General features: G+C 44.1%; 66 protein-coding genes and 1 pseudogene. 59 read left to right on the top strand and 8 right to left on the bottom strand.

Translation table 11 applies throughout. The annotated features are described in order from the left end of the window. Nucleotides 1-200 precede the first annotated feature (200 nt). Nucleotides 201-617, top strand: coding sequence for an NUDIX hydrolase (locus tag NCCP2331_RS14465; RefSeq protein ID WP_153723539.1), 417 nt, complete (start codon nucleotides 201-203; stop codon nucleotides 615-617). A 367-nt stretch (nucleotides 618-984) separates the two neighbouring features. Here NCCP2331_RS14465 and NCCP2331_RS14460 read toward each other — a convergent pair whose 3' ends face one another. Further along, entirely contained in the window at nucleotides 985-1,134 is a 150-nt protein-coding gene (locus tag NCCP2331_RS14460; RefSeq protein ID WP_194841219.1) for a hypothetical protein, read from the bottom strand. A 246-nt stretch (nucleotides 1,135-1,380) separates the two neighbouring features. Next, complete coding sequence (locus NCCP2331_RS14455) at nucleotides 1,381-2,676, bottom strand: replication-associated recombination protein A (protein ID WP_153723538.1); 1,296 nt, start codon at nucleotides 2,674-2,676, stop codon at nucleotides 1,381-1,383. A gap of 127 nt (nucleotides 2,677-2,803) precedes the next feature. Between NCCP2331_RS14455 and cymR the strand changes: the two genes are divergently transcribed. The 15 genes from cymR to mtnN all read left to right on the top strand — a co-directional run bounded on the left by cymR (nucleotide 2,804) and on the right by mtnN (nucleotide 17,474). After that, entirely contained in the window at nucleotides 2,804-3,223 is a 420-nt protein-coding gene (gene cymR / locus NCCP2331_RS14450; RefSeq protein ID WP_153723537.1) for a cysteine metabolism transcriptional regulator CymR, read from the top strand. Nucleotides 3,224-3,237: 14 nt separating this feature from the next. Beyond that, entirely contained in the window at nucleotides 3,238-4,386 is a 1,149-nt protein-coding gene (locus NCCP2331_RS14445; protein ID WP_153723536.1) for a cysteine desulfurase family protein, read from the top strand. A gap of 22 nt (nucleotides 4,387-4,408) precedes the next feature. Continuing rightward, entirely contained in the window at nucleotides 4,409-5,527 is a 1,119-nt protein-coding gene (gene mnmA, locus NCCP2331_RS14440; RefSeq protein ID WP_153723535.1) for a tRNA 2-thiouridine(34) synthase MnmA, read from the top strand. Between the two features lie 12 nt (nucleotides 5,528-5,539). Further along, entirely contained in the window at nucleotides 5,540-6,208 is a 669-nt protein-coding gene (locus NCCP2331_RS14435) for a tetratricopeptide repeat protein (protein WP_153723534.1), read from the top strand. A 24-nt stretch (nucleotides 6,209-6,232) separates the two neighbouring features. Further along, complete coding sequence (gene recD2, locus NCCP2331_RS14430) at nucleotides 6,233-8,644, top strand: SF1B family DNA helicase RecD2 (protein WP_153723533.1); 2,412 nt, start codon at nucleotides 6,233-6,235, stop codon at nucleotides 8,642-8,644. A gap of 299 nt (nucleotides 8,645-8,943) precedes the next feature. Continuing rightward, entirely contained in the window at nucleotides 8,944-11,577 is a 2,634-nt protein-coding gene (gene alaS / locus NCCP2331_RS14425; protein WP_153723532.1) for an alanine--tRNA ligase, read from the top strand. A gap of 129 nt (nucleotides 11,578-11,706) precedes the next feature. Next, the gene (locus NCCP2331_RS14420; RefSeq protein ID WP_153723531.1) at nucleotides 11,707-11,979 is read left to right on the top strand and encodes an IreB family regulatory phosphoprotein; all 273 of its coding nucleotides are present in this window, start codon (nucleotides 11,707-11,709) and stop codon (nucleotides 11,977-11,979) included. Then, nucleotides 11,976-12,395, top strand: coding sequence for a Holliday junction resolvase RuvX (ruvX, locus tag NCCP2331_RS14415; RefSeq protein ID WP_153723530.1), 420 nt, complete (start codon nucleotides 11,976-11,978; stop codon nucleotides 12,393-12,395). Before NCCP2331_RS14420 ends, ruvX begins: the two co-directional genes overlap by 4 nt. A gap of 11 nt (nucleotides 12,396-12,406) precedes the next feature. Continuing rightward, nucleotides 12,407-12,697, top strand: a complete 291-nt coding sequence (locus NCCP2331_RS14410) for a DUF1292 domain-containing protein (RefSeq protein ID WP_153723529.1) — start codon at nucleotides 12,407-12,409, stop codon at nucleotides 12,695-12,697. 99 nt (nucleotides 12,698-12,796) lie between these two features. After that, the gene (gene mltG / locus NCCP2331_RS14405) at nucleotides 12,797-13,933 is read left to right on the top strand and encodes an endolytic transglycosylase MltG (protein WP_153723528.1); all 1,137 of its coding nucleotides are present in this window, start codon (nucleotides 12,797-12,799) and stop codon (nucleotides 13,931-13,933) included. A gap of 27 nt (nucleotides 13,934-13,960) precedes the next feature. Next, nucleotides 13,961-14,599, top strand: coding sequence for an O-methyltransferase (locus NCCP2331_RS14400; RefSeq protein WP_153723527.1), 639 nt, complete (start codon nucleotides 13,961-13,963; stop codon nucleotides 14,597-14,599). A gap of 22 nt (nucleotides 14,600-14,621) precedes the next feature. Beyond that, nucleotides 14,622-15,257, top strand: a complete 636-nt coding sequence (gene udk, locus NCCP2331_RS14395; protein WP_251671570.1) for a uridine kinase — start codon at nucleotides 14,622-14,624, stop codon at nucleotides 15,255-15,257. Between the two features lie 207 nt (nucleotides 15,258-15,464). Continuing rightward, entirely contained in the window at nucleotides 15,465-15,941 is a 477-nt protein-coding gene (greA, locus tag NCCP2331_RS14390) for a transcription elongation factor GreA (protein WP_153722268.1), read from the top strand. Between the two features lie 111 nt (nucleotides 15,942-16,052). Further along, complete coding sequence (locus NCCP2331_RS14385; protein ID WP_194841127.1) at nucleotides 16,053-16,739, top strand: DUF1510 family protein; 687 nt, start codon at nucleotides 16,053-16,055, stop codon at nucleotides 16,737-16,739. A 42-nt stretch (nucleotides 16,740-16,781) separates the two neighbouring features. Next, nucleotides 16,782-17,474, top strand: a complete 693-nt coding sequence (gene mtnN / locus NCCP2331_RS14380; protein ID WP_251671568.1) for a 5'-methylthioadenosine/S-adenosylhomocysteine nucleosidase — start codon at nucleotides 16,782-16,784, stop codon at nucleotides 17,472-17,474. A 225-nt stretch (nucleotides 17,475-17,699) separates the two neighbouring features. Here mtnN and sigK read toward each other — a convergent pair whose 3' ends face one another. Continuing rightward, nucleotides 17,700-18,401, bottom strand: a complete 702-nt coding sequence (sigK, locus tag NCCP2331_RS14375) for an RNA polymerase sporulation sigma factor SigK (protein ID WP_153722271.1) — start codon at nucleotides 18,399-18,401, stop codon at nucleotides 17,700-17,702. A 155-nt stretch (nucleotides 18,402-18,556) separates the two neighbouring features. Between sigK and NCCP2331_RS14370 the strand changes: the two genes are divergently transcribed. The 11 genes from NCCP2331_RS14370 to NCCP2331_RS14320 all read left to right on the top strand — a co-directional run bounded on the left by NCCP2331_RS14370 (nucleotide 18,557) and on the right by NCCP2331_RS14320 (nucleotide 27,125). Beyond that, nucleotides 18,557-19,072, top strand: coding sequence for a YqeG family HAD IIIA-type phosphatase (locus NCCP2331_RS14370; protein WP_251671566.1), 516 nt, complete (start codon nucleotides 18,557-18,559; stop codon nucleotides 19,070-19,072). A 2-nt stretch (nucleotides 19,073-19,074) separates the two neighbouring features. After that, complete coding sequence (gene yqeH, locus NCCP2331_RS14365) at nucleotides 19,075-20,175, top strand: ribosome biogenesis GTPase YqeH (RefSeq protein ID WP_251671564.1); 1,101 nt, start codon at nucleotides 19,075-19,077, stop codon at nucleotides 20,173-20,175. Between the two features lie 25 nt (nucleotides 20,176-20,200). Continuing rightward, nucleotides 20,201-21,028, top strand: coding sequence for a shikimate dehydrogenase (aroE, locus tag NCCP2331_RS14360; RefSeq protein WP_251671562.1), 828 nt, complete (start codon nucleotides 20,201-20,203; stop codon nucleotides 21,026-21,028). 2 nt (nucleotides 21,029-21,030) lie between these two features. Beyond that, nucleotides 21,031-21,321, top strand: coding sequence for a ribosome assembly RNA-binding protein YhbY (gene yhbY, locus NCCP2331_RS14355; RefSeq protein ID WP_153722274.1), 291 nt, complete (start codon nucleotides 21,031-21,033; stop codon nucleotides 21,319-21,321). Between the two features lie 10 nt (nucleotides 21,322-21,331). Beyond that, complete coding sequence (locus NCCP2331_RS14350; protein ID WP_251671560.1) at nucleotides 21,332-21,916, top strand: nicotinate-nucleotide adenylyltransferase; 585 nt, start codon at nucleotides 21,332-21,334, stop codon at nucleotides 21,914-21,916. Further along, the gene (gene yqeK, locus NCCP2331_RS14345; protein WP_251671558.1) at nucleotides 21,891-22,463 is read left to right on the top strand and encodes a bis(5'-nucleosyl)-tetraphosphatase (symmetrical) YqeK; all 573 of its coding nucleotides are present in this window, start codon (nucleotides 21,891-21,893) and stop codon (nucleotides 22,461-22,463) included. The genes NCCP2331_RS14350 and yqeK overlap by 26 nt, the downstream gene beginning before the upstream one ends. A gap of 3 nt (nucleotides 22,464-22,466) precedes the next feature. Then, the gene (gene rsfS / locus NCCP2331_RS14340; protein WP_153722277.1) at nucleotides 22,467-22,811 is read left to right on the top strand and encodes a ribosome silencing factor; all 345 of its coding nucleotides are present in this window, start codon (nucleotides 22,467-22,469) and stop codon (nucleotides 22,809-22,811) included. Beyond that, a complete protein-coding gene (locus NCCP2331_RS14335; protein ID WP_251671556.1) occupies nucleotides 22,808-23,548 on the top strand; it encodes a class I SAM-dependent DNA methyltransferase in 741 nt (246 codons plus the stop codon). Before rsfS ends, NCCP2331_RS14335 begins: the two co-directional genes overlap by 4 nt. Before the next feature lie 72 nt (nucleotides 23,549-23,620). Further along, nucleotides 23,621-24,265 (top strand): helix-hairpin-helix domain-containing protein, encoded by a 645-nt coding sequence (locus tag NCCP2331_RS14330; RefSeq protein WP_251671554.1) that lies wholly within the window; start codon nucleotides 23,621-23,623, stop codon nucleotides 24,263-24,265. Nucleotides 24,266-24,282: 17 nt separating this feature from the next. After that, on the top strand, nucleotides 24,283-24,846 hold the full coding sequence (locus NCCP2331_RS14325; RefSeq protein ID WP_251671552.1) for a ComE operon protein 2: 564 nt from the start codon (nucleotides 24,283-24,285) through the stop codon (nucleotides 24,844-24,846). 17 nt (nucleotides 24,847-24,863) lie between these two features. Next, complete coding sequence (locus NCCP2331_RS14320; RefSeq protein WP_251671550.1) at nucleotides 24,864-27,125, top strand: DNA internalization-related competence protein ComEC/Rec2; 2,262 nt, start codon at nucleotides 24,864-24,866, stop codon at nucleotides 27,123-27,125. 63 nt (nucleotides 27,126-27,188) lie between these two features. On the opposite strand, the gene NCCP2331_RS14315 is transcribed toward NCCP2331_RS14320, so the two are convergent. Next, the gene (locus tag NCCP2331_RS14315) at nucleotides 27,189-27,323 is read right to left on the bottom strand and encodes a YqzM family protein (RefSeq protein WP_251671548.1); all 135 of its coding nucleotides are present in this window, start codon (nucleotides 27,321-27,323) and stop codon (nucleotides 27,189-27,191) included. A 133-nt stretch (nucleotides 27,324-27,456) separates the two neighbouring features. Next, entirely contained in the window at nucleotides 27,457-27,618 is a 162-nt protein-coding gene (locus NCCP2331_RS14310; protein WP_251671546.1) for a hypothetical protein, read from the bottom strand. A gap of 105 nt (nucleotides 27,619-27,723) precedes the next feature. Between NCCP2331_RS14310 and holA the strand changes: the two genes are divergently transcribed. Next, nucleotides 27,724-28,731, top strand: a complete 1,008-nt coding sequence (gene holA, locus NCCP2331_RS14305; protein WP_251671544.1) for a DNA polymerase III subunit delta — start codon at nucleotides 27,724-27,726, stop codon at nucleotides 28,729-28,731. A gap of 72 nt (nucleotides 28,732-28,803) precedes the next feature. Here holA and rpsT read toward each other — a convergent pair whose 3' ends face one another. Continuing rightward, nucleotides 28,804-29,055 (bottom strand): 30S ribosomal protein S20, encoded by a 252-nt coding sequence (rpsT, locus tag NCCP2331_RS14300; RefSeq protein WP_251671542.1) that lies wholly within the window; start codon nucleotides 29,053-29,055, stop codon nucleotides 28,804-28,806. 195 nt (nucleotides 29,056-29,250) lie between these two features. Here rpsT and gpr point away from each other — a divergent pair, with 195 nt between their 5' ends. The 3 genes from gpr (at nucleotide 29,251) to lepA (ending at nucleotide 33,052) form a co-directional block, all read left to right on the top strand. After that, entirely contained in the window at nucleotides 29,251-30,288 is a 1,038-nt protein-coding gene (gpr, locus tag NCCP2331_RS14295; RefSeq protein WP_251671540.1) for a GPR endopeptidase, read from the top strand. Between the two features lie 56 nt (nucleotides 30,289-30,344). Then, a complete protein-coding gene (spoIIP, locus tag NCCP2331_RS14290) occupies nucleotides 30,345-31,145 on the top strand; it encodes a stage II sporulation protein P (RefSeq protein WP_251671538.1) in 801 nt (266 codons plus the stop codon). 83 nt (nucleotides 31,146-31,228) lie between these two features. Next, complete coding sequence (lepA, locus tag NCCP2331_RS14285; protein ID WP_153722288.1) at nucleotides 31,229-33,052, top strand: translation elongation factor 4; 1,824 nt, start codon at nucleotides 31,229-31,231, stop codon at nucleotides 33,050-33,052. A 111-nt stretch (nucleotides 33,053-33,163) separates the two neighbouring features. Here the strand turns inward: lepA and NCCP2331_RS14280 are convergent, their stop codons facing one another. After that, a complete protein-coding gene (locus NCCP2331_RS14280) occupies nucleotides 33,164-34,303 on the bottom strand; it encodes a tyrosine-type recombinase/integrase (protein WP_251671536.1) in 1,140 nt (379 codons plus the stop codon). A gap of 92 nt (nucleotides 34,304-34,395) precedes the next feature. Next, on the bottom strand, nucleotides 34,396-35,040 hold the full coding sequence (locus NCCP2331_RS14275) for a LexA family protein (RefSeq protein ID WP_251671534.1): 645 nt from the start codon (nucleotides 35,038-35,040) through the stop codon (nucleotides 34,396-34,398). Between the two features lie 145 nt (nucleotides 35,041-35,185). Here NCCP2331_RS14275 and NCCP2331_RS14270 point away from each other — a divergent pair, with 145 nt between their 5' ends. From NCCP2331_RS14270 to NCCP2331_RS14135, 28 genes and pseudogenes are all read left to right on the top strand, one after another. Continuing rightward, the gene (locus NCCP2331_RS14270; protein ID WP_251671532.1) at nucleotides 35,186-35,377 is read left to right on the top strand and encodes a helix-turn-helix transcriptional regulator; all 192 of its coding nucleotides are present in this window, start codon (nucleotides 35,186-35,188) and stop codon (nucleotides 35,375-35,377) included. 91 nt (nucleotides 35,378-35,468) lie between these two features. Further along, nucleotides 35,469-35,711, top strand: a complete 243-nt coding sequence (locus NCCP2331_RS14265) for a helix-turn-helix domain-containing protein (RefSeq protein WP_251671530.1) — start codon at nucleotides 35,469-35,471, stop codon at nucleotides 35,709-35,711. Further along, nucleotides 35,708-35,935 carry a hypothetical protein gene (locus NCCP2331_RS14260; RefSeq protein ID WP_251671529.1) on the top strand — a complete coding sequence of 76 codons (228 nt, stop codon included), beginning with the start codon at nucleotides 35,708-35,710 and terminating at the stop codon, nucleotides 35,933-35,935. The genes NCCP2331_RS14265 and NCCP2331_RS14260 overlap by 4 nt, the downstream gene beginning before the upstream one ends. Further along, complete coding sequence (locus NCCP2331_RS14255; protein ID WP_251671527.1) at nucleotides 35,932-36,255, top strand: hypothetical protein; 324 nt, start codon at nucleotides 35,932-35,934, stop codon at nucleotides 36,253-36,255. The genes NCCP2331_RS14260 and NCCP2331_RS14255 overlap by 4 nt, the downstream gene beginning before the upstream one ends. Continuing rightward, the gene (locus tag NCCP2331_RS14250; RefSeq protein WP_251671525.1) at nucleotides 36,252-36,464 is read left to right on the top strand and encodes a hypothetical protein; all 213 of its coding nucleotides are present in this window, start codon (nucleotides 36,252-36,254) and stop codon (nucleotides 36,462-36,464) included. Before NCCP2331_RS14255 ends, NCCP2331_RS14250 begins: the two co-directional genes overlap by 4 nt. Further along, nucleotides 36,465-36,740 (top strand): hypothetical protein, encoded by a 276-nt coding sequence (locus NCCP2331_RS14245; protein WP_251671523.1) that lies wholly within the window; start codon nucleotides 36,465-36,467, stop codon nucleotides 36,738-36,740. It abuts the gene before it with no gap. 175 nt (nucleotides 36,741-36,915) lie between these two features. Beyond that, nucleotides 36,916-38,430 carry an AAA family ATPase gene (locus NCCP2331_RS14240; protein ID WP_251671521.1) on the top strand — a complete coding sequence of 505 codons (1,515 nt, stop codon included), beginning with the start codon at nucleotides 36,916-36,918 and terminating at the stop codon, nucleotides 38,428-38,430. Then, a complete protein-coding gene (locus NCCP2331_RS14235) occupies nucleotides 38,423-38,704 on the top strand; it encodes a hypothetical protein (protein ID WP_251671518.1) in 282 nt (93 codons plus the stop codon). The genes NCCP2331_RS14240 and NCCP2331_RS14235 overlap by 8 nt, the downstream gene beginning before the upstream one ends. A 1-nt stretch (nucleotide 38,705) precedes the next feature. Next, a complete protein-coding gene (locus tag NCCP2331_RS14230) occupies nucleotides 38,706-38,972 on the top strand; it encodes an AbrB/MazE/SpoVT family DNA-binding domain-containing protein (RefSeq protein ID WP_251671517.1) in 267 nt (88 codons plus the stop codon). 2 nt (nucleotides 38,973-38,974) lie between these two features. Then, nucleotides 38,975-39,172: a hypothetical protein gene (locus NCCP2331_RS14225; protein WP_251671514.1), complete on the top strand. Its 198-nt coding sequence runs from the start codon at nucleotides 38,975-38,977 to the stop codon at nucleotides 39,170-39,172. Beyond that, nucleotides 39,173-40,066, top strand: a complete 894-nt coding sequence (locus NCCP2331_RS14220; protein WP_251671510.1) for a RecT family recombinase — start codon at nucleotides 39,173-39,175, stop codon at nucleotides 40,064-40,066. It begins immediately after the preceding gene. Nucleotides 40,067-40,124: 58 nt separating this feature from the next. Beyond that, nucleotides 40,125-40,568 carry a hypothetical protein gene (locus NCCP2331_RS14215; RefSeq protein ID WP_251671508.1) on the top strand — a complete coding sequence of 148 codons (444 nt, stop codon included), beginning with the start codon at nucleotides 40,125-40,127 and terminating at the stop codon, nucleotides 40,566-40,568. Next, a complete protein-coding gene (locus NCCP2331_RS14210; protein WP_251671505.1) occupies nucleotides 40,565-41,305 on the top strand; it encodes an MBL fold metallo-hydrolase in 741 nt (246 codons plus the stop codon). Before NCCP2331_RS14215 ends, NCCP2331_RS14210 begins: the two co-directional genes overlap by 4 nt. Continuing rightward, complete coding sequence (locus tag NCCP2331_RS14205; protein ID WP_251671502.1) at nucleotides 41,306-41,551, top strand: hypothetical protein; 246 nt, start codon at nucleotides 41,306-41,308, stop codon at nucleotides 41,549-41,551. A gap of 15 nt (nucleotides 41,552-41,566) precedes the next feature. Next, nucleotides 41,567-42,406 carry a replication protein gene (locus NCCP2331_RS14200; protein ID WP_251671500.1) on the top strand — a complete coding sequence of 280 codons (840 nt, stop codon included), beginning with the start codon at nucleotides 41,567-41,569 and terminating at the stop codon, nucleotides 42,404-42,406. After that, nucleotides 42,384-43,664 carry a replicative DNA helicase gene (locus NCCP2331_RS14195; RefSeq protein WP_251671497.1) on the top strand — a complete coding sequence of 427 codons (1,281 nt, stop codon included), beginning with the start codon at nucleotides 42,384-42,386 and terminating at the stop codon, nucleotides 43,662-43,664. Before NCCP2331_RS14200 ends, NCCP2331_RS14195 begins: the two co-directional genes overlap by 23 nt. A 274-nt stretch (nucleotides 43,665-43,938) precedes the next feature. Then, nucleotides 43,939-44,934: a DNA cytosine methyltransferase gene (locus NCCP2331_RS14190; RefSeq protein WP_251671496.1), complete on the top strand. Its 996-nt coding sequence runs from the start codon at nucleotides 43,939-43,941 to the stop codon at nucleotides 44,932-44,934. Between the two features lie 244 nt (nucleotides 44,935-45,178). Beyond that, the gene (locus tag NCCP2331_RS14185; protein WP_251671492.1) at nucleotides 45,179-45,373 is read left to right on the top strand and encodes a hypothetical protein; all 195 of its coding nucleotides are present in this window, start codon (nucleotides 45,179-45,181) and stop codon (nucleotides 45,371-45,373) included. Nucleotides 45,374-45,384: 11 nt separating this feature from the next. Then, on the top strand, nucleotides 45,385-45,783 hold the full coding sequence (locus NCCP2331_RS14180; RefSeq protein WP_483882478.1) for a MazG-like family protein: 399 nt from the start codon (nucleotides 45,385-45,387) through the stop codon (nucleotides 45,781-45,783). Nucleotide 45,784: 1 nt separating this feature from the next. Further along, nucleotides 45,785-46,012 (top strand): hypothetical protein, encoded by a 228-nt coding sequence (locus NCCP2331_RS14175; RefSeq protein WP_251671489.1) that lies wholly within the window; start codon nucleotides 45,785-45,787, stop codon nucleotides 46,010-46,012. After that, nucleotides 46,009-46,566 carry a RuvC family protein gene (locus NCCP2331_RS14170; protein ID WP_251671487.1) on the top strand — a complete coding sequence of 186 codons (558 nt, stop codon included), beginning with the start codon at nucleotides 46,009-46,011 and terminating at the stop codon, nucleotides 46,564-46,566. The genes NCCP2331_RS14175 and NCCP2331_RS14170 overlap by 4 nt, the downstream gene beginning before the upstream one ends. After that, on the top strand, nucleotides 46,566-47,015 hold the full coding sequence (locus tag NCCP2331_RS14165; protein WP_309296377.1) for a hypothetical protein: 450 nt from the start codon (nucleotides 46,566-46,568) through the stop codon (nucleotides 47,013-47,015). The genes NCCP2331_RS14170 and NCCP2331_RS14165 overlap by 1 nt, the downstream gene beginning before the upstream one ends. Nucleotides 47,016-47,053: 38 nt before the next feature. After that, nucleotides 47,054-47,452 (top strand): RNA polymerase sigma factor, encoded by a 399-nt coding sequence (locus tag NCCP2331_RS14160; RefSeq protein WP_251671485.1) that lies wholly within the window; start codon nucleotides 47,054-47,056, stop codon nucleotides 47,450-47,452. 268 nt (nucleotides 47,453-47,720) lie between these two features. Next, complete coding sequence (locus tag NCCP2331_RS14155; RefSeq protein ID WP_251671482.1) at nucleotides 47,721-47,915, top strand: hypothetical protein; 195 nt, start codon at nucleotides 47,721-47,723, stop codon at nucleotides 47,913-47,915. Nucleotides 47,916-48,028: 113 nt separating this feature from the next. Further along, nucleotides 48,029-48,757 (top strand): hypothetical protein, encoded by a 729-nt coding sequence (locus NCCP2331_RS14150; RefSeq protein ID WP_251671480.1) that lies wholly within the window; start codon nucleotides 48,029-48,031, stop codon nucleotides 48,755-48,757. Between the two features lie 12 nt (nucleotides 48,758-48,769). After that, nucleotides 48,770-49,105, top strand: coding sequence for a hypothetical protein (locus NCCP2331_RS14145; RefSeq protein WP_251671478.1), 336 nt, complete (start codon nucleotides 48,770-48,772; stop codon nucleotides 49,103-49,105). Between the two features lie 184 nt (nucleotides 49,106-49,289). Further along, the gene (locus NCCP2331_RS18460) at nucleotides 49,290-49,673 is read left to right on the top strand and encodes an HNH endonuclease (protein ID WP_309296378.1); all 384 of its coding nucleotides are present in this window, start codon (nucleotides 49,290-49,292) and stop codon (nucleotides 49,671-49,673) included. A gap of 92 nt (nucleotides 49,674-49,765) precedes the next feature. After that, a pseudogene (locus NCCP2331_RS14135) lies at nucleotides 49,766-50,011 on the top strand (phage terminase small subunit P27 family); the annotation flags it as partial.

Below are 50,011 nucleotides of genomic sequence, written 5' to 3'. Positions count from 1 at the left end.
GCTTCGGCTGCTGCGGGTTTTTGTTTCTGTTAGAATTATATTAACTTTATTAGTCTGTTTTCAGGTTAGATAATTGGGGATGTGTGCTAACTATGAAAATGGAGTAACTCATTGTAAAAATGTTAGAAATAATTGTTATCAAGCAAAACGAGCGAGACTATTAAAGAAATATAAACTTGAATTAAAAGGGGAACATGGTAATGAATTTTCAGCGAGTTGATGTTGTATATGCACTATTATTTGATGAAAATGCAAACAAAATTCTAATGGTATTCAACAAGAATGGTACATGGTCTTTACCAGGAGGTGCAGTTGAAGTAGGAGAAACCTTGCAAGAAGCAACTGTAAGAGAAGTGAAGGAAGAAACAGGATATGATATTATGGTTGGCAATATTGTCGCATTGAATGAGGCTTTTATAGACAAAAATCATGTTTATTTTATTACTTATCATGGGCAAATAATAAAGCGACCTGAAGAAATCCCACAAGAAGAAAATATCATAAAAGTTGAATGGCTAAGCTTGGAAGATGCAGACAGATTAATGCCATATCATTCTGAAGGAATTTCGAAACTACTTACTGAATCGGGAGCCAGATATACTTTACAAAAAGGATAATTACTCTTTTGAATAGTTGACTATAGGGCTCTTTAATGAATATCAGTAAAGCCTATACCATACATAACAATTTTCCACATTAGTGCGCTGTTGCTTTATAAGTAATTGCGTCTATATCGTAATCAGGACAAATTGTTAGATACACTTAATCCCAGCATAGCATTCATGAAACCAATTACTTGGACCGGGGCCATGCTTGATAATAACGTTATTGTAATGTACGGAACGCGCACGCCGGCTCGAGCTTAAATAGTTTCCTTGAATGGAGCATATTTTTGCGATAGAATGGGTATAGATAGTAAAAGAGAGAAGAGCTCGAACTCTCCTGCAGCCTCTACCGTCCAGGCGAGTGGTTGTCAATTAAAAACTACTTTTTGTTTCGAGAACCACCCTTATGCTTGCGACGGCCAAGGGTGGATTTCTTTTTGTCTAAAAAAGTTTTCTGAAAGAAGTGCGCGCTAATCGCACGCATAATTCCTTTCAGTACTTCTTTTAAAAACTCAAGAAATAATTCCATGATGATCACCCCCTTTCCGGTTAAGGAAAGGGCCAGTGACAACCATCCACCCATACAATTTTGGCTACCCTATAATACTATCAGATTCTATTTAAAACAAAGAGATCAATCGCATAACCTCAACTGTTATTTACGATAATCATGTAAAGAATGAGTCATCCAGGATTTATTCTGATCTTAACGGAAAGTTACGGAATTACGTTTATAAAAAGTGTTTTTAAAGATATAAACAAAAAACCCACGAGATTATCGTGGATTTTTTTCGCCTTTAAAAGAAAGCAATCGCTTATATATCGCAGCCATCCGTGTCTCGTCGCCTGCTTCAACCGGCGAATAAAACTTGGTTCCCGCCAGACTGTCAGGCAAATACTGCTGATCGGTCCAGCCGCCGAAAGAACCGACGGGCGTGTCATGTGGATAGACATATCCGCCATGGCCGAGCTGTTCTGCTCCGCTGTAATGCGTATCGCGTAAATGCGGTGGAATTTCGCCGGTCTGCTGAGTGCGAAGAGTTTTCGTTGCCGCATCAATCGCCCTGTAGGCAGAGTTCGATTTAGAAGCCAGGCACATTTCCACCGTCACGACGGAAAGAGGAATGCGTGCTTCCGGCATGCCGAGCCGTAACGCTGCCTCCACAGCTGCCACCACGTGCGCTCCAACGTCAGGCGCAGCCAGTCCAATATCTTCGTAGCTCATGACGAGCAAGCGACGCGTGACGGCTGTCAGATCACCAATCTCCAGCAGCTGGGCTAAATAATAAAGTGCTGCGTTGACATCACTGCCGCGCACACTCTTTTGCAGTGCAGACAGCAAGTTATAATGATGGGAACCTTTTTTATCGCCGAGCAGGCTGACGCGCTGCAGCAGCTGATTCAATAAATCGTCTTCTACAATGATCTTGCCGTCTTCCTCGTCACTTGCTGCGAGCAGAGACTCCAAGAACGTCAGCGATTTTCTTGCATCTCCATTGACGCCTTCTGCGATTTTCTCCAGCTGCTCAGTCGTAATTTCGATGTCTTCCTGTCCAAGCCCTTTTTTCTCATCCTTCAATGTCCGCTGAAGTAAATCCAATAAGTCTTCTGGTTGCAGCCGTTTTAATTGGACGATTTCGCCGCATCTGGAGCGGATCGCGGGATTGACGTCATGAAAAGGGTTTTCAGTCGTCGCGCCGATCAGGACGATGGCGCCGCTTTCGACATGCGGCAGAAGCGTATCCTGCTGTAGCTTATTGAAACGGTGAATTTCATCCAGGAACAGCAGGACTTTTCCGGTCATGCGCGCTTCTTTCACTACATCTTCCACATCTTTCTTTCCTGCGACTGTCGCATTGAGCGCGATGAACGGCAATTTAGAAGTTCCTGCGATTGCATGGGCAAGGGAAGTCTTGCCGATTCCTGGTTCTCCGTATAGTAAAAGAGAGGGAACATGCCCCTTCTTGATCATTCGGTAGAGAGGGGTGTCTTTGCCAATGACATGTTCCTGACCGATGACTTCATCAATCGTTTCAGGGCGCATGCGGAAGGCCAAAGGTTCGTTATGCATCTATATCAATCCTCCGTACATTTGTTCCTTAAGTATAACGTAATAGGTGAATGAAGTCATTTCAAAGAATCAGTGATAAAATTATGCTATACTAACTTCAGCTATTTTAGTAAAGGACGATGCCAAAATGAAGATTTCCACTAAAGGTCGATACGGACTGACAGTCATTGTAGAATTAGGAAGAAAATACGGAGAAGGACCTGTGCCGCTGCGTAAGATTGCAGAAGAGCAAAGTCTTTCGGAAGCGTATCTAGAGCAGCTGATTCCGCCACTTCGCAACAGCGGTCTTGTGAAGAGCGTGCGCGGAGCATACGGAGGCTATAAACTCGCAAAAGAACCTTCGCAAATTACAGCCGGCGATGTCATTCGTTTACTCGAAGGACCGATTCAGCTGGTTGAAGGTCTTGACGACGACCATATTCCGCAGAGAGAACTGTGGAGCCGGATCGGGGATGCCATTCGTGGAGTACTGGATCACACAACCATCAAAGATTTAATTGAATTTGATGATTCACCATCTCAAGATGAATACATGTTTTATATTTAAAGGAGTTAACCCGAATGAAAGAAGCCATTTATTTAGACTACGCCGCCACTACGCCCATGCATCCGGCTGTGCTTGAGAAGTTCACAGCTTCATTGGCAGAAACTTTCGGCAATCCGTCAAGCACGCATCAGTTCGGCAGAAATTCAAAAAAACTGCTGGAAGAATCCCGCAGCATACTTGCGAAATCAATAGGTGCGAACCCGAATGAGATTATTTTCACTTCAGGAGGGACAGAAGCAGATAACCTCGCCATATTCGGTACAGTACAGGCAATGAAGCATAAAGGAAATCATATTATCACAACCAAAATTGAACACCATGCCGTGTTAAATCCTTGTAAACGACTGGAGTCACAAGGCTTTGAAGTCACTTATTTGGAACCGGACCGTTTTGGAATGATCACGGCTCAGCAAGTGCAGGATGCGTTGACGGATAAAACGATTCTCGTTACCATCATGTACGGAAATAATGAAGTCGGCACAATACTGCCAATCCAGGAAATTGGTGAAATTCTGCAGTCACACCAGGCAGTTTTCCATACGGACGCGGTACAGGCGTATGGTTTGTCTCATATAAATGTCGATGAACTGAAAATCGACCTGCTTTCTGTCACTGCTCATAAACTCAATGGGCCTAAAGGAATCGGTTTCCTTTATCAGCGAAATGGCACGCAGCTGGACTCACTGTCTTTAGGCGGCGGCCAGGAGAAGAAGCGCCGTGCGGGTACAGAGAATGTACCGGCAGCTGCAGCATTTGCGGAGGCTGTTACTATCGCTGAACAGACGAAAGATGAAAAATCAGCTGCCTATATATCGTACAAACAGACGATGCTTGCGATCTTCGGACAAAATGAGTTGGCATTTGAGCCGACGCTGTCCGAATCCGTTCCTCAGCTGCCGCACGTATTTCATGTATCGTTTCCAGGAACAGATGTGGAAACGTTCTTGATGAGTCTCGACATAGAAGGCGTAGCGGTATCAAGCGGTTCTGCTTGTTCTGCCGGCTCTTTTGAACCGTCACATGTCATCACGGCGATGTTCGGAAACGATTCGGACAGAGCACGCAATTCCATTCGGATCAGTTTCGGCTATGGTTTGGATCAGTCTGAAATTGAAGAAGCAGCACAAAGAATAGCCGCTGTCGTAAAGCGTCTAGTAAAATGAACCAGTAAAGGATGAAGTTGAAATGAGAACGACAAAAGCGCCTGCAGATACCCGGATCGTCGTTGGTATGTCCGGCGGGGTGGATTCCTCGGTAGCAGCTTTACTGCTGAAACAGCAAGGCTATGAAGTGATTGGGATCTTCATGAAAAACTGGGATGATACCGATGAAACGGGACATTGTACCGCAACAGAAGATTTTGAGGATGTACGCAGTGTATGTGACCAGATTGGCATACCTTACTACTCTGTTAATTTTGAAAAACAATATTGGGATAAGGTGTTCACTTATTTCCTTGAAGAATATAAAGCCGGACGCACGCCGAATCCGGATGTAATGTGCAATAAAGAAATTAAATTTAACGCGTTTCTTGAGCACGCCAAGAGCCTGGGAGCCGACTTCCTTGCAACCGGGCACTATGCGCAGGTGGTGGAGAGAGAAGACGGTGTGGCCATGCTGAGAGGCGTTGACAATAACAAAGATCAAACTTATTTCCTTAATCAATTGTCACAGGAGCAGCTGCAGCAAGTAATGTTCCCTTTAGGACACTTGGAGAAATCCAGCGTCCGTGAAATAGCAGAAGCAGCTGGACTTGCGACAGCAAAGAAAAAAGATTCAACGGGAATCTGCTTCATTGGTGAACGGAATTTTAAAGAGTTTCTCAGTGAGTACCTTCCTGCGATTCCGGGCGAGATGCAGACGATGGACGGAAAAGTGATGGGTACGCATGATGGTTTGATGTATCATACGATCGGTCAGCGTCACGGTCTCGGCATTGGCGGAGAGGGTGAGCCTTGGTTCGCGGTAGGCAAGGATTTGGAACGCAATGTATTGTTGGTTGAACAAGGTTTCCACCATGAGGCACTGTATTCAACGAGCTTAAAAGCAACGGATATGAATATAAGCACGACGAAGAATTTACCGGAGACATTTGAGTGTTCAGCTAAATTCCGCTATCGCCAGCCGGATACACAGGTCACCGTTACACTCTCAGGCGATCAGGCAATCGTTACGTTTGCCGAGCCTGTACGTGCAGTGACTCCCGGACAGGCAGTCGTCTTGTATGACGGAGAAGAATGTCTCGGCGGCGGCACAATTGACGAAGTGTTTAAAGACGGCAGCAAGCTAACATATGTAGGGTAAGGAGGCAGAAATATGTCCGCTCAGAATGAAGCAATCAAAGAAATGCAGGATGGCAACTATGAAAAAGCAGTCGAATTGTTCATGAAATCCATTGAGGAAAATCCAGATGATGCAACAGGCTATATTAATATCGGCAATATTTTTGCATCGCTCGGAGACGCTGAGCGCGCAGAGCCGTTCTTTCAAAAGGCATTGACGCTCGACGATCAGGCAGGCACGGCATTTTACGGTCTGGCGAATCTTTATTACAATCAGGAGCGTTTTGACGAGGCGGCCAAACTTTATGAAAAAGCCGTGCAGGCCGGCCTTGAATCATCTGACGCGTATTTCATGCTGGGAAAAAGTCTGGAACAGGCAGGCAGCGATCGGCTCGCTCTGCCTTATATGCAGCGGGCTGTCGAACTGGCTGAAGAAGATCTTGAAGTTCTGCTGTCCTACGGGATTTTATTGGCGAAGCTTGAATTGTTTATCGAAGCACGTCCGGTGTTTGAGACGATTTTGGAGAGCGATTCGGAACACGCGGATGCACACTATAATTTGGGGGTTCTCTATGCAGTCTCGACTGAGGATAAAGACAGTGCCCAAACACATCTTGAGCGTGCGTTTACCATCGAACCCGATCACACGCAGGCGCGCTATATATATGACATGATTCAGCTTGGAAACGAGCAGGGCGAATAATAACGGAGAAAGGGGGAGCGCCTTATGACGAATGAAGAGGAACAGTATTTGATTGGCAGACCAGTCGTAACGATTTTCCATAACTCGACAAATCTATTTTCCATTGTGAAAATGAAAGTCACTTCCACTAATACCGATTACCGTGATAAAGAAATCGTCATTAAAGGCTCCTTCCCTCCTTTAATTCCTGAAGAAGATTATAAATTCACCGGCAGACTGGTGAATCACCCCGTGCATGGCCAGCAGTTTGATGTCCAGACGTTTGCCAAGGAGCTGCCGGCAACTGAAGCCGGGCTGGTCCACTATTTGTCAGGAGATTTATTTCCTGGTATCGGCAAAAAGACGGCTAGTGATATTGTAAAGACACTCGGTAACAACGTCATCCAGAAAATTTTAGAGGATCGGTCGGTGCTGGATCAAATTCCGCGGTTGAGTGACGAACGGAAAGATACACTAGTTGCAGTTCTGCAGGAAAACTTAGGGTTAGAGAGGACAATGGTTCAGCTCAATGAATGGGGTTTCGGTCCTCAGGTGGCGATGCGGATCTATCAGCTGTATCAAGACGATGCGATTGAAATTCTTTCGGAGAATCCGTATCGTTTGATTAAGGAAATCGAAGGAATCGGCTTTCAGCGGGCGGATGATCTCGCTCAGCAATTAGGGTTAGTCGGCGATCACCCCGCGCGCATCAAAGCAGCCGTCTATTACTCTGTACATAATGAAGTCCAGTCTGCAGGACATGTCTACGTGGAAGCGGAAACAATTTTACCCCAGGCTAAGCAATTATTGGAGACAAGCCAGCCGTATCAAATTTCCTATGATTCGCTTTCGCAGGCTGTCATCGAACTGGTGGAAGAAGGGACGCTGTCTGCTGAAAAACAGCGGCTTTATTTGCCGTCGCTATATTTTTCGGAATTGGGAATTGCGGCGAAAGTTCATCGTATTCTGGAAAATGAAGTAGATGAACAGTTTCCCGCATCTGAAATCCGCAAAGCAATTGGTGAAATTGAAGAGCGTCTGGGAGTGCAATATGCGGAAACGCAGGTAGAAGCGATTGAAAAAGCGCTGCATTCTTCACTGCTAGTACTGACAGGCGGACCGGGAACAGGTAAAACGACTGTGATCAGAGGGTTAGTGGAAGCCTATGCGGAACTGCATGGTCTTTCACTCGATCTCGAGGAATATGTCCGCAAAAAAGAACCGTTTCCAATAATTCTGGCAGCACCGACTGGGCGTGCAGCCAAGCGTATGTCGGAAGCGACCGGTCTGCCGGCGATGACGATCCATCGGCTGCTCGGTTTTACCGGTCAGGAATCGGAAGAGGAGACGGAGCGCGAAGTCGACGGCAATCTTATCATCATTGATGAAACGTCCATGGTCGATACGTGGCTGATGCACCAATTGCTGAAAGCAGTGCGCGATGACGCACAACTTTTATTTGTAGGTGATCAGGATCAGTTGCCTTCCGTCGGTCCAGGTCAGGTACTGCACGATTTCATGCAGTCTGGTGAGATACCTGTCGTCGAGCTGACCGATATTTTCCGGCAGAGCGAAGGATCCACCATTATTGAAATGGCGCATATGATCAAGCAGAAGAAATGGTCGATGGATGTGTCGAAAAAAACGTCAGACCGCTCATTCATCCGTGCTTCCAGCGAGCAGATTTTGCCTGCAGTGAAACAGATTATTCAAAGTGCGTTGTCGAAAGGCCATTCCATTAAGGATATCCAAGTGCTTGCGCCAATGTATAAAGGACCTGCAGGCATTGACGGACTGAATAAAATGATTCAGGAAATCACCAATCCGCCGGCCCACGGCAGAAAAGAAATGACTTTCGGTGAAACGACCTACCGTGTGGGAGATAAAGTGCTGCAGCTCGTCAACCAGCCGGAAAGCAACGTATTTAATGGGGATATGGGAGAAGTCGTGGCGATTATGCTGGCCAAAGAGACAACCGATAAAAAAGCGATACTCGTCGTGTCTTATGACGGCAATGAAGTGACTTATGAGCGAGGCGACCTCAATCAAATTACACTGGCTTACTGCTGTTCCATCCATAAATCGCAAGGAAGCGAATTTCCGATTGTCGTAATGCCCATTGTTCGCAGTCAACGAAAAATGCTTCGCCGAAATTTACTTTATACAGGAATTACACGTGCGAAAAACTTCTTGATTTTATGCGGTGAAGCCGAGGAATTCAAGGCGGGTATTGAGCGGACTGACGAAACCGAACGCCAAACGACGTTGAAGGAACGAATTTCAGGTATGATAGAGGAAATGGAAGAGCCGGCCCCGGCAGTGAGAGAAGAAACTGCGGCAGAACAGCCGGCAGAACTTTTCGTGGAAGCCGGACCTGCTAAGCTGACGATGGATAACTTCCGCACCGTAGATCCGATGATTGGCATGTCGGATGTCACACCTCTCCAATTTCTTTAGGTGACTGATTGACAAAGCGGGAGAACTTTCCTATAATTCGTTTAGAAATATCGAAAAACGTTGAAGGAACGAGTACTCCAGTATCCAGTGCAAAAGAAAAGAGCTTCCAGGCTGAAAAAGCTCGCACGGAAACTGGAGGAACGCTATTCCTAAGTTGTAGCTAATCCCTGCCGTCTTGCTGCGTTAAAGCAACTCGAGATACCGCATATAGCGGTAATTAGGGTGGTACCGCGATCAATGAAACCTTCGCCCCTTTATTTAAGGGGGGGAGTTTTTTTAATTTTTAGGAGGAGTATACGATGAAAAAACTTACGGCATCTGAAATTCGCCAACTATTTTTAGACTATTTTAAAGAGCACGGACATAATGTAGAACCATCAGCTGCATTAGTACCGGTTGATGATCCTTCATTATTATGGATTAACAGCGGTGTCGCAACATTGAAGAAATATTTCGATGGACGGGTCATTCCTGAGAATCCAAGAATTGCAAACGCACAGAAATCAATCCGTACGAATGACATTGAAAATGTCGGCTACACAGCACGCCACCATACGTTCTTTGAAATGCTCGGGAATTTTTCAATCGGTGATTACTTCAAAGAGGAAGCGATTATTCGTGCGTGGGATTTCCTGACAAATGAACAATGGATTGGTTTTGATCCGGAATTGCTTGCTGTCACGATTCATCCGGAAGACGAAGAAGCCTATACGATCTGGAAAGACCGGATCGGTATTCCAGTTGAACGCATAATCCGGCTGGAAGGAAACTTCTGGGATATCGGCGAAGGCCCAAGCGGACCGAACTCCGAAATCTTCTATGACCGCGGAGCTTCATACGGCAATGACTTTTCTGATCCGGAACTGTATCCAGGCGGAGAAAACGACCGGTATCTGGAAATCTGGAACTTGGTATTCTCTGAGTTCAATCACAATCCGGACCATACGTATACACCGCTTCCGAAAAAGAACATCGATACAGGGATGGGGCTTGAGCGGATGGCTTCCGTTATCCAGGATGTGCCGACAAACTTCGATACAGATCTGTTCTTGCCAATCATCGAAGCGGTTGAAAACGTTTCAGGCAGAAAGTATGGCGAAACAGCGGAAGCAGATACGGCATTCAAAGTCATTGCGGATCACATTCGTACTGTCGCATTCGCAATCGGTGACGGGGCACTGCCATCCAATGAGGGCCGCGGGTACGTACTGCGCCGTCTGTTAAGAAGAGCAGTCCGCTTCGCTAAGCAGCTTGGAATCGAAAAGCCGTTCATGTATATGCTGGTCCCAATTGTCGGAGATGTCATGAAAGATTTCTATCCGGAAGTAAATGATAAACAGGCATTTATCATGAAAGTTGTGAAAAATGAAGAAGACCGTTTCCACGAAACACTGCATGATGGAATGGCAATTCTTTCTACGATTATCGAGAAAGCAAAAGTGTCTGAAGTGCCGCTTGTTTCGGGAAGCGATGCATTTAAGTTATATGACACCTATGGTTTTCCATTCGAACTGACAGAAGAATTTGCGCTGGAAGAAAATGTAGCGGTTGACCGCATCGGATTCGACGAAGAAATGGCGGCACAGCGGAACCGTGCGCGTGCAGCAAGAGCGGACACGGATTCCATGCACGTGCAGTCGGGTGTGCTTGGCGACATTCACCAGCCGAGTGAATTTATTGGCTATCAGCAAATGCAGACGGATGCTTCCATTATTGTTTTGCTGAAGGATGGCCAGCTGATTTCGCACGCGTCAGAAGGAGAGACAGTACAGGTTATTTTGAACCAGACACCTTTCTATGCAGAAAGCGGCGGACAGATCGCTGATAAAGGAACCTTGACGAATGAATCGTTCACAGCGGAAATTCAAGATGTTCAAAAAGCACCGAACGGCCAAAACCTTCATACGGTCTATATCAATTCCGGTGAGATGAATGAAGGCGCTGCAGTGATGGCGAAGGTGAATGCCTATGCGCGCAGTCTGACAGTTAAGAACCATACGGCTACTCACTTATTGCACCGTGCGCTGAAAGATGTACTGGGTGAGCATGTGAATCAAGCGGGGTCTTATGTCGGACCTGACCGTTTGCGTTTCGACTTCTCACACTTCGGACAAGTTACGAAGGACGAGCTCGAACGCATTGAATACCAAGTCAATGAACAAATTTGGGCAAGCACTCCTGTACAGACGTCACTCGCTCCGATCGCGGAAGCAAAAGAGATGGGCGCCATGGCATTGTTCGGCGAAAAATATGGAGACATCGTACGTGTAGTTCAAGTCGGCGACTACTCCATCGAATTATGCGGAGGCTGCCACGTCAGTAATACTGCTGAAATTAACGTCTTCAAGATTCTGTCTGAAGGCGGTATAGGAGCAGGTACGCGCCGAATCGAAGCTTTCACAGGGGGACAGGCCTTTAAATCGTTTAAAGACGATCAGCACACGATCGAACAAGTTGCATCCGCTGCAAAAGCGACACCGAAAAACGTGGTGACGAAAGTGGAATCCATTCTGGCGGAATTTAAAGATCTTCAGCGGGAAAATGAATCGCTGGCTGCAAAAATGGGCAACAGCCAATTGGCAGATGTCATGGAAACTGCACGCCAAGTCGAAGACGTCACGGTTATTTCCGCGCATGTTGAAGTGAAAGATAATAATGGTCTTCGCCAATTAATTGATGAATTGAAACAAAAGACTGCAAAAGGCGTTATTGTATTAGGAACAGTCACAGGCGGTAAAGTTATGCTAGCGGCAGGCGTTACAAATGACCTGCAAAACAGCGGCTACCATGCAGGGAAAATCGTCAGCCATGTTGCGTCACTATGCGACGGAAAAGGCGGCGGTCGTCCGGATATGGCAATGGCCGGAGCGAAAGACGCAACTAAACTTGATGATGCGCTGCAATCCGTGTATGATTATGTAAAATCTGTTTAATCGAATCAGACAATTTTTTTCTGTTCGCATCAGTCAATATACTGACAGTAAGCAGTGTGATTTTCTGCAAAACAGAAGAACGATTGTTTACTATACACATAACGGAAACAGGAAAGCGGGGTGTCGAGTATGAGTTCATCTGATGAAACGATGAAGTTCAACTTTCCGGAAGAATCAATGGAAGAAGAAGTAAAGTCGGTCATGCTCCATGTTTACAAGGCACTGGAGGAAAAAGGCTATAACCCGATCAACCAGATTGTCGGCTATCTGCTGTCTGGCGATCCTGCCTATATTCCGCGCCATGAAGACGCTCGCAGTTTAATACGAAAGTTAGAACGAGATGAAATTCTCGAGGAATTGGTAAAGTTCTACATTCGAGAGAATAGAGGCCTGACCAAATGAGAATAATGGGATTGGATGTCGGCACGAAAACTGTCGGCATCGCAATTAGCGACAGTTTCGGCTGGACAGCTCAAGGTATTGAAACCATCAAGATTGATGAAAGTGCCGGTAATTTTGGCCTGAAACGGGTTGAAGAACTGACAAAGGAATATGAAGTCCAGGAATTTGTGGTCGGCTATCCGAAAAATATGAATAATACGATCGGCCCTCGCGGAGAGGCTTCGGAGAACTATGCGGAGAAACTGCGTGAGAAGTTTGGCCTGCCTGCAATTCTGTGGGACGAGCGTTTGACGACAATGGCTGCCGAGCGCGTGCTGATTGAAGCGGATGTCAGCCGTAAAAAGCGTAAATCCGTGATTGATAAGATGGCAGCTGTTATGATATTACAGGGCTACCTGGATTCAAAAAAATTTTAGAGGTGATCAGAATGGAACATGGACAAGAAACAATGACAATCGTAGATGAGAATGGTGAAGAGCATGTTTGTGAAGTGATCTTAACATTTGATTCGAAGGAATATGAAAGATCTTACGTGCTTTATCACATTTTGGACGGAGAAGAAGTAGACGATGACGAGGAAGTTGAAATCCACGCGTCTGCTTTCATTCCGACTGAAGAGGGCGAAGAAGGCGGCTCGTTGCTGGAGATCGAATCAGACGAAGAGTGGGACATGATCGAAGAAGTGCTGAATACGTTCCTTGATGAAGAAGAAGAGTAAGAAAAAATGATGTGACGGACGGAATGGTGCGGACCGTTCCGTCTTTTTTCACATCCCTGTAAATTAACGGGTTCAGCGAGGGAAAAAGAGGTGTGCCGAATGGAAAAAGAGCCCCAGCGTAAAAAGGAAGTAATGTTTCAACGCATGCTTGAACAAAAGGAAGAAGTGAGAACAGTTCGAAAAATTGTATTTTGGATCGTTGCAGTCATTTTGGCTGTTGGAATCATCGGCAGCTTCTCAATCTATACATACATAAAAAGTGCACTGAAGCCAGTTGATCCAGACTCGGAAAAGATTGTAGAAGTGGAAATTCCAATTGGTTCTGGATTAGATATTATCTCAGAAAGACTTGAAGAAAAAGGCATTATTAAAAACGCCCGGATCTTTAAATACTATGCAAAAGTAAATAATGAATCAGATTTTCAAGCGGGGAAGTACGGCTTGACGCAGGCGATGACACCGGATGAACTGATTCAGAGCCTGAAAACAGGTGTAGTATACAGGACGCCTGCGTTTACTCTGACGATCCCGGAAGGCCTGACACTCGATCAGATCGCAAAGAGAACAGCGGATAAAACATCAGTGACTGCTGAAGAATTCATGAAATTTGTGACCAGTGACGAAGCTGTTCAGCGATATATAATGAAATATCCTGAGGTCGTGACAGATGAAGTGCAGCAAGAAAATGTGCGCTATGCACTGGAGGGCTACTTATTTCCGGCCACTTATCCATTCTATGAAGACAATCCTTCTGTAGAAGCGATCGTTGATGTAATGGTGGAAGGGACCGTGCAGAATATTATTCCTTTCCAAGGGTATTTAGAAGAGAATGAAAAAACGCCGCACTGGCTTCTGACGTTTGCTTCATTGCTGGAAAAAGAAGCGACCAGCAAGGCGGACCGTGAGACGATTGCGAGCGTATTCTATAATCGAATAGAAGAAGGCATGCCATTGCAGACGGATCCGACCGTTTTATATGCGCTCGGTGAGCATAAAGACCGTGTTCTGAATGAAGACTTGAAAGTAGAAGATGCCTATAATACGTATCAGAACAAAGGGCTGCCGCCGGGACCGATTGCAAACGCAGGGGCTGCTTCACTGCAGGCGGCTGTAGAGCCTTCTGAAACGAAATATTTATTCTTCTTGGCGGATAAAGATGGCGTGAATCATTTTGCAAAGACTTATGATGAACATTTAAAGAATAAAGCAGAGTATATCGACAGCCAGAATAAATAAGAATTTTTCTTTTAAAGGGGAATTTGTATGACGGATTATCATGCCTATATCAGCCGTTTTGCAGAAAATAAAGAGCAGCTGATAAAAGAGATGGAGCAGTATGCCGAGGAATTTCATGTTCCCATCATGGATGATGCGGGGCTGAATACGCTGATCGGACTGCTTCAAATCCAGCAGCCTGCGCGCATCCTTGAAATTGGCAGCGCAATTGGTTACTCAGCAATCCGTTTAGCCGCAGCATTTCCAGACGCCTTCATTTATACAGTTGAACGCGATGAGGAGCGCTATTTGAAAGCAGTGGAACATATTGAACGAAGCGGACTCTCTGAACGAATTCAGATTGTTCATGAAGATGCCTTGGAACTGGATACTGAAAAACTGCCGGAAGAATCGTTTGATGCGCTGTTCATCGATGCGGCAAAAGGGCAATACCAGAAGTTCTTTGAGAAATACAGCCCTTTCATTTGTGCGAAAGGTGTCATTTATTGCGATAATATGTTTATGCATGGAGCGGTACTGCTTGACGATGCAGACTTGCCGAAGAGAAATCGTACGATGATTCGTAATCTGCATAAATTTACTCAGTGGGCAATGGACAATGAAGCATATGATACTTCGCTTCTGCCCGTTGGCGACGGTATTTTGATAGCGGTGAAAAAGGAATAGCAGGCAATAAAGGAGAATAGCTGTGAAGAAAAAACCAGTTGTGATCGGGATTGCCGGAGGTTCGGGTTCCGGTAAGACAAGTGTCACCAAAAAGATACATGAAGTGTTCCAAGGCCATTCGGTTGTGGTGATCGAGCAGGATGATTATTACAGAGACCAGTCGCATTTAGTGTTCGAAGAGCGTCTTCAGACGAACTATGATCATCCTTTGGCGTTTGACACGGATTTATTGATTCGGCATATTGAAGAACTTTTAGACAGAAAGCCGATTCAAAAACCGACGTACGATTATACGATTCATACCCGTTCGGCTGAAACAATTACGGTGGAGTCTCAGGATGTAATAATTCTTGAAGGGATTCTAGCACTGGAAGATGAACGTCTTCGTAATTTGATGGATATCAAATTATTTGTCGATACCGATTCGGATATCCGGATCATTCGTCGCATTTTGCGTGACATCAATGATCGCGGACGTACCGTAGATTCTGTTGTGGAGCAATATTTGTCAGTCGTCCGGCCGATGCATAATCAGTTTATCGAACCGACTAAAAAATATGCCAATATCATCATTCCCGAAGGCGGCGAAAATGCAGTTGCCATTGATTTGATGGTTACCAAAATAAAAACAATTCTTGCTTCTGAAGAAGAAGTATAATATGATGATGACATAATTTTAAATTAATTCAGCGAAAGCTCCTGTCTGACGGCTGCTGGATTATGTATAATTCGTAAAGTCACATTGGTTCAATTCTTTCCGAAAGTAGCGTAAGATGTGAACAATAATAGTTCCACTATGTCACATACCGAACGGCGGTGTGGCATAGTATTTTTTATGAACAGAAATTTTGAGGAGTGTTGTTAGATGGTTTCAGAGAAAAAATTCCCGATGACAGCTGCGGGTAAACAAAAATTAGAAGAAGAGCTAGAATACCTTAAAACAGTAAAACGTAAAGAAGTTGTGGAGCGCATTAAGATTGCACGCAGTTATGGTGACCTTTCAGAGAACTCAGAGTACGATTCGGCGAAAGAAGACCAGGCATTCGTGGAAGGTAAGATTTCTTCAATGGAGTCAATGATCCGCAATGCAGTCATCATCACGGAAGATGAACAGAACACAGATGAAGTGCAGTTAGGTAAAACGGTTACATTCAAGGAAATCCCGGACGGCGATGAAGAAACATACACAATCGTCGGATCTGCTGAAGCAAATCCAATCGAAGGACTTATTTCGAATGACTCTCCTATCGCTAAAGGGATAATCGGACGCAAAACAGGTGACAAAGTGAAGATACTTACTCCCGGCGGTGAAATGTCAGTAGAGATACGCGAGATAAAATGACAACTGTACCGTCTTCTCACTGAAGGCGGTATTGCTTATTTTGCAACCAACAGGCCCGCATAAACGTCTGATTGGAAAAGAGCGCAGACCGTGCAGAAGGAGATGCAAAGTATGGCAGATCGAGAACCCAGTTTTTCAAGGATGTCACGTAAAAAAGGTAAAAAAGATAAGTTATTGAATATCTTAATCGGTGTTGTCATTCTTCTCATACTAATCGTTGGAGTCACCTATATTGCAGGCAATGGCAAAGACGAAGCGAAAGAGGAGTCCCAGACAGAAAATGCACCGAAAGAGCCGATCGTTATTGAAGAACCGAATGACGAAGTTGCAAAAGATAAAGAAGAAGATGCGCCAGAAAAAGAATCTGCTGACGAAAATGAAATGGATGAGCATGTTGAGGGACAGATCGTCAATGAAAATAATCCTGATAAACTGGAAGATAACGACGGTGATTCCGTGACTGTCGCTCCCTCATCTGACAATAATGTAAAAGAAACGGTTATTGATTCGGATTGGAAACCAGTCGGAACTTCACAAACAGGCGAACATGTCTCGAAATACGACGGCGAGTCAGATGACTGGAATGAGAAAAAACAAGCAATAGCCTATGCGACAGGTTTATCTGAAGATCAAATGATTTTCTGGCGTATCCAAAATGGCGGCGGCCCGCAGAAATCAGAGGGCATTGTCTCCAGCAAGGACAAGTCTGAAAAATACAAAGTCTATCTGGAGTGGGTGGATGGCGAAGGCTGGAAACCGGTCAAAATGGACGTGCTTAATACATTGGAAACAAAGTGATGTGATTCATCAGGAAACCGAACTTTGAAGGAGCGAAAACAAATGAAAATAGCTATCGTCGGCGCAATGGAGGAAGAAGTTGAAATCTTGCGCAGAGAAATTGGCCTGGGGAAAATAACTGCCATCGGAAATTGTGAATTTATTGAAGGAAAAGTCGGCAAGCACCAAGTCATCTTAACAAAGAGCGGCATCGGTAAAGTAAATGCGGCCATGGCGACTGCCATCTTGCTGCAGAACTATAAACCGGATATTGTCCTCAATACTGGTTCAGCAGGCGGTACGCACCCCGATTTAGAAGTCGGGACTGTGGTGATCTCGGATTATGTCCTGCATCACGATGTGGATGTTACGGCATTCGGCTATGAGCCCGGCCAGGTGCCTCAACTGCCTGCATCATTCCCTTCAGACCAGAACTTGATCGGCCTGGCAAGGGAAGCCGTTGTTGAGCTGGATACATACGAACATGCTGTAGGGACAATTGCTTCGGCCGATACTTTTATGTCAGACCCGCAAAAAGTTCTGCAAGTAAAAGAGCGTTTCCCCCGTGTTATCGCTGTGGAAATGGAAGCGGCTGCAGTTGCGCAGGTATGTTATCAATTCCAAACAAAGTTTGTTGTGATTCGCGCATTGTCTGATATAGCCGGGAAAGAATCATCTGTCAGTTTTGATGAGTTCCTGCCGCTTGCAGCAAAACATTCGTCACAGATAGTTATGCGTGTCATATCGAAACTCTAATTGTTATATGGTAAAATTAAAGGGTAGACAAAGCATAGGATAGTTTTGTTGAAAGGAGGGACATTCAATGGGATTCTTAATGGGTGGAGTATTTTTAATTACAGCTATTTTGGCTGCAGTGATTTTACGTGAGGTAAAAGCTGATTGAAGACAGATAAAACTAAAGCGTTTCCGATGGCGGGGGCCAAGGCTCCCGCATCAGAAACGCTTTTTGATTTACTGGACCTATCCCTGATATTCATGTTTGAAAGATTGGTATAGTTTAACGATTGCTCTTTTCTCGATGCGAGATACATAGCTTCTGGAAATGTTCAGTTGTTCTGCAATTTCTTTTTGAGTCATGGGTTGATCGTCGAGCAAACCGTAACGCCGCTGGATGATCTCCAGTTCCCGGGCATCCAGCTTGCCCAGATGCTTATACAAGCGCTCTTTTTGTTCGTTTTGCTCCACGGTGGTTTGAGGCGGAATGTCATCAGTCTGGAGAAGGTCTGCGATTTCTAAAGATTGGCCGTCTTTGTCGAGACCGATGGGTTCATAGAGGGAGACATCTTTTTGAACTTTTTTCTGTGTTCGTAAATACATGAGGATTTCATTTTCAATACAGCGGGCAGCATAAGTAGCCAGTTTTGTTTTCCGGTCCGGCGTAAAACTGTTAATAGCTTTCATGAGTCCAATTGCACCGATAGAAATATAATCATCGAGCAGCTCATGTTTCGGCTGAAATTTTTTCACGATATGGGCAACCAGCCGCATATTGTGTTCAATCAGTTCATCACGTGCACTTACATCGCCTTCTGCTAATCGTCTCAGGCAATCGGCTTCTTCCTTTTTCGACAGCGGACGAAGAAAAGCCTGCCCTTTTATATAGCCGATTAACGCGGGGATCTCTAACCACAGTTGCATGACGGCCATGAAAAACCCGCTCATGTGACCACCTCCGAATATTGATAGTTCAGCATATGCGAAGAACAGGCGTCCTATCACCCGATGAGAAAGTTACAAAAGCAGTCATTGGATTGCGTGCAGTATAAGCAACTATGTTATAATCAGACAAGAATTTGTTGTAGGGCGGAGTGGATAACGTGTTAAAACAATTTTTGCCAAGCGCATACGTGAAGTCGGTGCTGCACATCAAGCCGGAACAGCTTGTGGAAAATGGCATCAAGGGGATCATAACGGATCTCGATAATACATTGGTTGAATGGGACCGGGCAGAAGCCACAGAGGATATTATGGCTTGGTTTGATGAGATGCATAAGGCTGGTCTGCAGATTACGGTCGTATCAAATAATCACATAGAGCGCGTAAGTCATTTTTGTGATCCGCTCGGAATCCCCTATATCTGTGAGGCGCGGAAGCCGTTGAAGAAATCGTTCCGGCAGGCTATTGGGACACTTGGTTTGCCGAAAGAGCAAATCGTCATGATTGGCGATCAGCTGCTGACGGATGTCTTAGGGGCAAACCGTGCGGGGCTGTCCGTGATTTTGGTAGTGCCGGTAGCGAGTTCGGATGCGCCGATCACAAAATTCAATCGGGCGATTGAACGGAGAATTATGGCAAGGTTTAAGAGAAAAGGATTGATAACGTGGGAGGACTGAATTTGGAACCAATTAAGTGTATTGGGTGCGGTATTACGATCCAGACGGGAGATAAGAAGGCAGAAGGCTATGCACCGCCGTCTTCACTCGAAAAAGAGGATGTCATTTGCCAGCGCTGCTTTAAATTACGGAATTATAATGAATTACAGCCGGTCTCTTTATCGGGAGACGATTTTTTAGCGATTCTTAATGGAATCGGTGAAAAAGAAGGTCTGATTGTCAAAGTGGTCGATATATTCGATTTCAACGGCAGCTGGATCAACGGTCTTCAGCGTTTTGTCGGCAAGAAAGATATTTTATTGATTGGCAATAAGTCAGATATTCTGCCGAAAGCACTTAATCCGAAACGCCTGACGAACTGGATGAAGACCGAAGCGGCTAAATTAGGGCTGAAGCCGATTGATGTCCTGCTTGTTTCCGCTGTCAAAGGCAACGGCATGGAAGAAGCACTGGAAGCGATCGAGAAATACCGCAAAGGCAAAGACGTCTATGTCGTCGGCTGCACGAATGTTGGGAAATCCACGTTCATTAACCGGATCATCAAGAATGCGACGGGCATGCAGGACGTCATTACCACATCTTATTTTCCCGGTACAACGCTTGATGTAGTGGAAATTCCGCTCGATGACGGTAAATCCTTAATAGATACACCCGGAATTATTAATGAACACCAGATTGCACATGATCTGGATGCGGAAGATTTGAAAATCATTACACCGAAGAAAGAACTGAAGCCGAAAGTCTATCAGCTGAATGCGGAGCAGACGTTGTTCATCGGCGGCCTGGCGCGTTTTGACTTTATCCGGGGTGACCGTTCTTCTTTCAATCTGTATGTCGCAAACGGCCTGCAGATTCACCGTACAAAGCTGGCGAATGCGGATGAACTATATGCCAAGCATCTAGGCGAAATGCTGTCACCTCCGAGTGCAGCTTCGCTTGAAACGCTTCCGCCGCTTGTGCGTCATGAGTTTTCGATCAAGCAGGCGAAGACAGATATCGTGATTTCAGGTTTAGGCTGGATCACTATTCAGCATGAAAATGTACAAGTTGCAGTACACGCGCCTAAAGGCGTCAATGTAATGATCAGACCGTCATTAATTTGATGACTAGCGGCAAGGGGGAATGAAGATGAAAAGTTGGTATGCTGTGTTAGGCGATCCAATCGCTCAATCGATGTCACCGGTGATGCATGATCAGTGGTTTGAAGAAGCCGGTCTCCACGCAACCTATATCCCGATCCATGTGCAGGCAGAAACGCTGGAAAAAGCGATTGTCGGCTTGCGTACGCTTGGCTCCGGGGGCTGGAATGTGACGGTGCCGCATAAACAGGCCATCATTCCTTACTTGGATGAAGTTGATAGCTCGGCTGAACGGATGGAAGCCGTCAATACCGTTTATCGTACAGAAGGCGGAAGACTGATCGGCGCCAATACCGACGGCAGAGGATTTGTAAAGTCACTGGAAGAGTTTACGGCGCAGGAGCGTGTCACAGGGCCTGTACTTGTAATCGGCGCAGGCGGCGCTGCAAGGGGCATTGCATTTGCTTTGCGGGAAGCTGGCTACGGTCCGCTGTACGTAACGAACCGTACCGTCTCTAAAGCGGAGGAACTTGCTTCTCAAATGGACGGCACACAAGTAATTTCAACGGAAGAAGCGGAACGGCGGCTTGGTGAATTCGGTCTGGTCGTGCAGACTACTTCCGTCGGCATGAATTTTGCGCAGGCGGGAATGCCGCTTGATCCGAAAGCTGTCGCTAAAAATGCAGTAGTGGCGGATATAATTTATAATCCACTGGAAACGGCATTTCTGCAGACGGCAAGACTGGCAGGCGCCCGCACGATGAACGGTGTCGGTATGTTTGTTCACCAAGGTGCTCTTGCATTTGAGAAGTGGACGGGCATTTATCCAGACACGAAAAAAATGATAGATACGATTACAATGAAAGTTGGCGGGTAAACATGTTAACAGGTAAACAAAAAAGATATTTGCGCAGCAAGGCTCATCATTTGACGCCGTTATTTCAAATTGGAAAAAGCGGTTTGACTGAACCGATCCTGGATCAAATTGACGAAGCGCTCGAAGCACGTGAACTGCTGAAAGTCAGCGTTCTGCAAAACTGTGAAGAAGATAAGACGGAAATTGCAGATACAATTGGTGCATTTAAAGGAATTGAAGTAGTACAGACCATCGGCAGTACGATTGTTCTATATAGGGAATCGAAAGAGAAGAAACGCATACAATTACCATAAGGAGAATCAGATGAAACGAATCGGCATATTAGGCGGCACATTCAATCCGCCGCATACAGGTCATCTGCTGATTGCCAATGAAGTCCGGTACGCCTTGCAGCTGGATGAGGTGCGTTTAATGCCGACAGCTGTTCCGCCGCATAAAACAGCTCCCGGAGACGCTTCTGCGGAACAGCGGCTGAGGATGGTCAAATTGGCGACGGCTGAAATAGAAAGTCTGAGCGCGTCTTCCTTTGAAATTGAGCGGGGCGGTGTATCCTACACGTATGATACGATGTCCCGATTAGTCCAGGAAGAACCGCAGCATGATTTTTATTTCATTATCGGCGGGGATATGGTCGATCAATTACCGAGCTGGCACCGGATTGCAGATTTACTGGATATCATCACATTTATCGGAGTGAAACGTCCGGGTGCCGAAAATCGTTCAGAGATTCCTGTCCGTATGGTAGAGACTCCGCAGCTGGATTTATCTTCTACTTTGATCCGCCGGCGCTTTCTTGAGGGAGGAACAGTGCAGCTGCTGCTTCCTCCTGCTGTCGAGGCTTATATTCGAGAGGAGAGATTATATGGATCTTCAACAAGTACGAAATGATCTGGAACAGCGACTGCCGCAAACACGCTACGAGCACATCCTGCGTGTAACAGAGGCTGCCAAAGAGTTGGCCAAAGAATCAGGTGTGTCCGTTGAAAAAGCGGAAATTGCGGGATTATTCCATGATTACGCCAAGTTTATGGATAAAGATGAGTTGCTTGAACTTTTGAAACGGGATGAAGAATACAAATTGTATTCACAATATCACTCCGAGCTGTGGCACGCGCCGGTCGGAGCATTGCTCGCGAAAGAGCGGTACGGCATAGATGATGAGGATATTCTTCAGGCGATTCGTTTTCATACGACAGGGCGGGCAAGCATGTCTAATTTGGAAAAAATCATTTATATTGCCGACCTAACAGAACCAGGAAGAAAATTTCCGGGTATCGAGGAATTGCGGGAACGTATAAAAGGCCAGTCTCTTGAAGACCAAATGACCGAATGCATCCAGCATACAGTAAAATTTCTTGTTCATCAGTACGCAGTCATATTCCCTTATTCATTTGACTGTTATAATGAACATGTACGGAGAAGAAAGGAACAGTGAAATATGCCAACATTATTGGAATTAGCTTATCAAGCAGTAGATAGTAAAAAAGCGGAGGATATCGTCGTGTTGAATATGGAGGGCATTTCGTTAATTGCCGACCAATTCATCATTTGCCACGCAAACTCTGAACGCCAGGTGCAGGCGATTGCACGCGAAGCGGCTGATCAGGCATCAAAAGCAGGCTATACAGTTAAACGTATGGAGGGCTTTGATTCGGGCCGCTGGATTTTGGTCGATCTTCTGGATGTTGTAGTTCACGTCTTCCATAAAGAAGAGCGCGGGTTCTATAACTTGGAGAAACTATGGGGAGACGCACCGCTGCTGGACGTGGCGAGTGATCAATGAGTTCTTCTTATACTGAGTTCGCCCATATTTATGATGAACTAATGAATGATATTCCATATGACGCCTATATCGAGCTTCTCGATTTGGCGTCTGCTGGCGTTTCCGGAAAAAAAGTGCTTGATATCGGCTGCGGCACCGGCTTGTTATCTGCGATGCTTGCAAAAAGAGGGGCTTATGTAACAGGGGTTGATCTGTCCTGTGACATGCTCGAAGTCGCTGCTCACCGTGCCGATTCGCTCGGTCTGGCTATTCAGTTTAAAGAACAGCCTATGCAGAAGCTCGACGTGGAAGGGAAATTTGATGCGGCGGTTATTTCGATTGATTCGCTGAATTACGTAATTTCACAGAAAGATGTGGAAGAGACGTTTAACAGGGTCTACCAGGCGCTTGTCAAAGACGGCGTGCTGCTTTTCGATGTCCATTCGTTATACAAGATGGATGAAATTTTTCTTGAAGGCCCTTTTGTCTATGACAACGGAGGCACTGCGTATATTTGGGAAACGTCTCCCGGGGATTACGATCATTCGGTATATTCGGAGCTGGCTTTTTTTGTGCGCCAGGAGAACGGCAGCTTCATTCGTTTTGACGAAGTACATATGCAGCGTTCTTTTTCAGTCCCCGACTATATTCGGATGATTGAAGAAGCGGGTTTTCATATTGAGCGGATTTTCGCTGACTGGGAGGATGAGCCGCCAACGGAAGAAAGTGAAAGAATATTCTTTCAAGTGCGTAAATAAGACTACCAAATTTGTAATCGATCGGGTATAGTTAGGAAGACTCCATACGGTTCCGAAAGAAAGGATGTTTGAATGATCCGTTCATTCCTTACCGAACAATGGCGTAAATTACTCATTCCTATTGCAGCAATCGCTGTATTATCCTCAGTTCTGTTCTTTCCCCGAGAACAAGCGGACATAACTTCCGAAGAACGAGGGCTAACCCTTTTCGAAACAATTGAAGAACCGGCCGAAGAAATGGAAACGCCTGCTGAAATATTGTCAGAAGTTGCTGTGTTGCCTATTTTAGTCGATGTCAAAGGTGCGGTGAAACATCCGGGTCTCTATTCATTGACAGAAGGAGACAGGCTCCACGACGCTGTAGAGAAGGCGGGAGGCTACAGAGACGATGCAGATACACGTCTGCTGAATCATGCCCAGAAACTGCAGGATGAATCGGTTGTCTATGTACCCGTCGCAGGAGAAGAGCCTCCGGTGTTCGAGCAGCCTTCAACCGCTGCGGCTGGCGGCGACGGTTCTGATTCAGCCTTGATTAATATTAATACGGCCAATGAAACTGAATTCCAGCAACTGCCGGGTATCGGTCCGTCCAAAGCGACAGCGATCGTAAAATACCGTGAAGCGAACGGGGCATTTTCCCAGCTGGACGGCTTAAAAGAAGTTTCAGGAATTGGTGATAAAACATTTGAAAAATTAGAAGCGTTAATTACGCTTTGATAGATGGAGGCAACCGTATGGAGCGAATTACATGGGACCAGTTCTTCATGGCGCAAAGTCATCTGCTGGCGATGCGCAGCACATGCACACGTCTGTCTGTCGGGTCGATTTTAGTGCGCGATCAGCGGATTATTGCAGGCGGCTATAACGGATCAATCTCCGGCGGCGATCATTGTATCGAGCATGGCTGTTATGTGGTCGATAATCATTGCGTCAGGACAATCCATTCCGAAATGAACGCCTTGCTGCAATGTGCGAAATATGGAATTCCCGTAACGGATGCGACGATTTATGTGACGCATTTTCCATGTCTGCAATGCAGTAAAGCGCTGATTCAGGCCGGCATCCAACGTGTGAATTATGCGGAAGACTACCGTAACAGCGAATATGCGCTGGAGCTTTTTGCACAGGCGGGCGTAGAAGTGGAAAAAATACCGTTTGATGAGCGTTCCATCGACTTCGCAAGTGAAGGGAAGTTCTCCCTGTTCAGCGAAATGCTCGTGAAGATGCAGTCGCTTGGCGCCGACGATGAAGAATTGGATGCCCTTCAGCAAAGGGTGAACGATTTATTTGGCAAATAATCCGATCGATACGTTGGATGTATGCAGCGATTCCGATAGCCATTTCCGCGTTTGCTGCGGAAATCTCGGAATCGCTTCTATTACTTAATCTATTATTCCTCATACCCTTCCTCATTTTGCGAAAAGATTCTGTTCATCTTGTGTTAACAGGAGTCATCGTCTGTTCCTCTTTTATGTATTTCTCCAAAGCTGTCCCGCCTTTATCAGTCACTGCTGCTTCATCCTTTCAATGGAATGACCAAGTAAAAATTGACGGCGGTAAAATAAAAGGTTTTGCCAGGCTTTCTGATGGCACGACAGTTTATTTAATGTATGCTCTACAATCGGAGAGTGAAAAAAAGAAATTCCAGTCAATAAACTTAGCAGCCTATCAATTTACAGCTGATTTTGAGCAGAAAGAATTGGAACCGGCTGCTCATCGCTTTGCATTTGATATGGAACGTTATCTGCGTATGAACGGGGCAGCCGGTATTCTGGAAGTTACAGCACTGCACTCGGTGGAAGAAGTTTCAACAGTCCGCAGCCGTTTATCAAACTACCGGTATCAATTAAAACAGCATATTTCTGAGCGCTTTCCTGCATCACTTGTTACGGAAGCGGAAGCGCTGTTAATCGGCGACCGCTCGGGGATGGACAGCGAGCTTCAGAAACAGTATCAAACTCTTGGCATTACGCATTTATTCGCCATCTCAGGTCTGCATGTCGGACTGCTGACATTTTTCATTCGAACGATACTTTTGCGTGCGGGTTTCCGCAGGGAGTGGGTGACGTATTTCCTTCTGGGGTTTCTGCCGATCTATGCGTGTATTGCAGGGGGAGCGCCGTCCGTGTGGCGTGCCGTATCCGTTACGATGATTTTGCTGCTGGCCGTCTCTGGAAAACTCCGGCTGAGACTCGATGATGCGCTTGCGTTAAGTGCTGCCTGTTTCATCATTCTGCAGCCGCATGTCGTATTTCAGCCGGGTTTTCAGTTATCTTATCTAGCGGCTTTTTCCTTGCTTTATTCTTCCGCGATTCTTCAACAAGCTAAAAATGGCCTTCATGTATCATTTTTAGTAACAGTTATTACGCAAGTGGCACTCTATCCAGTTTTGCTGTACCATTTCTATGAATTATCGCTGTCTTCCTTTGCTGTCAACCTTCTCTACGTACCCCTTTATTCCGTTTTCATTCTGCCTGCGAATCTACTGTTGCTTGCGTGCAGTTTTATCATGCCGCCTGCTGCCCGGCTGTTATTCAGTATCTATGAGCCGATTCGCGCTGCAATAGGCAGCTTTACCTCATGGCTTGCTTCTTTTCCTTTTCAGATGTGGACGCCCGGTCAGCCTGACGGAATCGGAAGTATAGCGGCAGTTGCGGGAATTCTAATTTTTTTAGTCTGTCTTGAGAAGAAAAAGTCGGTCGTATTTGGACTCATCTGCTTGCTGCTTCCAGCTGTATTTTTAGAAATTAAGCCTTTGCTTCACCGTGATGTGATCATTTCGTATGTAGATGTCGGGCAAGGGGACAGTACAGTAATTGAGCTGCCGTTTCGCAAGGCTGTCTATGTAATCGATACCGGCGGGGTCGTTCATTTCGGTGAAAAGAATTGGAAGACGCCTGAAAAACCATTTGAAGTCGGGCGTAATATCATCGTTCCCTATCTCAAGGCCAAAGGAATCACTACAATCGACAAGTTGATGATCACACATGCTGACTTGGATCATATGGAAGGCGCAGATGAAGTATTGGAAGAATTACTAATAAAGGAAATCCAGATGCCGCCGGGCAGTGAGCAGGAAGATACGATGGAAGATGTGCTGCGGCTGGCAGTAGAGCAGAAGATTCCGCAAAAGCTTGTCCGTGAGGGAGTCAATTGGCGGATAGGTACATATGATTTTCTGTATGTGGCCCCAAGCGAAAGAGCGTACGAAGGAAATGACAGCTCATTGGTTTTGCTGATGAAAGCAGGAGAATGGACGTTTGTTTTTCCAGGAGACCTTGAAACGGATGGGGAAAAACGGCTGCTGAGCAGTTATAAGGGAGCAGATTTTGGACGAGTGATCTTAAAGGCAGGCCATCATGGCAGTAAGACATCAAGTACTGAGCCGTTTATTCGTTTCTTGATGCCGGAACTTGCTATTATATCTGCAGGACGCAACAGCCGTTATGGACATCCGCATGCTGAAGTGACAGATCGTTTTGAAGAGTACGGCATACCCTATCTGTCGACTGCGGAAAATGGCACCATCGAGATTCGGGTACATAAAGATTCTTATTCATTGCAGTCTTCTCGTTAGGGTATGAAATACAAATAGACACAGCCGATAGGTAACGGCTGTGTCTATTTTATCCGATAATAATTAGCGGGCGACGAAATCGATAATCGTAGCAATAACAAAAATTGCTGAAAAACCGATAAACGAAACGATAAAGCCGATGCCTGAATCAATCGCGTCATTGCGCTTTGATTGTACATCATGTTCAAATTCATTCATTGCTACACCTCCTAATTCCATACTAAGTATAGATGAAAGTGAATTAAAAATCCATAAAAATCGCAGTTTAATGGACGCGCAATGAACGATGACACAATTTGTTCAAAGAATGGATAAGGAAGCTGCCGTTATTTTAATAATATTTGTCTTTTTCCGCCTTTTCCCGATGGTTCGGTGTCATCGGCTGCTGTTTTGGCTGTAAGTGATCCAGTTCCGCAAGCTCCAGTGAGATTTCTTCTTTTTCATTTAATTTCTTTCCGGAGTTTTTTACAGCAACTTTTTTATTTCGATTCATTTTGAAAAACCTCCTTTACTGCTTAGTATGATGGTGGATGAACAATTCATGTATCTGCTTCAAAGGTTTTTACGATATACTAATAAAATAGTCGAGGTGAAAATCATGGTGACAAAAATTTGGAATGAAATTGAGAAAGGCGATGTGCAGCCGGTCTATTTATTGACGGGCACAGAGCAGCATTTGATAGATGAGACAGTTAAACGGCTGATCCGTGCTGTGCCGGGAATGACTGCATCTGAAGTGAATCGCTTTGATTTAGAAGAAGTGCCGGTACAGACGGTGCTCGAAGTAGCGGATGAATTGCCTTTTCTGGTAGATCATAAACTGATAGTTGCGAAAAACAGTACTTTTTTAAAAGCGACGGATAATTCGAAGGAAAAGCAGCCGCATCAACTGGAACTGCTGGAAAAGTGGCTGGAAAATCCATCTCCTACTTCAACCGTTGTGTTTGTGGCGCCGTATGAGAAATTGGATGCCCGTAAAAAGATTACAAAAAAAATTAAAAAGCATGCAGTGGTGCTGGAGGCAGTGGCGCTGCAAGGACAGGATATGACGACTTGGATCATGCAGCAGAGCCGGGATAAAGGGGTGACTATCGATAAGAAAGAAGCGGCGTTTCTCATTGAAATGGCTGGTTCCGATCTATTGATGCTGTCGACTGAAATAGATAAAATAGCAGGGTATCTGGCGTTTTCCGGAACGGTTACTGAGGATATTATTGAACAGCTCGTACCGCGGACACCTGAAATGGATGTTTTTCGTCTGACGGATTCATTCGTCAATAACAGGAGAGCGGAATCATTGTCTGTTTATCATGATTTGCTTCGCAACGGTGAAGAGCCGATTATGCTCTCTTCGTTAATTGCCAGTCAGGTACGGCTGATGATTCATATCGTGAATCTGCGGAAGAAAGGCTATCAGCAACAGCAAATTGCCACGACGCTTCACATTCATCCGTACCGGGTGAAATTGATGATGCAAAAAAGTCTGCCGGCTATGACTGTTCTGATGAAAGCGCTGGATGATCTGGCGACGATCGATCTGCAGCTTAAGACGATGAGCGGCAACCGGCAGCGGCGCTTGGAATTATTTTTGATGAATGGTTTGTAACACAATGAAATGTTCCGCAAATAATATAAAAAAAGACTGCCATCATATGAGTGGCAGTCTTTTAATATTTCATTATTGAGCTTTTTTAGTTAAGCGTGATTTTTGACGAGCTGCAGTGTTTTTATGGATAAGACCTTTACGAGCAGCAGTATCCACTTTTTTTACAGCATCCTTCAAAAGCGCTTGTGCGTTTTCATCTTCACTGATGATCGCAGCGTCCGCTTTACGGATTGCTGTACGCATAGCAGCTTTCACATGTGAGTTTTGCACGTTAGCAGCGTTACTTTGTTTCACGCGTTTAATTGCACCTTTAATGTTTGGCATTTCATTCACCTCCAGCTTTCAGGTAAGGCAAGAGTGTTTCCACTATCATCCGGACATCTCTTTACAACAAGCATAATTTTAACAAAGCTCATGAAAGAATGCAAGAAAAAAAGGTAAAGTATATCAGCTTTACAGCAATCTTTTTCAGAATAATCACCGCTGATTTGCACAAGCTTTATATAAGAGGTGATTATCATGACGGAAATTAATTATTATCGGACAGATTTAATTGATGAAAGTGATGAATTTGTCAGGCATCAAGGAGCAAATGAAGAGAAAAAACTGAAAAAGATGTCAGGTATATCTGTAGAAGAACAGACGATTGGCCGAATAAAAGCGACAACTGTGAAAGTAACAGCAGAAGGCGAGGAAGAGATTGGAAAAGCGAAAGGTACATACATTACGCTGACTATCCCGACTCTCGCTGTTCATGAAATCGATGAATTAAAAAAGCTTTGTGATACAGTCGTTGAAAAAATGGATAATTTGCTGAAAGAAAAACTGGACGGCAATTTTGATAAAATCCTTTTTATCGGACTTGGCAACCCGGATATCACGCCGGATGCTGTAGGTCCTGTGACAATGGGATTTGTGAAAGAAGTTATTCCGGATTATTACGAAGAGGATGACAGTGGAATCTTGGTTTATGCACCCGGCGTGACAATTCAGACCGGTCTGGAGACAGCATCATTCGTTAAGGCCATCGTAGAAGAAGCAAAACCCGATGTCTTGATTGTCGTCGATGCACTGGCTGCCAGAAGCAGTTCTCGGCTGTGCAGAACCGTACAGCTGACAGACACGGGTATCCATCCCGGCTCGGGCGTCGGAAACAGCAGGAAGGAGTTGTCCGAAAACAGCCTTGGAATTCCTGTGATTGCGATTGGTGTGCCGACCGTCGTGGACGGGCCGGTGCTTGTAGCGGACGCGATCGATACGATGTTCGGCTATATCGCCGCGAAAATAGAGGAGGAGGGCATGCCGTCATCTAAACTGGCGACTCCGCGTTTTGCCCAGCGGTCGACGAATGACGCGGACCGTACTTCATTGGCTCCGATTTTTGGCGACTGGTCCTCGTGGTCGCATGAAGAACGGATTCAGCTATTTGAAGAAGTCCTGACACAGCAAGAATTATCAACTTTCATTTCACCAAAAGAAATTGATTCGTGGGTCGCGCAGTATGCAACCTCCCTTTCCAGTTCTTTATTAAATTGGATTAGAAAAGTCAAAGAATAATTCAGTCATGGTCCTTTTTTCTTCTGCATACAGTGGAAGATAGAGGAGGGAGCATCATGAAAAAAACTTTGCAAATCTGGATGAGCGTCATATTCCTGCTATTCATCTTCCCTGTCGTTCTGCAGTTCCTGCCTAAAGAACCGACAATTCCACCTGCTTTCTCATTGAAGGAACCAAGCATGATTGTCTATGCATCAAATATTCTGGAAGAAGATATCGAGCCGAAAGTGGAAGGGAATGTGCTGATTTATTCGACGCATTCCCATGAAGCGTATGAACCGATTACGAAAGCGGCTAATGGAAAAATAGCTGCGTCCCACCATTCAGAAAATATTATGAAGGTCGGCAGTAAACTGAAGGACAATCTGAACGTTAATGGTGTGACAGCTGAGCAGCTGGATCTTGATATCGTCAAAATTATGCAGAAGGAAAAAATTCCTTATCACCGGTCTTACGCAGCCATTCGTCCGTATGTCAAGGAAAAGGTAGAGCAGCAGCCGTATGATCTCGTGATCGATCTGCACCGGGATTCATTGGGACCGTCAAGGTCGACAATCACTCATGCGAACGAGCGCTATGCCAAAGTCGGTTTTGTGGTAGGCAAAGATCATCCTTTCTTTGAAAAGAATTTAAGCAAAGCAAAACAATTAAAAGATCAAATGGAACAGCGTGTGCCTGGATTAACGAGGGAAATCATTATTAAAGGCGGACGTGGAGTTGACGGTAAATACAATCAGGACCTCGATACCAGCATGATTCTGATTGAGCTTGGCGGCGTCGGGAATACGGAAACTGAACTAAACCATACCATTTCAGTCATCGGAGAATCTGTTTCTGCCTTATTAACTGTGCAATAACCTCTCAAATATTGAAGTCTGCAAGGTTCACTGCTATAATTCAATTAGTCTAAATAGGTTCGTAAACGTAGGAGTGAACAGGGATGAATCAAGAGCAGAGAGCAGCACGTCAGAAGAACATACGGAATTTTTCTATCATCGCCCATATCGATCATGGGAAATCGACGTTAGCTGATCGTATTTTAGAAAAAACAGAAACCGTCAGCAAGCGTAATATGAAATCACAGACATTGGATTCCATGGACTTGGAACGTGAACGCGGCATTACGATTAAACTGAATGCTGTCCAATTAACATACACCGCTAAAAATGGTGAAGATTATACATTTCATTTAATTGATACACCGGGTCACGTCGACTTTACGTATGAAGTTTCCAGAAGTCTGGCTGCTTGTGAAGGCGCCATTCTGGTCGTTGATGCAGCCCAGGGAATTGAAGCACAAACACTGGCCAACGTTTATCTGGCACTGGATAATGATTTGGAGATCCTGCCGGTAATCAATAAAATTGATCTTCCTGCCGCTGATCCTGAAAAGGTAAGACAAGAGGTGGAAGATGTCATCGGGCTTGATGCTTCAGAAGCGGTTCTGGCATCTGCCAAAGCCGGTATCGGCATCGATGAAATCCTGGAACAAATTGTAGAAAAAGTACCGGCTCCCGAGGGAGACCCTGATGCTCCTTTGAAAGCGCTGATTTTCGACTCGCATTATGATCAATATAAAGGGGTTATTGTGAACATCCGAATTGTCGAAGGCAGAGTAAAGCCCGGCGACAAAATTCGTATGATGGCAACAGGAAAAGAATTCGAAGTTCTCGAAACGGGTGTCTTTACCCCGACCATATCCATGCGTGATGAATTGACGGTAGGAGACGTCGGTTTCTTATCTGCGTCTATTAAAAACGTCGGTGACACGCGTGTCGGTGATACTGTGACCACAGTAGAGAACTCTGCAAGTGAGCCTTTGCCGGGTTACCGCCGCATGAATCCGATGGTGTTCTGCGGGCTCTATCCGATTGACACATCTAAATACAATGATTTGCGTGAAGCACTGGAAAAACTAGAACTGAATGACTCCGCTTTAGAATATGAAGCAGAAACATCCCAGGCGCTTGGTTTCGGCTATCGCTGCGGTTTCCTCGGCCTGCTGCATATGGAGATCATCCAGGAGCGGATCGAGCGTGAATTTAAGATTGACTTGATCACAACAGCACCAAGTGTTATTTATAAAGTGAATTTAACAGACGGTACGTCCATAAACGTCGATAATCCGTCTATGATGCCGACTGCACAAAAAGTTGATTACGTTGAAGAACCTTACGTCAAAGCATCTATCATGGTGCCGAACGATTACGTAGGGGCTGTTATGGAGTTATGCCAGCACAAACGCGGTGATTTCATTACCATGGATTATATGGACAGTACGCGTGTAAACGTTATTTATGAACTGCCGCTCGCGGAAATTGTGTACGATTTCTTCGACCAGCTGAAGTCCGGCACAAAGGGCTATGCATCTCTTGACTACGAGCTGATCGGCTATAAACGTTCGAAACTTGTAAAAATGGATATCTTGCTAAACGGTGAAAATGTCGATGCACTGAGCTTCATTGTCCATAATGATTTCAGCTACGAGCGCGGAAAAGCGATCGTCGAGAAGTTGAAATCTCTTATTCCGAGACAACAGTTTGAAGTGCCGGTTCAAGCGGCGATAGGACAGAAAATTGTAGCCCGTTCGACGATTAAATCAATGGGCAAGAACGTTCTTGCTAAATGTTACGGGGGAGATATATCCCGTAAACGAAAACTTCTTGAAAAGCAAAAGGAAGGTAAGAAGAAAATGAAGCAAGTCGGATCGGTAGAAGTGCCACAAGAGGCGTTCATGGCCGTTCTGAAGATGGATGAAGACTAAGTAGCGTAGGTATGCGGTTTATATTTTATTTATGATATGCAAATAAGTGTTTTGCCACCGTGGTGCCACCGTAGCGAGATTTCATGATGGCAACAGAGAGCAGGCGGCTGATCATTTCAGATTACGCATGGCCTGCTCAAATATATCGATTGTTTCATCTTGCATCTTCTGCGTTAAGTGTGAATAGGTGTCGATGGTTATTGCAGATCTGCTATGACCAAGACGCGCTTGGATGTCTTTCACCTTTGCGCCATTCTCCATCAGCATAGTTGCATGTGTATGACGTAAGCTGTGAAAATTAAATTCAATATTTATTTTTTCTTTCAGTTTTCGTGTATTATATTTAATAACAGAAGGCGTGATGATGCTACCACATTCTTTCACGCATACGTGATCTGATTCCGTATAATGAGCACCGTACTTGAGTTTATTTTTCTTAATCCAAGTACGGTGTTTTTTTAATATCTGTACGATAGTCTGGCCGAGGGGTATTTGACGCTCAGAAGAAGCTGTCTTGGTCGTGCCTAGTGTCCACTCCGTACCTACCTTTATCATCGCCTGCTCGACTGTCAAAGTGCCGCGCGCTAAATCCACATGCTTCCATTCTAGGCCACACACTTCGCTGACACGCAAACCTGCATGCAGTCCAATCTGGAAAGGGATATAAAGCGGATGATCTTCACTCAGATATTCCTGGATCTTTTTTAAGCTTTCCATCGGTAATATCTTCAAATCCTTCTCAGTAGACTTCCTTTGGTCGTATGACGGCATGATGACATATTGCATGGGATTCTCTTTAATAAAGCCCCATGGATGCACAGCGTGACGCAGGGCGTTGTTGACGACACTGGCAAAGATACTTAAGGACTTCTTCGCATAACCTTCTCTGTATAAGTCATTCACAAATTGCTGCAAGATAGCAGGTGTTAGAGAGCGCAGCCGATACTTCCCTAGCGCAGGTTTGATCTGTAGCCTGATGGCACTTTCATAGTTCATTTGCGTGTTATGCTTCAAGTTCACTTCTGCATATTCATTGAACCAGTAGTCCAGGAAGTCGGCCATGGTCATTGTAGACGGTTCAAAATGCATACCACTGTTTTCGTATTCAGTAATAGCCTTCCGTAGCGCACGCTCAGCTTCTTTCTTATCTGGCCCCACCACGCGCTCCACTCGCTGCCGTTTTCCATCCACCATCCCCAAATCAAAATAGTAATACCAGTTCTTTCCCCGTTTTCGCAATCCTCCGCGCATTTCAATCTTCTCCTTTCTGGATATAAAAACACCTATAAGAAAAGAGCAAACGAATGAGTCTGCTCTGTCTTTTTAATTACTAGCGCTAGTGATTAAAGATCTTGTGTGAATCGTATAGCTTTACCAATAATCCGGGCTGGGTTGTCCTCCGTAATTATGTACGGATCATGTGCTGGATTGTCAGGCATGAGTATGACCGTGTCACCTTGCTTGCGTACGCGTTTCAGAGTAGCATCTTCGTTGCCGTTCATTAGTACTGCTGCTATCTCTCCGTATTCCACCTCTGGCTGTTCTCTGATCAGTACATGCGATCCATTTGGTATGGTTGGTTCCATACTGTCACCTGTCGCTTCCAGATAGAAGGTAGTGCCGGATGGTAGCATGTCAGGTGATTCGTATCGATAACCCTTAATGTTTTCTTCCGCGAGTATCGGATCACCACATGCGATCTTGCCGAGAACAGGGATCCGGACTGTCGGAGGGGCTACCTCAATTAAATTTGATGGTTTACCTTCCGAAATTAAGGTTTGATCTGTCACCAAATCTGAATGTTTTACATTAAAGAATTCTGCTAATGCTTGAATTTTATCAATGCGCGGATACTTGATACCGCGAACCCAGTTAGATGCAGTCATTTCACTTACTCCAATTTTTTCAGCTAAAATCTTTTGGTCAATTCCTCTACTTTGTATTAAACTTTCAAGGTTATCAGCTAAAATTTCTCTTTGTGATTTCATTATCTCACCACCTTTCTACATCTATTGTAAACTATTAGTTTTGAAAAGGGAATACTTTTTGTTCAAATAATAAACTTTAAGTATTGACAATATACTTTAAGTTTATTATGATATATACAGAGTTCGACAAAGGTAGGTGAAGAATATGAAACTATCGCTTGAAGCATTACGGGTGAATGCCGGAATGACGCAGCAAGATGTAGCTGATCGTCTAGGCGTATCTCGTTCAACAGTAATCAAGTGGGAAGGCGGAATAGTTGAACCAAAAGAACTCGTCATTTATGCACTGGCGAAGCTTTACGAAGTGGAAATTGATACAATTCGTATCCCGGCCTAAAAGAATAATCACTGGTAAACTTTAAGTTTACAAGTTAGTCTTTTTATCAACTTTGATTAAAAAGAACAAATTATGAAGGGGGGAACCTTTAATGCATGAGTTACTGGACGTCTCAGAAGTAGCAAGGCGTTTAAAGTGCAACAAAAACACCGTATACGATTTAATTCGTTCCGGCAGACTTGTCGGATTGAAGTTGGGAAGAATGAAAGTTTCTACTATGGAGTTGAACGACTTCATGAAGAGGTACGCCGGTAAAGACGTGAGCGATCCACACCGGATCACTAATCTTCCGGGCGATATTGAAATTTTAAATGAAAGGAAGGAAGCACAATGACAACAAAAACACTACCAAATGTAACAGTAGAACAAATTCACATTCTGACGTACCGCCTGAAAAACATCCTGCAGCACAAAACACGGGACCACATCAAGCGGATGCGCCTGGACATCATGTTGGAGGATATCGAGCTGTTATATGGGCAGAATGCTATCAAGAATCATCCTGTAATCAATCAGTTCTATGAAACTATCCAGGAAGAAAGAGAGGCGGTCTCATGATCAGCTTGAATGAAGTGGCTACGTTAGCCAATCAACTTTCAGCAATCCGGGATGATTCCAAGACGGAATTATACCACGGCATCATACAAATCAGTGTAGGTGCTCAAAGTGTGGTCTTGCTTCAACTGGATACATTTCTTACGGAGTTTGTCGAATATGACGTGCAAGCTGATAAGGACATCGGCATTCGACTACACCAGTCCATTTTCGGCGTCAACTTCGAAACGTGGATAGCGGTTGGGGACGTGATCGAGCTGCGAGCCAGTATGCCGGAGCACCACGAGTATATTGTCCGACAGATTCAGGTGGAGACATTATGAACGTAGAAGGGGGCAAACGATCTAACTCTTGGCACGGCCCCGGTATAAGCTCGCTGCGTTGTCCGTATCCAGAGTGCGGGCATATGGCGCAAATTATCACAAAAGCTCATTGCCGTATAAATCACGACATGGAGCGCGAAGAGATTGCCGAAAAATACGGCTATCCAGTAACAGTAAAAATGAGACCAGCATTTAAAGGAGAGAGGTAAATGTTGCAGCAAGAACAACTAATTGATGGAAAGCCGGCCTACTTTATTACAGGTATCAAAGTAGATTTATATGGCCGCAAACGGTACAAATGCCGTTACACCTGTGAGTGCGGTAATAAAGGCAATCACTACATTCCGCTCGGTACCGACTATGTCACTTGCCACGTGTGCGAGTATCACAATTATGTGGAGCCTGCTGGACGGGTAGGGAAAGACGGCGTGCCTGCTCGGGACAAGCGCGGTAATTATTTTATTGCTTATGCATTTAGGTATTGAAGGGAGGTGAATCAAATGGGTGAATACGCAGAAATGATATTAGACGGCAGCTGTTGCGATCGATGCGGTGAGTTTCTAGGTAGTCCCTCTGGTTATCCAGGAATGTGCCAAGACTGCCATCATGAATGGTCTGCAACAGAAACAGAAAAACTTTCAAACCAGGAGGAAATATGACATGAAAATCAAACTCAAAGATCTTCAATTGAAGAATTTTAAAAGTCACCAGGACCTATCCGTAAACTTTGGCGAGCGCACGGAGATCACTGGTGACAATGCAAAAGGTAAAAGCTCCATCACCGAAGCTGTTACATGGCTATTATACGGCACGGATGCAGTGGGTAGCAAATTGGATCCGACACCAGTGACGTATGAAGCTGACTCTATCGGTGTCTATCTGACGATGCTGAAAGACGAAGAACTATTGACGTTCGGCAGAGAAGTCAACGGCACGCGCAATAAATTTATTTTGAATGATGTGCCGTCAAAGGCTACTGAATTCAACGAAGTCATTAACGAAATGCTTCCGAAAGATTTGTTTCTATCACTGTATAATCCAGCGCACTTCTTCACGCTTCACTGGGAAAAACAACGGGAAATGCTTTTAAGCTATACGATCCCACCGGCAAATAAAGAAGTGTTTGACCAGCTGCCGAAACCACAAGCGGAGAAGTTGGCTGTTTTGGTCAAGAAACATTCGCTTTCTGACTTAGATAAGATCCATCGCGATAATAAAAATAAAAAAGAAAAGGCATATATTGCCGCGCAAAGCCGGACCAAAACATTGCAGGAACAATTACAACAATACGGTTCCATGATTCCGCATGAGTCCTTACAAGTGGAAGTTGCGCAGCTGATCAAAGAACGTGACGAAAAAGAGAAACTTACTGATGCTGCTGGTGATGCTAACGGAAGGATCCGCGTGTTGCAAAGCCAAATTGACGGTTTAACCAAACAAATTGATAACGGTCGTTTAAATCACACCAATTTAAAGCAAAGAGAAATAGACACGAACTGCCATTCATGCGGTCAAGAGCTGACAGATGAAGCTAAATCGACAGCAGAACAATCGAAAGACGCCCAATTGAAATCTATTGCTGACAGTGTTAACCCGCTTATCCAGAAGCGAAAAGAGTTGCGAGAAGAACTGGCCGATCTACCTTCAGTGGATGTTCCGTCTGAACTAAGAGAAAGTCTGCAAACTTTGCAATCAAAAATTGTAGAGATTGAACGGCAGATTGATAGACACAGGCAACTTGAATACCTGGAGGCAGACATTGAAAAGGCTCAGACATCCGAAAAAGAAACGAAAGAATCGCTCAATGAATCCATCTTTATTATAGATGCAATTAAAGCTTTTCATGCAAAAGAGGCAGAGCTGCAGGCGGAGAAAGTACAAGGCTTGTTCAAAAACCTGTCTATCAAATTATTCGAAACGGTGAAATCCACTGGAGAAATGAAACCGACATTTGAGATTCAGATGGACGGCAAGGACTATAAGAAACTTTCTTTATCTGAATCTATTCGTGCAGGTCTTGAATTGCGTGACGTACTGTCAGAGCAAAGCGAAATTATCGTCCCTTGCTTCATCGATAATGCGGAATCTATTACGAAGTTTGATCCTCCAAATGGGCAGTTGATTATTAGTCGGGTTATTGCTGGCGCAAAATTGGAGGTTTCTATTAATGAGTGAATTCACCGGATATGGTCGTGCCAACACTATTGACTTTGGAGATTATGTAGAAATTGAAATGCATCGATATGGCGCTCCAAATGAAATGTTTCTTCATAAAGTGGTCAGCGCATTGCGCTCTAACACATGGATAGATACACCATTGAAGTGGGATTCCCAGCCAACAATTCATCCTGAAATAGAACCCGTGTTAAATGTAATTCAGTGTGGAATTGATGAAACAAAAGTTATTCGCGTTAGACAAAAAGACTGCAAATTAAGGGAGCTGAATTGAAATGAAAGCACTAGGAATCATTCGTAAAATCGATAACCTCGGAAGAATAGTAATCCCGAAAGAAGTCCGCAGAACGCAGGAGTGGGAAGAAGGGCAAGCAATGGAGTTTTTCATGGATGGCCACAAGCTCATTATCCAGTCATATGAAGGCGAGCGCAAAAAGGATGACGCAATCAGCAAGCTGGAAAAGTTGCGTGACGGAATTGAAGTTGGCACCGAACGGCAGGAATTTGACTCAGTCATTGATTACTTGAAAGGCGTGGATTGAGTATGGAAATTAAAGAAATTCAAGTAGGTTTCACGTATACAAAGAATCTCGGAAACTTCGAAAGTTTGAAAGTAGATGCTGGCGCTCGAATTACTGTTGAACCTGGTCAGGATATTGATCAACTTTACTCAAAAGCCTACCGCGAAATGAAGCAACAAATAAAATTCGGATTGAATGAATTCGGAAAGGGTGTATTTTAAATGCAGCAAAATCAATTATCTACTCATCAATCATTAACTCCAGAAATTCAAGAAGCATTCCAGCCGCAAGTATTGGACGTAATTCGTAATTCGTTTGCGCCAAACGCGACAGAATCGGAGTTCTTACTTTTCGCTCATAAAGCGGCGTCATACGGTCTCGATCCGTTTAAAAATGAAGTCTTTTTTATTAAGTACGGGAGCACGGCGCGTATCCAATTTGCTGCAGAAGCGTACTTGACAAAAGCACGCGAAAAAGAAGGTTTCCAGCCGCCTGATACGCAGATGGTCCATGAAAACGATGAGTTCAAAATTGCTATGAATAAAGAAACAAAGGATATGGAAGTAGAACTTCACGAAATCGGATTCCCACGTGGCAAGATCATTGGTGCTTACTCAATCGCTTATCGTGACGGCCATCGTCCAGTAACAGTGATCATGGACATTAATGAGGTGGATCACATGTTCACCGGGCAAAACAAGGATAACTGGAAAAAGTGGACAAGCGATATGTTTGGCAAGCATGTTCAGCAGCGGGCGCTTAAACGTCAATATGGCTTGGAATTTGACGACATTACAATCTCACAAAATCAAGATGGCGCTGCTCCTGAAAATCGCCAACCAAAAGATATCACTCCCAAACAAGAAGTAATTGACCAACCGCAACCAGATCCAAAAACAGAAAGTGATCATTTGCGTGATGAAATTAATGCGAAATTTAAACAGCTTGGAATCAATAGCAATAAAGAGGCTGGTGACTGGCTGCAATTGAATGCTCCAGACATCAATCCTAAGACTGCAACAGAGTCGGAAATGCTTGGTTTGATTCAGCTGCTTGATATGAATATTGAAATGGCAGAAGTGCAGCAGACGCAGGAAGATGACCAGATGCTGTGATAGTAATCGGGCTGCGGCTTGAATAGCGCAGCTACACTTTTATAAAGGTGGAATAATCATGATTCAGATTAAAAAAGAGCATTTGAATTTTGCGGCTTCTGCGGCAATCGGTTTTTCTGAAAATAAGAATTGGGAAACATATCAAGATGCAGACTATCCCGGATTGCTAGCGCTACGAATGGGCGCAGATCGGGATTGCGTGGAAGTCTACGAGATAGGAAAAGAGGTTGCTAATTTCGTACAGATGTTAGAGCCACAACCCGCACCAGAGAAAGAAGCGATGGATTTCATTTTCTATTCCGCAAAATTGAATAAAGAAAAAAACTTCACTTATAGTTTTGAACAGGGCTTAATCGGCAGCATATCAGCAGCGGCCGATCAACTAAAAGGACGAATCGGCAAAACTGCAACAAAAAAAGAAGCGCAAGAAACAGCGGAGATTATCGCTTATCTTGTCGCAACTTCCGCAAGTCTAGGTGCAAGGATGTTGAAAAACGTATGAAGATTAACATTCTAGCAAGCGGATCCACAGGCAACTGCATTGCAATAACAGCTGGGAATAAAACGATTTTAATTGATGCTGGAATTGCGAAAACGAAGATTGAAAAAGCGTTGATGAATGTCAATATCAGGCCGGATCAAGTCGAAGCTATTTTTGTTACTCATGCTCATGGCGATCATGTCAAGGGTCTGCCGATCGCCAATAAATACGGCATTCCTGTATTTGCTGGCGCTAAGGAATGGCAAAGTATTAAAGGGATTGATGAAGAACACAGAAATGGCATAAGCGAAGACTATTGTTTTGGTCACGGTCCGTTTTTACTCACCGCTTTCAGGACACATCATGACTCATTTGATCCAGTCGGTTACACAATTCAGGGCCAAGAAGAAAAAATCAGTGTCTGCTTGGACACAGGGCACATAGATCCTGCCATGCTGCTGGCAATGGCCGACAGTGACATCTACATCATCGAATCCAATCACGAACCGCGAATGGTCGAAGCGTCCGCTTATCCAAACAGCGTCAAGGCCCGAATTATTTCTCACATCGGACATTTAAGCAACCAGCAGACTGCAGAAGCGCTGTCCAAACTTGTGCGGGGCAGTGGCGAACAAATTTATCTGGTCCATTTAAGCAATAAAAACAACATGCCAGCCCTGGCTGAAATGACCGTGAAGCGCGAGCTGCTGAAAAAAGGATTGACAGCCGGCAAGCACTACGAATTGGAGGTTGTTTGAATGCATGTGCAAGTACACATAAATGATTACACTATGATTCTTCAGGCTATCGTGAAATTGCAGAAAGAGAATACCGCCCTAAAAAGTAAGCTTGAAGCGGGAAAGTTGCATGTTTTGACTAATGATGTTGCCAACCGTATTAATCACTGGATGAACGTTCCGTACCGCGACGTTAGCGAACGGCAGGATATTGAGAACTTCGCAAAGGAAATCACTAAATACATTGACAGCCAATTAAGAACTTGAACAGGGTGAGTGATTATGGCAAATCCACAAATAGAAGAAGGTTATACGCGGATTGCCAATGAGATCCTTGGAGAAGTTATGAAGTTAAACCTCAACGGCACACAATTTCGGCTCGTCATGGCAATTTGGCGTTATACGTACGGATTCCAGAGGAAAGGTCATGAAATGTCATTATCTTTTCTGGTAGAAGCAATTAGTGCCTCGCGCAGTCAGGTGACACGCGAACTAAATGCATTGATTGATAAAAGAATAATTGTTGTCGTTGGGGTTGGAAAAGGAGGGAGTCGAAAATTGGGGTTTAATAAGAATCACACAGAATGGGAGAGGGGTACTCTAAATAGGGTATACCCTAATCCGAGTACAGAGGTGTACTCTAATCAGGGTACAGAAGTGTACTCTAATCCGAGTACCAAGAAAGAAAGAACTAAAGAAAGAATTAAAGATACTCGTCAATCCAAAAAATATGACGAGGACAACACCTATTTCAAAATGGCAATCTACTTTCACGAACGTGTCTCAAGAGTTGCAAATGATGCTGGCATAGCCCATCTAATTAAAAAGTCGAATATGCAGACTTGGGCAGACGATATGAGAAAACTTGTCGAGATCGATATGGTGGACAAGCAACTGGCGAAAAAAGTTATGGATTGGGTTACTGAGGATTCTTTCTGGCGTACCAATGTTTTATCCGCTAAAAAGCTACGTGAGAAATTTATGGACCTGGCAATCAAAATGAATGCAGAAAAGCAGCCGCAGCAACCGAAGAATGTGTATGATCCGCGCGATAAAGAAATAGCCTTCCAGCAACATATTCAGAATGGAGGCAATCCGGATGAATTTGATTGGAGTCGATGAAACGTCAGACGCGGAACAATCTGTATTAGGTGCCATCTTCTTAGATCCGAATGTATTAGACGAAATCCATTTTATCGAAGATCGTGATTTTCTCGACGCTCGTCATCAGCAGATCTTTCGTGTGATTAAATGGCTTGATCAGCGCAGTAAACCTATTGATGTGACAACGGTCGCTGAAATGTATATCCAGCACAACCGAACGAATGATTTGAGCATCAGCTATATTACACAGCTTGCTGCAGGCGTACCAAGCACGTCCAATATCGTACACTATGCAAATATGGTCCGTTCCAAAGCAATCAGACGGCGAGGCATGGTAGTAGCTGACCAAATAAAAGAACTGATTCATGAAGACTTCGACAGCGATGAACAGTATTTCGCAAAAGTGGAATCACTGATTTCTGATATGCGGCCTGAAGACAATGGAAAAATGCAGAACTTTGCAGAAACCAGACGCGCATACTTTGAACATCTACGCTCGCAGAACATTGACTACATGGAAACGAAATTTCCGAAATTTGACGGATGGGCGCACGGGTTATGGAGAGGCTGGCTATTTGTAAGTGCTGGCCGCCCGTCTGTCGGTAAAACGGCTATGCTGCTGCAGAGAGTAATGGGAGTAGCGCAATCCGGCCCGGTACTCATCTGGTCACAAGAAATGGATGATAACGATCTGAAAGACCGGATGATTTCGAATATGACGGGGATCCCTTACGCATCTATTACAAATAAAAGCCTGACGCCCAAACAATTGGGATTTGTTGAAGAGGCATACAATCAGCTCGAGAGTCTTCCGCTATATATCCAGGATTCTAGTGGTGTGTCTATTGACGAAATACGAGCCACTGCCAGACGCTTCAAACGGCAATACGGGGAGCTTGCAATGATTGCGGTGGATTACTTGCAAATTATGCATATCCCGCAAAAAAGCAATGAGACGCGCGCCCAGGCTATCGGTAATGTGACAGGTGCAGCTAAACAGATTGCTAGAGATATGGATTGTTGTTTCATGATGCTCTCTCAAATGACGCGTGACAGTGAGAATTTCAAAAAGCCGACATTGGCCCACTTAAAAGAATCCAGCTCCATCGAACAGGACGCAGACGTTGTTGAATTCTTGTGGCACGATCAGAACGATATGGACCCGCAAGGTAAAGTGATTCAGCAGTTTATTGCAAAGGGACGAAATATCGGGATTAATGAATTCCGTTTGCTGTTCCGTGGATGGAAACAGCAGTTTGTGGAGTTGGATAAATAATGGAGCTGTTGACGGTGGATGAAATTCTTAGTCTTTATTTTGCAGCTGCGGGGATATTCTTGTTTGCTTATTTGATGGGGTTTCTTCGCGGGAGAGAGTGATGAAGATTTGACGGATAATGCGAAGGAGTGAATACCTGTGAAGACATGCAATGAATGCGGTGAAGAATGCGAATACTGGGCAGATGAAGTCGCTGAACTATGTGAATCATGTTTAAGCGACATAGAAAGTTAATACGCATTCCGAGAATTATGCGTAACAAGGGGGTGGAGTATTGATCAAGATTCTTGAACTGTTCGGCGGAATCGGAGCGCCGAGGAAGGCATTGATTAATCTTGGTGTATCTCATAAAACAATTGATTATGTCGAATGGAATGAAAAAGCAGTCCGCACATATAACGCAATGTTCGATAATCTATACAAGCCTGAAAGTGTTGTTGGTTACAGCTTGCAACCAGATATTCTTGTTCATGGTTCGCCATGCCAAGATTTTTCAATAGCAGGAAAGCAATACGGCGGCAATATAAGTGACGGCACCAGGAGTTCTTTACTCTTTGAAACTATCAAAATAATCGAGAGTTTAGGAATATGGAAACCGAAATTCGTCATTTGGGAAAACGTGAAGAACGCTCTCTCCAAGAAGATGGTTTCCGCGTTCAATCATTATATGCGCGATATGGAAGCACTGGGGTACACCAATTCTTATGAAATTCTCGATGCGAGAGAATTTGGCATACCTCAGGCGCGAGAAAGGATATTCACCGTTTCAGTTTTGGGTGACAAGTCGTTTGATTTTTCGAAGTTGCAAAGAAGACCAATGCAACCGATCGAATCATTTCTTGAGAATGAAGTAGATGAAAAATATCTCATCACTCAACCTAGTATGATTCGTAAATTGCCAGACAAGCCAGTTGTTTCGGGAACATATGGAGGGAGAATGTTAGACGAGGTAAAAGACTTCGTTTATACGATCACCACTAAACAAATGCGTTGCCCTAACAGCGGAGTAATTCGTGTGGATGCTGACAGTTGGAGATATTTAACGGAACGCGAATGTTGGAGATTGATGGGCTTTGATGATTCGGACTTTGACGCAGCACTTCTCGAACATCCGTCCAGAGAAGGTTGTCTAAATGGAACACTCTACCATCAGGCCGGGAACAGCATTGTAGTACAAATACTTGAAGCTATATTCGAGCTATTGATTAGTGGAGAATATTCATCTGATTTCAGTGTTGAGAAAGATGGTCAGGTGCAATTGATTTGTTGAACATTTCGAAGATCAGCTGCCGAAGGGATATTTTATATTATTACTTATGATTCTTCAAGCCTACCCAGCTTGTGGGCAGATCTTTTGATTAAATCTTTTATTGCCGTTAATTGATTATGAGTTCAATCAATTCATAAATCAGCAAAAAGATTCTGATCAGCAGAAGAATCATAAGAAAATACCTCCTTATTCAGTTAACTTAGTTTATGCAAGTTACCTGTTTTTATGTGAAAGGAGAATCTGAATGAAGCGAACCAATGCAAAAGGCATCACTCGCCAAGTAGCCGTAAAAACTATCAATTGCAGAATATGCGGGGATGAGCAGCAGGCGCAAGTAGGTAGCGTATGCCATAAAGATAACCTGTGTATTATGTGCGCTAATCACAAAACGAAGTCTCGGAAAAATGAAAATAGATATAAAAATTTTGAAGTTCAATAGGGGGAACTAAATTGACAAATTATAAAGATTTAACTTACGAAGATAAACAAAAAGCGCTGGATGAAGCACACGCCATCATGAATGCGCCCAACTTACAAGATACAACTGACCGCGTTCGCGTTTGGGCAATCACGCGAGGACTTGATGAGGCAGATCCACTCAAACAGATGCTTAAACTCATAGAAGAAGTAGGAGAGATTGCTGCTGCTCTAGCTCGTGGAGATATGCAAGCTGCAAAGGACGGAATTGGCGATGTGCATGTTGTGCAGACCATTCTTTCTATGCAACTCGGAACCTCAATCGAAGAGTGTGCAGGCATCGCTTACAACGAAATCAAAGACCGTAAAGGAAAGATGGTCAATGGAGTATTTGTGAAAGAATCAGATCTTCCAACGGAAAGGGCTGAATGAAATGACTGATCGATTAATCGCCATGATTACAGATTACAAGAATCACGGCGAACGTGTTGACGAAGTACTTTTTCAAGAAGTCACAAAAACCGTCCATAAACTACAAAAGGCGGATGACTTGTTACAGAAATTATATTACGAAATGGGAAAGAACGCGGGTTCAGATATTGAATTGTGGCAAGAAATTAAGTGGTATATGAACATTATGAAAGCGTCAGATCCGACATGAGATTCGTAGGCATTGACCCATCTACTAAAACAGGATTTGTTGCACTCGATGAAGATGGCCAAACTTTGAGAGCCAAAGAATTAATGGGCATTGGTGATAAGGATCCCGTTCGCATGATTACGTTAATCGACGAAGTTATGAGACACGTTGAAAAAGATGACTTGATTGTGATCGAGGGCTTCGGTTTCGCATCTCAGCAAGCCATACAGTCTGGTGGTATCGGCTGGGGTATAAGAATGGCATTAACCAGGCGCAGTATGAAGTATATAGAAGTCGCTCCAAACGCGTTGAAGAAGTTTGTTAATGTAACCGGATGGAAAGGTGAAGCGGGCGACAAACAAAGGCTGCAAGGCGCAGAAAAGAAGAACGCGGTTATGGATTCAGTTAAGGCACATTTTGGATTTGTTCACAGTAGCGATAACGTAGTGGATGCATATGTCTTGGCTCAGATTGGTAAGTCGATTAAAAATAAATCGGTAAATTATCAATACCAAAAAGAAGTAATTGAAACAATTATCACACCACCAAAAACCAAAAAGAAGGGTAGGAAATAATGATGAAAAAAATCGAATTGCACGTTTTATTTAAGAAGATCCAGAAGGATGATAAGAAGGAAGTTTTGGAGTTTCACATTTTAAGTGATGAGATTCCGCATAAATCGGAATTGATTGGCATGGCCGGAGGAATTGCTATTCTGGAAGTAGAAGGCACGGAAAAGCTCACTGCCGAATTTAAGAGCATTCAGAAGGACTCCAAGAAGGCCGCTCTGAAGTTTGAAGCGAAGGGCGACAATAATGAGAAGATTGTGCAGCTCTATCGTTTGGCTGGCAGCAACGTGAAGCTGAACTTAGAAGAAAGTCAGATGTCGATTGATGAGTTTTATGATGAGGACGAGCATGAGGGGCTTGAATATAATCTGGATAAGAACGGCACTGTTGAAGTTGTAGACGGCCAGATTACATCTGAAGAAGTGTTAGCTGATGATGAACCGTTATTGCAGTGAGCCATAACCAAATTAGTAAATCGGGGTAGGTGAGCGCGTTGTATGATTGGCTAAAAGATTATCGAAATATAGAAATTGAAATCATTAAGTTGGAAAACAAAATCACGCGTGAAAAAAGAGAATTAGGAAGGTATAGCGGCGGGGATCTTGGTGGCCGGATATTACACGAGGATTCTGTTTCGTCTAGTCTGGAAGAAAGAATAGAAGCTAAGGAATTTGAGTTAGCCCATAAAATGAATGACCTATTCGATATCAAGCGAATGGTAAAAAGATTTGATTTAGTAGACCACCAAATTTTATATGGTCGCTACATCGAAGGAAAAACATTTGATGAAATAGCGGATGATCTGGGCTACAGCAAAGGAACCATTTACAACAAGCATGCCATGCTCATGAAGGTTGTCGGATATCTACAAGATTTTACTGCAGTAGAATAAATCTTTCATTCAGATTTCATTAAATTATAATCAAAAACCATTGAATGAAACTATTGTAAATCCGCGTTATAGTAAGAGTATAAAGAACTGACAGTTAGCCGGTTCTTTATATTTCCCTCTTATCCTTTCACCCACACGATAGCCACGGCAGTATAGTGTCCTATGTACAACGTGTGGGTGGTTTTCTGTGTGTTTAGTAATATCTTAGTGACATACATTTCCATCTGTACTATGATTAGTGCGGAGGGAGGTGGAAAAGATGTTAGTTGTGCATTTAAGAGGTAAAAATGAAGAAGGAAAAGATTGTATACTATCTACTCACAACATTTCCATTGAAATGTTCGAATTAATCTTAAAGGTCGGTAAAATACATTCAGATGGAAAGTTATATGAAATCACGGATAGCTATATGGCTACGTATGATGAGTACCCTACGTTATTATTCGTTAAAGAAGTAAAGTAATTTCTCGCTTTTAGTCACATCCATTCGGGTGTGGCTTTTCTATGCTCATTTTACTATGAACAGTTTTCTTTTCCTTCTGTATTGGTTACAATTGGTAGCAGGAGGGGATTAAATTGAACAACTTATTATTTATCATATTCTTATTATCAGCAGCGGCAATTGGAATTTTCATCATTCTAGCTATTCTAGAGTTTATCAAAAAGAATAAACCGCGAGGAATAAAGCAGATAAAGTTTGCCGGGATATCTGCAGCAGTCATGATAGTTTCACTCATCGCGTTCACTGCTACATCTGATCCGGTAAACGAAAAAACAGAAGAGGTTGCTGTTGAGGATGAGCAGCCAGAACCTGAAGAGGAACCAGAGGAAGAAGTTAAACCGGTAACGGAAGAACCGAAAAAGGAAGTTTCTGCACCGGTCGTAGTCGAAAAGCCAAAAGCGGAAAAACCAATAGAAAGTAAACCAAAGCCGGAACCAGTTAAAAAAGAAATCAATACATCCGTTTATGAATATGCATCTAACATAGATATTACAGATGCTCGTGACTTAAACGATCACATTACATTGATGATTGATATGAAGACGGACAATGAGGGCATGGCCTTCCAGCATGTGCTTAATCAAACTTACGATTTCGTACAGCAACCGGACATTGAGGGAGCCAAAACGATTGGAATTAATGTTCGTGTGAAAGGTGACAAAGTCGGAATGTTTACCATCTATCCGGAAAAGTTTAAAGCTAATGACGATGAACCAATGGCTGATGCTGTATTAGCTGCTTCGGATTTAGAAATGGTGAATGCTGAGGTGGAACAGTTCGGAAAGGTAATGGAGCTATGGTAAAGGAGTGATACCATGAATGAACAGATCAGTTGTGATACATGCAGTGAAGATTTTGCTATCAAACTGAAAACCAAAACACATAAGATCACAATCAAAGAATCATACTTCGTCTGTCCGAATTGTAAAACAAAGTATGTTGCGTTCGTAACAGATCCTGAATGTCGTAAACTCCAGAAAGAAATCAATCAGCTGCGAGAATCTAAAAATAATACAGCTAAAGAATTTGCTGAAGGAAAAATAAATGAATCCGAATATATTATTTCAATTAATAAAATTCAAAATAAAATCAAAAACAAAATGAATCTTCTCGAACCAAAGATGAATCATCTTAAACAACAATACTCTTAGCATCTATCCAATCGGGCAGGTGCTTTTATTATGTAGAGGTGGTGAGGCTCCTGTGTCTATGTACTGTGATATACAGAGAAAGGAACGGTGATCCATCATCTGCCTGCTCAGGCTTACGAGCAACCACAAGGCGTCTGGCTATCATTGTCAGGCGCTATTGTTATGAGGTGATCCAGTGGCTCCTATGCGTCAATGCCGTCATCCGTCCTGTCGTGTGCTAATACCGTTTACAGACACGTACTGCGAGCGTCATATACGGACAGTCAACCAAAGCTATGACAAGGCTAAGCAAAGAAGCAATCCAGTGTACGCTGCCTTTTATCAGACTACAGCATGGCGCAACACTCGTAAGGTGGCGTTGATGCGCGATGACTGGTTATGCCAGCACTGTTTAAACAAAGGTAAGCACAAAACTGCCGAGATGGTAGATCATATCATTCCCACTCTTGTGGACTGGGAAAAACGTTTAGAATTGGACAACCTACAGAGCCTGTGTAACGCGTGCCACAACAAGAAGACTGCCAAAGACGTATCGAAGTATAGAAAGAGTCCCCCCGGTGCGTTCTAGCCCTACTGTATGGCTCCCGATTAACCGGCGGGGAGTCTTCTTTAAGAAATTTGCCAGAAACTACTTTACTAAATTAGGAAAGGGGTGAGGGAATGGCTAGACCAAGAAAATTATCCGGTGCTTCTACTGGGAAAATCGGAAAAGAAGAAATTGAACAGCGAAAGAAAGAAGAAGAAACTCTTCGTGAATTTGAGAAAATTTCTCTCTCACCTCCTTCCTGGTTAAGTAAAGACGCAAAGAAGGAATATAAGCGAATTGTTCCGCTCATGGAAAAACTACCAATTGCAGCGCTTGATTTAGCATCTGTCGCCATGTACTGTGATTACTTTTCGAAGTAT

It is taken from the genome of Sporosarcina sp. NCCP-2331 (assembly GCF_023707945.1).
Taxonomy (GTDB): Bacteria; Bacillota; Bacilli; order Bacillales_A; family Planococcaceae; genus Sporosarcina; species Sporosarcina cascadiensis.
The sequence above is the reverse complement of the archived record's forward strand: the minus strand, read 5'-3'. Positions and strand labels throughout refer to the sequence as shown.

What these genes read in the sequence shown, in the direction of transcription:
- NCCP2331_RS14335 (WP_251671556.1), top strand. Translation starts at nt 22,808, where the DNA reads ATGAGTTCTTCTTATACTGAGTTCGCCCATATTTATGATGAACTAATG.
- recD2 (WP_153723533.1), top strand. Translation starts at nt 6,233, where the DNA reads ATGACGAATGAAGAGGAACAGTATTTGATTGGCAGACCAGTCGTAACG.
- NCCP2331_RS14250 (WP_251671525.1), top strand. Translation starts at nt 36,252, where the DNA reads ATGAACGTAGAAGGGGGCAAACGATCTAACTCTTGGCACGGCCCCGGT.
- NCCP2331_RS14310 (WP_251671546.1), bottom strand. Translation starts at nt 27,618, where the DNA reads ATGAATCGAAATAAAAAAGTTGCTGTAAAAAACTCCGGAAAGAAATTA.
- NCCP2331_RS14210 (WP_251671505.1), top strand. Translation starts at nt 40,565, where the DNA reads ATGAAGATTAACATTCTAGCAAGCGGATCCACAGGCAACTGCATTGCA.
- mltG (WP_153723528.1), top strand. Translation starts at nt 12,797, where the DNA reads ATGGAAAAAGAGCCCCAGCGTAAAAAGGAAGTAATGTTTCAACGCATG.
- NCCP2331_RS18460 (WP_309296378.1), top strand. Translation starts at nt 49,290, where the DNA reads ATGCGTCAATGCCGTCATCCGTCCTGTCGTGTGCTAATACCGTTTACA.
- NCCP2331_RS14265 (WP_251671530.1), top strand. Translation starts at nt 35,469, where the DNA reads ATGCATGAGTTACTGGACGTCTCAGAAGTAGCAAGGCGTTTAAAGTGC.
- alaS (WP_153723532.1), top strand. Translation starts at nt 8,944, where the DNA reads ATGAAAAAACTTACGGCATCTGAAATTCGCCAACTATTTTTAGACTAT.
- rsfS (WP_153722277.1), top strand. Translation starts at nt 22,467, where the DNA reads ATGCCAACATTATTGGAATTAGCTTATCAAGCAGTAGATAGTAAAAAA.
- gpr (WP_251671540.1), top strand. Translation starts at nt 29,251, where the DNA reads ATGACGGAAATTAATTATTATCGGACAGATTTAATTGATGAAAGTGAT.
- NCCP2331_RS14275 (WP_251671534.1), bottom strand. Translation starts at nt 35,040, where the DNA reads ATGAAATCACAAAGAGAAATTTTAGCTGATAACCTTGAAAGTTTAATA.
- NCCP2331_RS14230 (WP_251671517.1), top strand. Translation starts at nt 38,706, where the DNA reads ATGAAAGCACTAGGAATCATTCGTAAAATCGATAACCTCGGAAGAATA.
- NCCP2331_RS14200 (WP_251671500.1), top strand. Translation starts at nt 41,567, where the DNA reads ATGGCAAATCCACAAATAGAAGAAGGTTATACGCGGATTGCCAATGAG.
- yhbY (WP_153722274.1), top strand. Translation starts at nt 21,031, where the DNA reads ATGTTAACAGGTAAACAAAAAAGATATTTGCGCAGCAAGGCTCATCAT.
- sigK (WP_153722271.1), bottom strand. Translation starts at nt 18,401, where the DNA reads ATGAGCGGGTTTTTCATGGCCGTCATGCAACTGTGGTTAGAGATCCCC.
- NCCP2331_RS14270 (WP_251671532.1), top strand. Translation starts at nt 35,186, where the DNA reads ATGAAACTATCGCTTGAAGCATTACGGGTGAATGCCGGAATGACGCAG.
- NCCP2331_RS14260 (WP_251671529.1), top strand. Translation starts at nt 35,708, where the DNA reads ATGACAACAAAAACACTACCAAATGTAACAGTAGAACAAATTCACATT.
- mtnN (WP_251671568.1), top strand. Translation starts at nt 16,782, where the DNA reads ATGAAAATAGCTATCGTCGGCGCAATGGAGGAAGAAGTTGAAATCTTG.
- NCCP2331_RS14460 (WP_194841219.1), bottom strand. Translation starts at nt 1,134, where the DNA reads ATGGAATTATTTCTTGAGTTTTTAAAAGAAGTACTGAAAGGAATTATG.
- NCCP2331_RS14225 (WP_251671514.1), top strand. Translation starts at nt 38,975, where the DNA reads ATGGAAATTAAAGAAATTCAAGTAGGTTTCACGTATACAAAGAATCTC.
- mnmA (WP_153723535.1), top strand. Translation starts at nt 4,409, where the DNA reads ATGAGAACGACAAAAGCGCCTGCAGATACCCGGATCGTCGTTGGTATG.
- NCCP2331_RS14240 (WP_251671521.1), top strand. Translation starts at nt 36,916, where the DNA reads ATGAAAATCAAACTCAAAGATCTTCAATTGAAGAATTTTAAAAGTCAC.
- aroE (WP_251671562.1), top strand. Translation starts at nt 20,201, where the DNA reads ATGAAAAGTTGGTATGCTGTGTTAGGCGATCCAATCGCTCAATCGATG.
- cymR (WP_153723537.1), top strand. Translation starts at nt 2,804, where the DNA reads ATGAAGATTTCCACTAAAGGTCGATACGGACTGACAGTCATTGTAGAA.
- NCCP2331_RS14320 (WP_251671550.1), top strand. Translation starts at nt 24,864, where the DNA reads ATGTATGCAGCGATTCCGATAGCCATTTCCGCGTTTGCTGCGGAAATC.
- NCCP2331_RS14205 (WP_251671502.1), top strand. Translation starts at nt 41,306, where the DNA reads ATGCATGTGCAAGTACACATAAATGATTACACTATGATTCTTCAGGCT.
- NCCP2331_RS14455 (WP_153723538.1), bottom strand. Translation starts at nt 2,676, where the DNA reads ATGCATAACGAACCTTTGGCCTTCCGCATGCGCCCTGAAACGATTGAT.
- yqeK (WP_251671558.1), top strand. Translation starts at nt 21,891, where the DNA reads ATGGATCTTCAACAAGTACGAAATGATCTGGAACAGCGACTGCCGCAA.
- NCCP2331_RS14325 (WP_251671552.1), top strand. Translation starts at nt 24,283, where the DNA reads ATGGAGCGAATTACATGGGACCAGTTCTTCATGGCGCAAAGTCATCTG.
- NCCP2331_RS14220 (WP_251671510.1), top strand. Translation starts at nt 39,173, where the DNA reads ATGCAGCAAAATCAATTATCTACTCATCAATCATTAACTCCAGAAATT.
- NCCP2331_RS14445 (WP_153723536.1), top strand. Translation starts at nt 3,238, where the DNA reads ATGAAAGAAGCCATTTATTTAGACTACGCCGCCACTACGCCCATGCAT.
- NCCP2331_RS14420 (WP_153723531.1), top strand. Translation starts at nt 11,707, where the DNA reads ATGAGTTCATCTGATGAAACGATGAAGTTCAACTTTCCGGAAGAATCA.
- spoIIP (WP_251671538.1), top strand. Translation starts at nt 30,345, where the DNA reads ATGAAAAAAACTTTGCAAATCTGGATGAGCGTCATATTCCTGCTATTC.
- NCCP2331_RS14280 (WP_251671536.1), bottom strand. Translation starts at nt 34,303, where the DNA reads ATGCGCGGAGGATTGCGAAAACGGGGAAAGAACTGGTATTACTATTTT.
- NCCP2331_RS14185 (WP_251671492.1), top strand. Translation starts at nt 45,179, where the DNA reads ATGAAGCGAACCAATGCAAAAGGCATCACTCGCCAAGTAGCCGTAAAA.
- NCCP2331_RS14215 (WP_251671508.1), top strand. Translation starts at nt 40,125, where the DNA reads ATGATTCAGATTAAAAAAGAGCATTTGAATTTTGCGGCTTCTGCGGCA.
- lepA (WP_153722288.1), top strand. Translation starts at nt 31,229, where the DNA reads ATGAATCAAGAGCAGAGAGCAGCACGTCAGAAGAACATACGGAATTTT.
- NCCP2331_RS14435 (WP_153723534.1), top strand. Translation starts at nt 5,540, where the DNA reads ATGTCCGCTCAGAATGAAGCAATCAAAGAAATGCAGGATGGCAACTAT.
- NCCP2331_RS14465 (WP_153723539.1), top strand. Translation starts at nt 201, where the DNA reads ATGAATTTTCAGCGAGTTGATGTTGTATATGCACTATTATTTGATGAA.
- ruvX (WP_153723530.1), top strand. Translation starts at nt 11,976, where the DNA reads ATGAGAATAATGGGATTGGATGTCGGCACGAAAACTGTCGGCATCGCA.
- NCCP2331_RS14145 (WP_251671478.1), top strand. Translation starts at nt 48,770, where the DNA reads ATGAATGAACAGATCAGTTGTGATACATGCAGTGAAGATTTTGCTATC.
- NCCP2331_RS14175 (WP_251671489.1), top strand. Translation starts at nt 45,785, where the DNA reads ATGACTGATCGATTAATCGCCATGATTACAGATTACAAGAATCACGGC.
- NCCP2331_RS14165 (WP_309296377.1), top strand. Translation starts at nt 46,566, where the DNA reads ATGATGAAAAAAATCGAATTGCACGTTTTATTTAAGAAGATCCAGAAG.
- NCCP2331_RS14385 (WP_194841127.1), top strand. Translation starts at nt 16,053, where the DNA reads ATGGCAGATCGAGAACCCAGTTTTTCAAGGATGTCACGTAAAAAAGGT.
- greA (WP_153722268.1), top strand. Translation starts at nt 15,465, where the DNA reads ATGGTTTCAGAGAAAAAATTCCCGATGACAGCTGCGGGTAAACAAAAA.
- NCCP2331_RS14350 (WP_251671560.1), top strand. Translation starts at nt 21,332, where the DNA reads ATGAAACGAATCGGCATATTAGGCGGCACATTCAATCCGCCGCATACA.
- rpsT (WP_251671542.1), bottom strand. Translation starts at nt 29,055, where the DNA reads ATGCCAAACATTAAAGGTGCAATTAAACGCGTGAAACAAAGTAACGCT.
- NCCP2331_RS14255 (WP_251671527.1), top strand. Translation starts at nt 35,932, where the DNA reads ATGATCAGCTTGAATGAAGTGGCTACGTTAGCCAATCAACTTTCAGCA.
- NCCP2331_RS14410 (WP_153723529.1), top strand. Translation starts at nt 12,407, where the DNA reads ATGGAACATGGACAAGAAACAATGACAATCGTAGATGAGAATGGTGAA.
- holA (WP_251671544.1), top strand. Translation starts at nt 27,724, where the DNA reads ATGGTGACAAAAATTTGGAATGAAATTGAGAAAGGCGATGTGCAGCCG.
- NCCP2331_RS14195 (WP_251671497.1), top strand. Translation starts at nt 42,384, where the DNA reads ATGAATTTGATTGGAGTCGATGAAACGTCAGACGCGGAACAATCTGTA.
- NCCP2331_RS14170 (WP_251671487.1), top strand. Translation starts at nt 46,009, where the DNA reads ATGAGATTCGTAGGCATTGACCCATCTACTAAAACAGGATTTGTTGCA.
- NCCP2331_RS14245 (WP_251671523.1), top strand. Translation starts at nt 36,465, where the DNA reads ATGTTGCAGCAAGAACAACTAATTGATGGAAAGCCGGCCTACTTTATT.
- NCCP2331_RS14315 (WP_251671548.1), bottom strand. Translation starts at nt 27,323, where the DNA reads ATGAATGAATTTGAACATGATGTACAATCAAAGCGCAATGACGCGATT.
- NCCP2331_RS14400 (WP_153723527.1), top strand. Translation starts at nt 13,961, where the DNA reads ATGACGGATTATCATGCCTATATCAGCCGTTTTGCAGAAAATAAAGAG.
- NCCP2331_RS14235 (WP_251671518.1), top strand. Translation starts at nt 38,423, where the DNA reads ATGAGTGAATTCACCGGATATGGTCGTGCCAACACTATTGACTTTGGA.
- NCCP2331_RS14330 (WP_251671554.1), top strand. Translation starts at nt 23,621, where the DNA reads ATGATCCGTTCATTCCTTACCGAACAATGGCGTAAATTACTCATTCCT.